Raw genomic sequence first — 57671 nt, 5'->3', positions numbered from 1 at the left:
AGAACTTTCTGACTTCTACTACGTCTGGCTCAAAAGGGCTCTGAGCGACGTTGAGAACGGAAAACTCATTCCAAGGTTCCACAAGGAAGCGTTTTTCAAAAGAATCGGCCCCAAATGGGTGGAAATCAAGACCCAGTGGCAGGAATTTGCGAAGAAAGAAGTTTCGACGAATCCGGGTCGTTTCATGGAAGACGAAAACAAAAAGGAGAAAGCCGTCCAACACTTCGAAAACCTCTTCAGTCAGGCCTTCGTGGCCATGAGGGAGCACCTCAAGGACGATGGGGTTCTTGTCACCTACTACGCTCACACAGATCCGGGAAGCTGGATAAACCTCATTGAAGCCGGCTGGAGGCGAGCAAGACTTCAAATAACGAGGGCAATCCCTCTGACAACCGAATCGGAAACGAGCATCGTGAGCAGGGGTAAAATGAGTCTCGACACCTCGATCGTTGCTGTCTGGAGAAAACAGAAAGAGGAAAAAACCGTTCAAATATCGACTCTGAAGGAAGAGATCGAGAGAAAAGCAAAGTCTTCGGCTCGTGAATTCATAGAGTATGGTTATGAAGGACTCGATCTGCTGTACGGTGTGATGGCGGCTGCCCTCGAGGAAGTCACAAAGTACAGAGAAATTTCCTCCCTGAAAGGTCCTCTTACGACAGAAGAAATTTTGAACGAATACGTATATCCCGCTACTATAAGAGGAATTGTGAACGCGATTGCGGAGATCGAAGGAACTGGAACACTCCATTCTGGCACTGCCATGTTCTACACCGCTTACAAGATACTATTTGGAAACGCATCTTTGAGCGCGAACGATATCGTCCTCCTCAGGCTCGCAACATCAACAGATCCGAGTGAGTTGATCAGCAGTGGAGTTCTCAAAGAGAAGAGATCTTCAAGCAGTAAAGAATACACGCTCTACACACCGGATCTTCTCGGCAAGAAAGCTTTGGACACGAAGGAGTTCCAGAAGTTCCTTCATGAAAAGAAACTCGATCCGGTAGAGCCAAAACCAAAAAACAGTGTGGATGTGCTTCAGCTTCTCGAGTACTACTCACTGCTTGGACGCTCCAGAGTGAAAGAGGAGATAGAAAAACTCAGAAAAATGTGGGCTGGTGAGGTAGAAGAGGCCCTTTTTATCGCGAGGCTCGTGTCTGAGTACTACGCGGAGATCTACATCAGGAAAATAGATCCTGTCAGGAGGATGAAAGAAGAGTTCGCTTCAGAGATAGACAGGGAGCTGGAAAAGGACGGATTCCTCGAAGTCGTTTTGATGAGAAGACTCCTGGGTTATGTAGGGGGTGCTGTGTGATGAAATTCGGTCCTTACGAAGTTTGGGAGGACGTTCTGGATGAGAGTTTTGATTCTCAAGTTGCGCCGGAATTAGGGGATGTGTACACCGGTGAAGCGCCGGAGATATACAGAGATCCGAAGGAGTTTTTCAAAAGGACGTATTTCACCGATGCAACGGTGGAGATATTGAAAAGAATCCTTGATACATTCGAGGGAAAAGAGAGAAGAAACATATTTCTGATCTACTCTCTCTTCGGTGGTGGAAAGACGCATCTGCTCCTCACCCTGTATCACGCCTTCAAAACACCTGAAGCTCTGGAAGACCCAGAGGTCCTCGAGGGATACATTCCCGAAAAAAGAGAAACCATAAGAGAACTGGCAGAGAGGATAAAGCTCCTTGGAGAAAGCGTAAAGGTCGTTCCCGTGTATGGTAAGGGAAGGGTAGGTCAGCCAAGTATTCCTCTGGACGTGGGCCCCTACAGTGTGAAGACGATCTGGGGGTACATAGCACATTCCCTTGGAAAGTACTCCATCGTCGAGAAAAACGATAAAAATCTCACGGTGCCGGACATTGAAACTCTGAGGGATTTATTCAGAGGCGAAAAAGTACTGCTTTTGATCGACGAAATTGCGGATTACGTTGACAACCTTTACAACTCTGGAGCGGAAGAGGACCGCCGTTACGCAAAAAACGTGGACAACTTCATCGACAGGCTCTCCACGGCTCTTTCAAGCTCTACGAGTTCTATGGTGATCACACTTCCCATGACAGAGGAAGGAGGCAATCTGAGGACTCAGGAAGAATACAACCACAGTGTTGTAAGGGCTCTGTGGGATGCTGTCAGAAGAGTTGGTGGGGCTGATTCTTACACACCTGTGAGAACCGTTGGCATAAACGACGAACTCGTCGAGGTCTTGAAAAAGAGGATATTCAAGCGTGTGGATCCCGATATCCGAAGAAGAACACTGGAAAGAATAAGATCTGAAAATAACGATGTGGAAATCTTCGGTCACGGAGGATTCACTCATGAAATACCCAGAACCTATCCGTTCCATCCCGAATACATACAGATTCTGAGAACGATCATAGAAAAGACGGATCTTCAGAGAACGAGGGACATGATCAGAATAACCAGAATCGTTGTGAGAAACCTGATCGATCGCTACGAGAAAGAGGGATTTGCACCTGCTATCATACTTCCTATTCACATCGATCTTACAAATGACAGAATAAGGGGAATGCTCTTTGGAGAAAAGTCGAAGTTCGCTGATTACGCTTCGATTATAGATGCTGAACTGGTCAACGATGAGAAGTACAGAGCTTTCAGACATCCAGAGCTTGCAAGGATGATTCTCACTTACATCTTTTTGAGAACATATCCATTCGATGCACCGACTCCTCTAAATGATTTCCCAACGCTGACCACCATATCGAGAGCGATCTACGACCCAGAAACTTTCTCCAAAAAACAGTGGATTCCCGCTGATATAAAAGACACCGTCGAAGAGATAGAATCCCATCCACACTTCGTCTTTCTGAACAGAAAAGACGGTGTTTTCTGGTTCTGGAGAGTTGCCAACGTGACAAAGATGGTTGACAGCAAAACTGAGGAGCTCATCGAAAGCAGCTATGGTGAGATCTGGAACCAGCTTGTCCGATATGTGGACCAGTTAGTGAGGGAAAAAAGGAGTATCGCAGCAAGAGGTAAGGGATCCACTGTAGAAGAACACGTGAGGTTCTTCGAACAGGTGATCGTTAGCAAAGAACCACAGGAACTTATGGACAATGAAATGTACAAGCTCTTCGTACTGGTGAGTGAGGATGTCGATGAGAAATTACTGAAAGGCATTATGTTCCAGATCGGTTCTGGAAGCAGAACTTACAAGAACACTGTGGTTGTCTGTTATCCCATTCCGGGAACGATGAAACATCTGATAATGACGACGGCAAGAGATATGGCATGCCAGAGGGTGATGGACACGGTAAAAGAGATGTATGGAAAGTATGGAGAAGACGTGGTGAAAATACAGCTGAACCAGCTCAGAGATATAAGAAACAGGGCCCTTGAAGACCTTGAGAATCAAATTGTGGGCTCTTTCAGAAAAGTAGCTTACCCGGTTAAAGATGGTATAGACACCGCTGACGCTCCTGCCAGCTCGAAATCTGTTGTCGAAAACGTGTATTCTGCTCTGAAAGGCAGAGGAAAGATCGTAGAGGAATTCGATTTCATCGAATTCGCTAACTGGTTGAAAGAAAACATCGGCCTCAATATTCTGAAACCAGAAGGATACTACGTGTCAGAACTGAGAAAAATCATCTGTTCGAATCCCTCTGCACCCATGGTGGACTTTGAGAATCTCAAGAAGTCGATAAAGGAGGCTGTTCGAAAGCTCAAGATCGGCCTTGAAAGAAAAGGAAAGATACTATTCAAAAAGGTCTATTCGGAGATTCCCGACTTTGCACAAGAAAGCGGCGTGGAGATCTCCAAAGTTGAGCCCGATGACATAATTCTGCCAGCTAATGAAGCTCTCAGAAGACAAGTCTGCGAGCTTTTGAAACAGGAAAAGGATGAGATTAGGGATGGAAAAAGATATCGCGTGTGGTACGAAATTTATCTTCCGAGTTCGGAATTTTCAGAGCTTTTGAAGAACCTGGTTACTGTGGAGAACGAGGAATGTCAGATAGGGGACGAAGAAGCCGTTATGTACGGTTTAATCCTGGAAAAAAAGGAAGAAGTGGAGATTAAAAAAGGAGAATTCGACCTTGAGGTAGCCCGACGAAGCGTTGAAGGAAAACCGGGCGAGAAAGTAGAGATCCCCGTTAGGATAACCGCTTTTGGTGATGCCGAGATCGAACTCTCATCCGAATACGGGGAACTTTCCTATCAGAACGTTTTTCTCAGAGAGGGTGAATCTCTTGAAATTCTATGGAATATGACCATACCGTCTGAGAAGAAAGTTGTGAAGATAGAGGCAAAAAGTGAAGAGAAAATGATTCCCAAGGAGATCGTTCTTGTACCGAAAGTTGAATCGAGTGTTCTTGAGACAAATACCTTGGACGAAACTCACAAAGGAATGTTTCTTGTTTCCGTGAAATCCATCAGAGATCTCGATACACTGAAATCTCTACCAGAGGACTTCGAAGGAGTGGTGAGTGGTCGTCTCGAAACGGAAAAGCCTGAGTGGAAAGTTCAGTTCAGTGAAACCGACAGAAAAACTTTTGAATACATTGCCGGTGAGCTCGAAGATTTTCTGGGAACAAAGGCTTTGCTCGATGTGAACTTCCGTTTGTCGGAACCACAGATGATCAATGACCTTATCTTTGAGAAACTGAAACCTCTGAATGGAAAAGTATCATTCATTCTAAAGAAAGGAGATCAGAAATGAACAGTGCGATCGAATACCGCATATCTTTGAAGTACGTCAAAAAGTCCACTCTTCCTGTGAAGAGAACTCAGAAGCTGGCGGAGTTCGTTCCGGTTTTTATCGCTGGAAAAAACGGTAAAGAAGAGCAGATACCCGGGAAAGCAGAGGCACGTGCGAAGGTGTTTTTGCCAGAGTTTTTGAACTTTGCGAAAAAAGTAGGAGCGATACACGATGAACAGATCAGCCTTTTTCAGATGGAAAATGATCGATCCAGAAAGCTTGTACTGAAGGTCTCGGATGACTACGCGTACTTGAGATTGATGATCTACGGTGTTTTGATGTCTGTTTTGAAGAATCCTGTGGAGTGGGGGTATCTCGAGGATCTCGTTCTTTCAATGGAACCTTTAACTCTACGGTTCTGGGGCTCGAAGATAAAATACACTTTCTGGAAAGCCAAGAATCGGAGAGTGCTGAATTATCTTGCAAGGCGTATCCTGGAGGTAGAAAGGCTTGGAAAGGTTACCTGAGGTCATACTCAGAAAAGTTACACTGAGCAATCCCGCTCTCTTTTATTCCTCGCTGACTTCTCCCTCGAACAGAAGGAGAATAGAAGCTTTCAAGCATCAGTTTCAGACGCTCTGTCATGCCATGCTTTCAAGGCCTGTGAGAATTCTAATAGCCGATGAGATAGGCCTCGGAAAAACCATCCAGGCTCTTGCAATAGCGAGATATTTAGAGCTTCAAGGTGAAGCAAAAAAGATTCTGATCCTCGTTCCCAAGATCCTCAGAGAGCAGTGGAAACAGGAGATAAGAAGATTGGGAGGAAAACCGGTTGTCATAACGAATGGAAGCGAAGTGGAAAGAAAACTTCTCAGAAAGGCTACTTTTAATAATGCTGCCGAGTATTTTGTGGTGTCAATCGATCTGGCAAAGAGTCAAAACCATTCAGAAAAGTTCTCGGCGATAGATTGGGATCTTCTAATCGTTGACGAGGTTCATAATGTAACTTACAACACACAGAGATACAACTTTTTGAAGAGTCTGATCGAAAAATCAAAAGAGGACCTCAACATCGTATTTCTCTCCGCAACACCGCACAGAGGTAATCCGAAAGACTATATAGAAAGGCTCAGACTCCTTGATCCAACACTGACAGCCGATTGGAACGCTCTGGACAGCGAGAAGTTCTACAGAAGAACTCACGGGGTTCTGGTTTTTCGTCGAACAAAAAAGGTTGTCAACGATCTGGAGAAGAGAGAGATCTTCAAAAAGTGCGATTTCAACGCTGTGATAGTTGATATTACCGAAGAAGAAAAACGTTTCTTTGAGGAACTGGATGAAGTGCTCTTTGAAATGGTCAAGGATGTTCATATGAACTCTCCTGTTGCTCTTCTTGCTGTACTTTTGAGAAAAAGAGCGGCTTCGAGTTACGAATCCGCTTTGAAAACTATAAACAACATCATCAAAAATCAGTATTCCGGGGCTTCAGGTGAAGACGTGCTGGAAGATCAGATCAAGCAGATATTCGGCCTCGGGTACGATGAGATGGAACTGGAAGAAAATTCAGAAATAGACGATCTGATCAGTAGCATAATAAACAGCGTGGCCAAAAGATACCCTCTTGATAAAGGACAGATTAACGCGTTAGAAAAGATCCTGAAGATTGGAAAGGCCATCGGAAAAAACGACAGCAAGTTGAAAACTCTTGCCGAAGTTCTCGCATATCACCTGAAGAAAAACGAAAAGGTGATCGTATTTACAGAATTCAAGGACACACTGGAATACCTTAGGAACAATCTTCCAACACTCCTCGAACAAGAAGGTATTCACCTTTCTGAGGAAAAGGATATATCTGTACTTCATGGCGGAATGAAAAGCGAAGAAATAGAAAAACAGGTGGAGAAATTTGCAAACGATGGAAAACTACTGATCTCAACCGATGTGGCATCCGAGGGATTGAACCTGCAGGTGGCAAACATCCTGATCAATTACGAAATCCCTTGGAGTCCGATAAAGCTCGAACAGAGGGTGGGAAGAATCTGGAGACTGAATCAGACAAAAGAAACGATCGCTTACACCCTTCTTCTCAACCACGAGGCAGATCTTCAGATACTGGAAAGCCTTTATCAGAAGATCCTGAACATAACTGATGCTGTTGGAACTGGGCCGAACGTTGGTAAGCCAGTTTTTGGAACGAGAACGCTCAGTGGAAATTTCGAGTATCGGCTGGAGAACGTTCAGGACGAGGAAACTTCGGATTCTCCTGTGTCCGAGTTCGAACTGATGCTCTCTGCCATCAAAAGGAGGAATTTAGATGAACAGACAAAACGTATAATCAGCACTTTGAAATCTCTCAGAACGAAGATCGAAGAAGTCGTTCCTTTGAACACCTGTAATGAAATTCAAGAAGAACTGAACAGTGTTCTTTTACCTGACGATATGGAATCGGAGATCGTTTTCGAGAAACTTAAAAAGTACATATCAGTTTTTGAAAATAGTTTTATCAATAGTATAGGTTCATACCTTTTTAAAATTCTGACAGATAGAATACATGAACCACTTCTGAACGAGAAGTGTTTAAAAATAGCCGTTAAAAATGAGTCAAAAGAATACAGACTTTTCCAGGTGGAAGTCATCGATCGAGGAAGAAAGATATACGAGTATCCTGTACTAATTGAAATCGGTGGAAACGTTTCACCTCAGCTCTACCGTGGTACTTCTCTTTTGGAAAAGCTGGCAGATGTGTTTTCAAAAGAATGGTTCGTTATTGAATGGGCAAATCCAAAAGAGAAGATGGATATTCAAACCGCGAAATTGATAGATCGGAGTGCCAAAGATTTACAAAGCATCATGAATAAACACACAGATTATGACACTGAACTGAATGAATCTTTTATGAAAACAGGCTCACTGTTCATAAATCTGGACACGAAGTCATCTGAGATTTTGAGAGTTGAGGGTGTATCCGACAGGGAATTTTCCATTTTTAAACTATTTCATCCTTCCATTCTTGAAATCCTCGGCCTTCCTCCAGACAGCTTTGATCTTCCATCGAACGACTATGAAAGATGGATGGAAAGAGGTTTCGTTCCACTCGAAGATATTCTTGAAAGTGAAAGAAAAGCCATGGAAATTGTTATGAACATAGAAAAGAAGCGTCTAATTGAAAAGTATGGGGAAAGCTCTGACTGGAAGGTAGAGGATGTTTCTTTGAAGGAACACTACGATATAAAAGTCTCTGAACCAGAAGGTGAGAAGTACATAGAAGTCAAGGGACACAAACCCTTGTGGCTGTCCGCTGAGTTGACCGCGGCTGAGCACAGATTCGCAAATGACAATCGGGATAGATACTGGATCTACATAGTTTCCAACCTTGGAGGTAAAAAGCCCGTAATTTTAAAGATCTTCAGCCCGTTCGATGATGAAAAAAGAAGAATATACCTGGTTCACGAGAATAAAGACATTGATATCACCGAAATATTTGGATCGACAATAAAAACAAAACAACGATACGTCATTTCACTCGGACAGAAAATATACCGCAGGAGGTGATTTCTTCCAATTAGACTGACTTTTTCACTTCAAACTCTCAAACCCTTTTCGAATGATTTCTGCCATTCGACGTCGGCGTTCCTCCAAAAATGTCCAGTAATCCATGTTGTACCAGCCTTCGGGCAGTGCATGGTACCAGTACATTTCTTTAAGTTTGTCGGGTGGAAAACGTCTTTCATACTCGGGCGCGTAATCTGAAGGAGGGCGATCTCCTATATCAACGTTGTCGTACCATTCTACCAGTGCGAAATTGGCAACCTGGTTTATGTCGTGTTTATCTTTGATGCCCAGTTTTTGAAGGTATTTGCGTGGAAAGAGATGGTGTCTCTCCAGGGCTGACCTTCCCGATTGTGATGTGGGATCGAGCAGGTCGCGAACCTTCATAGAAGAGTAGAGTACCGGGGCATCAAGCAAACAGAGAGCTGCAAAGAAGGCGAATTGTCCCGGACTGCGAGCGGAAGCTGTGGCGAGTTCGTTGGGGAGCGTGACAGTCCAGTAATCATTTGTCAGAACCGCTGATATTTCCTGTTCCAGTGTCCGAATGAACTCTTCTGAATTGGTACAGCCTCGTATCAATGCGAGATCCTGTTCCATACGAGTTTCAGGGGAAGAGGAGTAGCGGCTGGTGAGTGAACTCATGAAGAACCATCGTGCCATCAGATTGCGGAGAGTGTGCTGGTCCAGGCCAAAGTCTTGTTTGCCAATGAGCCAGAGGGAATAAGTGTAAACCAGCGCCATTTCAGAGGTAATAAGACTGGGATGAATATATCCGGCACGCTTTATAACTTTCAAAAAGTCGTGCCAGTTTTGCAGGTTGAGAACTTCGTCCTGTGCTTTTCTCAGGAGAGCGAACTGGGCATCACGACGTTCAGGAGAGAATTCACCGGTCTGAAGATCTTTGCCTCGCAGAATGGAATACACGTATTCCAGCCGGGCGCGACGAAAAGCCAGTGCCACATCGACTCTCAGTAGCTGATCTGGTTGAGGTTTGAAGTATGGGTTATAGGGTGAAGGACGATTATCCGAAGGTGGATTCTTAGCCCGCCGGCAGAATTCTTCCAGTTGTTTTCGCCCTTCATCCCAGAAAACGGACATCAACGTCAGGATGAAATCGGCCTGATTGAGTGTACGACCTCTGCTGTTTATGCGAACAAAGATCTCAGAAACCTGTTCTTCTGTGGCGCTGGCAGAAATTTCCAGAGCGGTCATTGGATAATTGACGAGGTTGACCAGCTTTTGAATGGATCGAGGAATCCGCTGCCGTTCCTCTTCGGTTAGACCACGCCGTTCTTCCAATCTCTTCATGAAACTGGAGATAAAATCGTACAGCGCGAAACCTTCCTGCCACAGGATACTGATATCAGATATCCAGGTAGGATCTCGTTCAATAGATGTATTGGTGACCTCGAATTTTTCTTCCAACGGATTGAAGGCTATTCTCAAGCGCCGTTGTCGAAAGTTCTTGTCTACGATGGGAACACCCTTCATTACGGAGTAAAGGGCAGTGAGTCGCTGTTGACCATCTACAACGAGCAGGCGAGGCACTTTCTTCTTGGGGCCTGTCCCGATAGTGCGGTGTTCACCAGGGAAACCATTTTCCCAGAAAAGAAGAGTTCCTATGGGATAACCACGGTACATAGAATCAAACAGATCACGCACACGGGTTGTATCCCAGACAAAGGGCCGTTGAATATCAGGAAGGCCTATTTCACCGCTATCGATGCTCTCCAGCAGTCCACCCACACTGTAATCTACTTTCTTAAACAAAAGATTGTTCACGATTTTTCCCCCAATCCCCTGAGAGTGATAGATTCTTCATTCCTGAACTGGTCAAAGCCTTTATTCCTGACTTTTCGAGTTCGAGGATATCTCACGATCTGTTAGAATTTTAGCACTTGAAAACTTGTCAAATCTATAACTCCCCCTGAGTTTTTCACAAGTACACCGGTTGGTGTCAAATTATATGACTGATACGATTTTCTTTCCGAATTTCGTTGAACTGTGGGGGGAGATATGTACATGAAACAAAAGACTCAGAAATTAATTGATGAAATAAGTGAAGAGTATGTAGAAAGGCCTTGAAAAATTCAGAAAAACTGGAGAAGAAAGTAAGGTCAAACTCGATTTTGGCTAAAAATGGACGAAAATTCTGTCGAATCTTTTGAAAGATTGGCACAGTGGAGAGTACAAAACTCCGTGGAGAGTAATAGCAGCGATAGTGTTCATTATCCTGTTATAGGATTAGCAGACGATGCCGCAGTTCTCAGTTTTGTGTGGAACAGACCCATCTCAAAAGACGTCAGGGATTACGCCGTATGGGAAGCGAAAAAGAGCATGAAAAAACTCTTCAAAGAGGAGGGGATGATACAAACAAAGCCGCCTGAGAAGGCGGCTTTATCTTAAACAGAGTTCTGTTTTAAGCCTGCTGAAGTACCTTTTTGACTTCATCTAGGGATGGAATTTTACCGGAGATGACAACTTTTCCATCCACCGCTACTGCGGGGGTTGCCACGACACCTCTTGAGACAATCTCGTTTATGTCCTGAACCTTTTCAACAACTGCATCGATTCCCAGTTCTTCGATTGCCATTCTCACGATTTTTTCTGTCTGTTTGCACCTCGGACACCCTTTTCCTAGTATCTCCACCTTTTTTGCCATGCTATCCCTCCTTTTAAATTACTCCGTATATCATTCCAAACAGAGTGGAAAAAACAACCACAAGGCCAAAGTAAGTGAAGGCCTTTTTCTTTCCAAGAAGCTTTGTGATAACGATCATGCTTGGCAGGCTGAGGGAATTACCGGCCATGAGAAGAGCAAGGGTTGGACCCTTTGCCATTCCAAGTTCTCTCAGAGCCTGAACTATTGGAACTTCCGTAAGAGTGGCAAAGTACATGAGAGTTCCTATGACGGACGCTACAAGATTTGACAAGAAACTGTTGCTTCCAAGAAGTGCCGTTACCACCTGCTGGGGCAGAAGTCTGGTCAGAACACCTGCGAAGAACACACCGATGAAGAGATATGGCAGTATTTTCTTTGCGAAGTCCCAGGTTTCGTACAGCCAGTTTTCAACGGTGTCTCTTTTGAAACCAAACAAAGCCATGAAAAGTGCGGAGATTCCGAGCAATGTCATCAGGGAATATTTGAGGGTCTGGTTGATACCAAGAGAACTCGTTACCAGAAATCCAAGCTGTATCAGGAAAAATATTATTCCTCTTACGCCGTATTGATCGTCATCGGAAGTGAACGCGAGTCCACCTTCTCCCCTTTCCTGATAGATCATTTCCATGATCAAGCCTATCAGGACAGCTGCTGTTATCGTTGCAATGAGACGGGCAAGTCCCAAATCCCATCCAAGAACTCGGGCTGTCAGAAATATCGCAGCGATGTTTATGGCAGGTCCGGCAAACAAGAAAGTGGTGGCAGGACCTATACCCGCACCTTTTTTGTAGATCCCTCCAAAGAGCGGAAGAATGGTGCAGGAACAGACAGCCAGAATACCACCGGAAATCGCAGCGACAGGATAAGAAATGATCCTTTTTGCGTTTGGACCAAGGAGTTTCAAAACGGCGTCCTTTTTGAGCATTACTGATATCGTTCCGGCGATGAAGAATGCGGGAACAAGACACAGAAGAACGTGTTCACGTGCGTATTCGTGAAGCAGGTAGAATCCGTTCAGAATACTCTGATCGACAATCGGATGCCCGAACGGAACGAAATAGAAAGCCACAAAGATCAGAGCGATCAGGATGAAGGTCGCCAAGTTTCTCACTCCTTATTTGATAGATTTTGTAAAGAGCAGGAGTTAACGGCTTTAACACCATATTCCTTTCTCGCACGTTCGAGAATAGTGATCAGAAAGGGATATTTTTCGAGGAATCTTTCATCGATCGAATAGTAAACGAAGGAATCTTCTCTGCGAGATTTGACAATGCCGTGGTTTTTGAGAACGTGGAGATGCTGTGAGATGTTCGGCTGAGTCGTTCCTATACTTGCCAGTATCTGGCAAACGCACATCTCTTTCTCCAGAAGAAGAGTTAAAATCTTCAGCCTGGTTTCGTTTGAAAGGATATGGAACAACTCGTGAAGCTTCATATAATCACCTTCTTATATAATTGATCACTTATATACTATCAGAAAAGATAAACTTCATCGTTTAGACTGAGCAACGAAGAGAAGACCTGTGAGTTACAAAACGAATAATTGAAAAAAGCACAGGTTCTCCTGCGCTTTTTCAGTCTTTCCAGTCGAGGAGCCTTTTTTCTCCTTCGAGTTCTTTTATCCTCGTGATGTCCTGTACCACTTCCAGTGTTCCCAGATAGTTTCCTTCTTTGTCCAGGACCTGGAAATAGCGTATGTGGATCTTTCTGTCACCCATGTTGATCCAGAACTCCGCAGGTTCTTTCCTTCCCTCTTTGAAAGCTTTGAGGATTTTGTTCACGATATGAACGCTCCTTGGGGGATGACAGAACTGGACCGGTCTTCCAAGAACGGTGGGAGCTCTGTGGAAGATCCTGTGACCTCCAGAGAAGAAACGAACTCTGCCGTGTTTATCCACAAAGGTAATATCGAACGGCAACGTTTTGAAAATAGCATTCAGTTCTTCTAAAGATAGATAACCACTTTCTATTTTTATGTCGTTGTCTCGAACCAGCGAATATTCTGTGTCTGGTGTGAGCATTCCGGCAACCCTTTTGATCTCATCGGGAAGCTTCTCATAAGTTTCAGGTGAAACGACGGGATCTATCTCGTGAGGAAGGAGAGGTTTCTCAGGAGTTTCCCACTCTTCTGTCACTTCAATCTTGTAGTACCCTATGTCTTTTTCCAGCATCTTTATCGCTTTCCATTCTCCTTCGGTGAGTAACACCTTCAGCGTCGGATAGAGTATGTTGTTTTCTCTGAAGACCATATCTGAGAGCATTCTTGAAAGTTCCAGTGCTTCTTCTTTCAGCCGTTCATCGGATTCTTCTTTCTTCAAAAGATTGAGAAGGAGCCTTATCTTCAATCTGGTCTCATCGTGTTTGGACCAGAGGACTGTTGGAACGGCTGTGATGCCTCTTCTCTCAATGTATGGAAATATCAGCATCTCTTCCCTCGTGTAATGGGTGAGACCTATCCTGTGAAGCTCCGAGACGTGCTGAACGAGCTTTTCATAGAACTGTTTCCTGCGGGGATCGTCTTTTGGAAGAGAGAACATGCTGGAGGCGAGTAAACTCAAAGCTTCCGCATCTTTGAGTATCTGTTTGTTCTCTTCGTAGAGCGTTCTCAACGGGTGCCCATTCGGGAGCTTCTCTATTTCTCTTCCGGCTTCTGATACGGCTCCTCTGAAGAACTCAACATGAAGATCGCACATCTTGATGATGTCTCTTACGTCTATCTCTCCGCTTTTCAGCAGTTCCTGCTCGATGACGGGTATCTCGAACGGAGGAATCTGTGAGAGTAACTCTCCGAATTGTTTTTTCAAAGATTCCACGTCTTCACCTTCGTGGAGTTTTTTCAACACTTCTTTAAAAAGCTCCACTTTTTCTCTTTCCATAGGGATCTCCCTCCTTTAATTATTCCTACCTAATTATCGATTCCAAGCATATTGTAGCACAGAAGCACCATCATCTGCAATCAATAAAGGATCCTCGTGTAAGGTTCTTCCTTCAGCTTCTTTGCATCCTGTGAAGGAGAGACACCGAAGAATCTTTTGTACTCTCTGCTGAACTGAGAGAGGCTCTCGTATCCCACCTGGTAGGCTGCGGTTGTGACGTCGCTTCCTGCCATGAGAAGCTTCCTTGCCTCGCACAGCCGAAGTTTCTTCTGATACTGAAGAGGAGTCATGCCAGTGAGAATCTTGAAGTTCTGATAAAAAGTCGATACGCTCATTCCCACCATCTCGGCAAGCCTTTTCATATTCACAGATTCATTGAAGTGTTCTTTCAGATAATTCAGTGCTGTTATCACATCGTTCTTTCCAGACAACGCGATCTGAATGAGTCTCGGGCCCTGTTCGCTCACAAGGAGCCTATAGATGATCTCTTTTTTTATCACGGGAAGGAGTGCGGAAATGTGTTCCGGTTCATCGAGGAGCTCCAGCATCCTTCTGAATGCGTCCAGGAGCTGATGAGTGACTTTTCCCAGTGATGTACCGCGGGATGACGTGATTGGTCTTGTATTGAGCTTTTGTTCAACAACGATTTCCATAAGGATCTCCATGTCTATCTCCCAAGTCATTCCGATATAAGGTTTTTCCTTAGAAGCTTCTATCACCTGAGCAACGACGGGAACATCGAAGGAGTTGAGAAGAAAATTCTCCACGTCGTAAACGTAGTACTCTTCTCCAATGAGAACGCGCTTTGCACCCTGAACAGCGATGCATATCGATGGCGGAAGGATGTAAGTGGAAGGTTCTGTAGGAGACTCCCTCCTGCCCACAGTCAGACCCGGAAGTGGCCTCACCACGGGTTGCTTTTCTGTGAGATGTAAAATCCTTTCAATCAGCTTTCTCCGAACGTAATCGAATTCATCCATGATTTCTTTCATCTCCTTTCTGCTAAAATTTTACCCTTTGATGGAAAATCAGGCAAATATTCGAGAATATCTTTCTAACGTTTGCGGAGTAGATAGCGGTATGTTTTAGAGCGAAAGGAGGGGGAAGTATGGGTATTCCGAAGAGAAAACTCGGAGAGAGAGGACCAGAGGTTTCTGCCATAGGGCTCGGCTGTATGAGAATGAGCTTCGGCCAGAAAAAACTTCCAGACAGAAAAGAGATGATCAAACTCATCAGAACGGCCGTGGAGCTCGGCATCAACTTCTTCGATACCGCAGAAGTTTACGGCCCTTACACAAACGAGGAACTCGTAGGCGAAGCACTCGAACCGTTCAAAGGTGAAGTCGTGATAGCAACGAAGTTTGGTTTTGAGCTGTACGAAGATGGAAGGCCAGGCTGGAAAGGACTGAACAGCAATCCGGAACACATCAAAAAAGCAGTGGAAGGTTCTCTGAGAAGGCTCAGAGTGGAAGCCATAGATATTCTTTACCAGCATAGGGTGGATCCAAACGTTCCAATAGAAGAAGTAGCTGGGGCTGTAAAGGAACTCATAGAAGAGGGTAAGGTGAAACACTTTGGACTTTGCGAAGCTTCTGCCGAAACGATAAGAAGAGCTCATAAAGTCTGTCCTGTTGATGTGGTGCAGTACGAGTACTCCATGTGGTGGAGAAAACCTGAAGAGGAAATACTTCCCACCTGTGAAGAACTTGGAATAGGCTTTGTGGCGTACAGTCCCCTGGGAAAAGGTTTTCTTACAGGAGCGATAGGTGAAAACTCCAAGTTCGATGAGGAAGATATTCGAAGCAGGATTCCACGCTTTCAGAAAGAGAATTTGAAGGAAAATCTTGCACTCGTAGAACTCCTTAAAAAGATCGCTGAGCGAAAGGGTGCGACACCATCACAGATAGCTCTCGCATGGCTTCTTGCACAGAAACCCTGGATAGTTCCCATACCAGGTACAACGAAACTGAGTCATCTTCTGGAAAACATCGGAGGGGCTTTTGTTGAACTCACACCGGAAGAGCTCCAGGAAATAAACGATGCTCTCTCAAGAATAGAAATAAAAGGTAGCAGGTATCCTGAGGATATGGAAAAGATGACGTATCTGTGAGGTAGAGTTTGATGGAAAGAACGGGAATTCTTCTTGGAATATGTCTTGGCCTCACCAGTTTTTCAATACTTCAGGGATCGGTGTTCGGAGCGGTTCTTCCCTCCATTGTGGAAGAATTCGGCGTGGATTGGAGTATCATAGGAGTTGCTATGAGTGTCTGGACGGTCATTTCTGCTCTCTCACCCATGTTATTTGGAAGATTTGTTCATAGATTATATCCAATGAACTCCATGGCTCTGGTCATGATGATGCTCTCTATTCCAACAATTCTTGTTGCTTTCGTGAAAGACTTTTTCTCTTTAAACGTTGTGAAGATAGTGGGGAGCCTGGCTGTTCCCTTCTCTTATCCTCTTGCTGCAAAAGTGGTGGAGATGTATGTGGACTCCAGAAAAAGGGGAATCGCAACTGCCATATACAACACTGGTTCTATGATCGGACTTGCACTCGGATACGCTGTTGTTGCGTTAGCAGGTGGTTATTGGAAAAGATCCATGATCACTGGAGGATTTCTCGGTGTTATTTATGTTCCTGTTGCATACATTCTGTGGAAAAGCTTGCTGGAGTCAAAGGTACAGAGAAAGCCGGAGTGGAACGATTCTCAAAAGAGATCACATGTTTCTTTCAAACGAGTGTTCTCCATCATACTGTGGCTTTCCTTCGGTCATTTTTCTGCTGTTTACACCTGGAATCTCATGTTCAATTGGCTTTCTACTTTCCTTGTTCGTGAGATCCAGCTGGGTTATAGTTTCATAGCCCTTGTGCTTGGAATCATGGCTGTTGTATCGAGCGTAATGGAGGTTTTCGTTGGATTGTGGTCTGACCGGGTGAGAGGAATGCGTGGAAGGTTAATTCCCCTGTATACCGGTTTATTTCCGTCGGCTTTTCTTTTAATACTTTCCACTCTTTCAACCAATCCTCTTCTGACATCCATTCTGGTGGGGTTCTCCATCCTCTTCTGGAGACTTTCAACCCCTTCTTTCTGGGCAATATTTGGAGATCTCATTCCGCAGGAACACTTCGAAAAAGCGAGTAGTATCTACGTGGGAGCTGTCCTTCTTTCTGGTATTGCTTCTTCTATTATGAACGGTTACATAGTCTCGTTGACAGGTTCGATGAAGTACGCCATACTCCTTTCGGCTTTTATACTGATTCTTTCTCCGATTTTCTTCACGGTAGCGGGAAAAGTTGGTACGAGAATTTCAGGAGCATGGATCCATCTATAGGAGGTGTTAACATGCAGGTTCCAAAAGTTACTTTGAACAACGGTGTAGAAATGCCTATTCTGGGATACGGAGTTTTCCAGATACCACCAGAAAAGACGGAAGAATGTGTCTATGAGGCTATAAAGGTGGGATACAGACTCATCGACACAGCAGCATCGTACATGAACGAAGAGGGAGTGGGAAGAGCGATAAAACGCGCGATTGACGAAGGAATTGTCAGAAGAGAGGAGCTCTTCGTCACGACCAAACTGTGGGTGTCGGATGTTGGTTACGAATCCACAAAGAAGGCTTTTGAAAAGTCTTTGAAGAAACTGCAACTCGAATACATAGATCTCTATCTAATTCATCAACCTTTTGGAGATGTACACTGTGCCTGGAAAGCTATGGAAGAAATGTACAAAGATGGATTGGTAAGAGCCATAGGTGTGAGCAACTTCTACCCTGATCGGTTGATGGATCTAATGGTTCATCACGAAATTGTTCCCGCGGTGAACCAGATCGAGATACATCCGTTTTATCAGAGACAAGAGGAGATCGAATTCATGAGAAATTACAACATCCAACCTGAAGCTTGGGGTCCTTTCGCTGAGGGAAGAAAAAACATTTTCCAGAACGGAGTGCTCAGATCGATCGCGGAAAAGTACGGCAAAACGGTTGCACAGGTCATTCTGAGATGGCTCACTCAGAAAGGAATCGTTGCCATTCCCAAAACTGTGAGAAGAGAGAGGATGATAGAAAACATCAGCATCTTCGATTTTGAACTCACACAGGAAGACATGGAAAAGATTGCAACGCTCGATGAAGGGCAGAGTGCGTTCTTCTCCCACAGGGATCCCGAGGTTGTCAAGTGGATTTGTTCACTGAAAAGATGAAAAATCATCGCGTGGACTATTATTGAAAGGAGGTACAACCATGGTGGATGATATCTTTGAAAGGGGTTCTAAAGGTTCGAGCGACTTCTTCACTGGGAACGTCTGGGTGAAGATGTTGGTTACTGACGAAAACGGGGTATTCAACACACAGGTATACAACGTGGTGTTCGAGCCAGGAGCGAGAACACACTGGCACAGCCATCCGGGAGGGCAGATTCTGATCGTGACTCGCGGAAAAGGCTTTTACCAGGAAAGAGGAAAACCTGTGAGAATTTTGAAAAAAGGTGATGTGGTGGAGATACCACCAAACGTGGTTCACTGGCATGGTGCGGCACCCGATGAAGAACTCGTACATATTGGTATCAGTACACAGGTTCACCTCGGTCCTGCTGAGTGGCTTGGATCTGTTACAGAAGAAGAGTATCGGAAAGCCACGGAAGGAAAGTAACGAATTTCTCCGTTTCATTCGCTCAGGATCTTCTCAAAAACCGGATCAACTATTCTGTATCCGCTCTGCGTTTTTTCTATGAAGGACATCTTTTCCAGAGTTTCAAGGAGGGAGTACAATCGGGAGTCACCGATGAAGTCGCCTTTTGCGCGGAAGATGTTTTTCAGGGCAGACCAGGTGTTTATTCCCCTTGCGATCTGTCTCAATATGAATGGATACCTTTCGCTCCTTTTTCTGAGCTCTTCCATTTCCTTTTCAAAAAGAGCCTTCACGGCATGGAACACCTCTTTCAGTGCTTCATCTTTTTTCTTCTTTTCGAGGTACTTCACTCCAAAAAGGACAAGATACCCCACTATACCGTCTATTTCTCTCACAATTTCTTCCACGTCGAAGTTGATCTTCTCTCCCACTTCGCGGAAGCCTTCCATGAGGAAATCCACGGATTGATCGAAGGTGAACGGTCTCACCGTGAGAAAACCTATTCCACGGCCATGGAGGGGTGAGCTGTAGTCTTCGAGTTTCAAAAAATCGTGAAGAACGCCGACTTCTGAACCACTGATGATGAAGCGCACGTTTTCGAAGTTGTCGTAGCAGTAGGCAAAGAGTGCCAGAAGATCGTTTCCACCGCGAGAACCGTAGTATCTGAGATACTGCGCCTCATCGAAGAAGATGACTATCTTTTTCTTCCGCCTCTTTGCCGTTTCGTTCAGCTTTTCGAGAAGATCGGAAAGACTGAATTCCTTTGGATTGAGTTCTATCGATGTTCCACTCACTGTGATTCCACGGACCCTCTTGAGAACGTTCAGAAGTTTCTGAGATTTCGATATTCTGGACAGCTCCTCTCCGAGAAACCTTGTGAGATGATGGGACGAGATGTTACCCCCCGATGTCTCGTAGAGTCTTCTTCCGTCCACGGTTATGTGTAGAAGATCGCTTTTGTTCAGAAAGACTTTCACAAGGGAGGACTTTCCAACCCGCCTCAGGCCGGTGATCACAACGATCGGATAGGTTTCGAGCAGTTTTTCGAGGTCTTTCAGTTCTCTTTCTCTATCGAAGAGATCTTCCTTTTTCGTCTTGGGAGTAAGGGAGAAAAGCAAGTCGATCACCTCCATTCTTATCATATCACTTCTGGGGTCGGAAGTTGCTTCCGGGGGCGGAAGTTACAAAAGTTTCTCTTTTTGACTTTCTGGAGTGATAACATAATGGTGAAAAGTATGATTTAGATGAAAAGCTGTCTGGGGAGATGAGAAGATGATAAGGCCCGAATATCTTCGCGTTCTTCGTAAAATATACGACCGACTGAAAAATGAGAAAGTGAACTGGGTAGTTACAGGTAGTCTCAGTTTTGCGCTGCAGGGAGTTCCTGTTGAAGTTCACGATATCGACATTCAAACTGATGAAGAAGGAGCTTATGAAATCGAACGCATTTTCTCTGAGTTCGTAAGCAAAAAGGTCAGGTTTTCTTCCACGGAAAAAATCTGTTCTCATTTCGGTGAATTAATTATCGATGGAATAAAAGTTGAAATTATGGGAGATATTCGAAAACGGCTCGAAGATGGAACCTGGGAAGATCCCGTAGATTTGAACAAATACAAAAGGTTTGTAGAAACACATGGAATGAAAATACCGGTTTTATCCCTGGAGTATGAATATCAGGCATATTTGAAACTGGGCAGGGTAGAGAAAGCCGAGACGTTGAGAAAGTGGTTAAACGAAAGGAAGGGGTGATACATTGATCAAGAGGTTGTTTTTTGCCGTCGTTCTTTTACTTGTTGCAGAACTCTTCTCCGGTGTTCTCAACTTCGAGCACGCGGATGTTGTTTATCCAGAAGGATACTTTGAAAACGCCGTTCTTGTCGGAAACATCTTCGAGGCGATCAGGCCGAAGGTGATAGAGCTCGTTGGAAACGACCCGGGACGGATAACGATCGTTCTCAAAGATAGGGGTACCATCTCGAACGGCTACACGATGCCTTTCTTTCATAAAACGATAGTGATCTACCTGTGGCCTCCTGAAAGCTGGATTTCTTTTCGTCTTCCTCTCGAGGACTGGTACGCTTACGTTCTCATTCACGAGTTCTCCCATATGTGCCATCTCACCTATCAGGACGAAATAGGAAAGACGGTAACAAAACTCACGGGAATTCCTCTTTATCCCCAACTCTTCAGCGACCTGGTGGAGGGTGTTACCGTTTTCAACGAAAGCTCTTTCTCGGCCTCATCTGGAAGACTAAACAATCCTTTCTTCTCAAACGGCCTGTTCTACTACTCACTTTCCAATTTTCCATCTCCTGGTTACATAAAAGTAGCACCCGATGACGACTACAGAGACGGGCTTCTGTACTACAACTTCACAGCCGGGTTTTACAGCTACCTTGTGGAGACGTACGGCCTTGAGAAAGTGAAGGAATTTTTCAGGGAAACTTCCAGAACGTTCAGTACTTTTGCCTTTGAGGGTTTCAAGGACCCATACGAGAAGGTCTTTGGAAAAACGCGCGAAGAGATCTACACGGACTGGATCTATTCTCTCACAAAACACGAGTACCCTCAGGGAGATCTTGTATACAGCGCAAAAAACACCTGGCTTCACAAGATCGATCTGTACGGGGACCATCTGGTTGTCCTTTCGGAAGAGTACGGGCCCTCCACTTCGTACACGGGGATGAAAAAACAGGTTTTGAAGATCCTTGACCTGGATGGGAAAGAAGTTCAGGAGATTCCCGTGAGAAACGTTCTGGACGTGAAAATCGATGGAGAGAAGATTTATGTACTCTCTAAAGAAGAATTCTCTGGTCGATACGAGAATGTCCTGTGGGATGTGAAGGGTGGAAGACAGATTTCAAAGGGGAACATAAGCGCTTTCGATGTGGAAAACGGAAAGGTTTACCTTGCCCTCTACGATACGAAGACTGGAAAAACAACGATAGAAGGACCGGAGTTTCACGTCACGCTCGACGAGTTCATAAGGTACATGGACGTATCAGGTCGTTTTGTTGCTCTTCTCACAGAGAAGAACGACATTATCGTTCTGAAAACAAACGGAGAAGTCGTTCTTGAACTGAACAATGGAACAATGAAAGGGCCGTACGTGAAGTTCTGGAAAGATGGAATAATATTCGTTCAGGTGGAAGGAGATCACACCGTTTCCTGCTACTACGATCTTGAGAAGAAAGAACTGTACAGACTTTCATCGAAGAGCCTTGTGGAAGATTTTGTGATACATGGAAATGAAATCTACTACATAAGTTACATCCCATACGGCCAGACAGGGGGAACAGGTGTTTACAGAAAAGGTCTGAGTATGGAACCTGTGGTGGTCGAAGTGAAAAAGAGTGAACCTTTTGTGATAGAAGACAGAGAGTTTTCCACTGGAGACGAGTTCGGCTTCAGACTGAGGAAGTTTTTCCAGCCTGCGATGTGGTTTCCAGTGTATTTTGACGGTACTTTTTCGCTCTTTTTCACCTTCTCCAGTGTGGAAAACAACGCCTTCCTGTTTTTGATGCCGTCTGTTGATTTGAAAGGAAATTTCAATCAATACACCGGCTTTGTGGTTTCCAGAGACAATTTCACAGCGTACGGTGACTACTCCTCTTCTGGAGATTACAGCTTTGGTTTGACGGGAGTTTTAGGTGATTTTCCTGTTTCCGCAAACACACGACTCGACGTTACCTTTGAAATGAACTTCAGTTCGACCCAAACATCCCTGAACAGTGAAGCAGGAGCCGCTAACAACATAGGAGTGGGTGTCGATCTCAGAACGTATCTGCTGGGTATGCCTTCCTCTTTGAAGGTGTCTCTGAATCTTCTCAATGATGATCTCTCACACCTTTTCGATCTGAACAGTTTGTTCTGTTTCACCGGCCTGACTTCAGCGCTTGGAAAAGACGGAAGTTTCTCCGCGAGTCTCAAGTTTCAGCTTTTAAACCCGGAGGATTTCTCCTACGACGTGTCTTTTGCCCAGACGCTTTTCAAAAACAGTGCAGAACTTTTCGATGGTTTTATTCTTCTCAGAAACACGGGAAACACACTGGGAGTTGCTCGACTGAGATTTTCCAATGGAAAAGAATGGCACGTTATCTATGATCACCTTTTTCAGGAGGTGTACATGGAAGGGCTCAAGTTCTATATCACAGTTGGCGGATTTTTGAACATGAACGATATTTCCTCCGGTGGTTTCTACGTGGGAATAGGTACCAGTCCGAATGGATTGCCTTCTATTCCTGTTTTCATCAGCATTAGGTGATAAAATAATTATAGAGAGAACTCAACAAACTTCGTATGAAAGGAGGTGGCAGTGATGATTGTAACAAAAAGACATGCAATCGTGCTGAAAAAGCTCTACGAGAAGGGAGAAGAGTTCAGCGTAAAGGGATGGGAGGACTTCGACAGAGAAACGCTGTGGCACCTTGAACTCGCTGGGCTGGTCAAACCCGTCGGTGTTGAGATGTACGATCTGACCTTTTCTGGTAGCATTCTTGGAGAACTCCTCATCGACATGATAAAAGAAGGTGTCTTGAAGAATCCTGAGGAATGGGACGACTCGTTCAGGTGGATCGGCTCGGAAGTCATTTCCATGATCAGATACTCCAAGCTAGCTCAGTCAAGGGTAAGAGGAGAAGTCACTAAAGCGCTTGAAGAGAGAGGGTTCGCGAAGGAAGGAAATCTCACACCTTACGCTTACACTCTCGATGAGATTTACCATGCGTCACATCCCAGACTGGTCGTGAACTCGAAAGTTGCGGAGTACCTGAGAAAGATGGTGGAGGGTCCGGGGGAGTCCAGCACGCTTCCTGTGGGAGGAGATGAACTTCTCCAGCTTGAAGCGATGAGGATGATAGCCTTCTCTGTTCCAAGGTCTGATGTTTACGCCCTCACAGGACTAGGACAGCAGATCAGAGCGGCACTCAGAAAGGGTCTTGTTGTGACGGATGAACTGATTCTCGACGAACTCATTCTGGACACCGTCGCGAAGGCTTACGAAGGGAATCAGTTGAGTGATTTTGAAAGAAACGCACTTCTCGAAAGAGGCCTCATCGACTGGACGGGAGAGCTTCACCCATTGGCGGAGCATCTCTACCTTGCGTGGAAGATATACAAAAAGGGTCCTTACCTCATGACCCCCGCTTTCCAGATCTCGGAGGACGAAGCGAGGCTCCTGGAAGTGATCGTCAAGCTCTGGAAGAGGCATGAAAAGGAAGATGATGTCTTCCCAGAACCAAAGCAGATAGAGAAGGCAGTGGACTGGGAGTGGAAGAGAAAGGATCTCACCGTGAAGCTTGCACTCTACAACCTTGAAGGTTTTGGCCTTTTGAAATCGAGGGAACACAGACACGGAGCAAGGAGGACGCTCGTTTACGAGTTGACCAGCTATGGTGAAGAAGTGCTTGAAGATCAGAGAAAGAACCTCAGGAGTGTCACGGCTGTCGGTGTGAAATCAATCACTATGACGAAGAAAGAATTCGCAGCTCCAAACGTGGAATGGTATGAACAGGCAAGAAAAGAAGGTCTTGTCAGCGATGCTGCTCCCACTTCTTCTGGTCGCCTCTACGCGAGGCTTTCTGTCGAAGCCGAGAGAAGACCGCTCATAACGAACACAGAAATGAAGGTTCTCAGAAAGGTTCCGTACAAAGCGGGTGTTTTCATCGAAGATATGAATCTTTCAGAGGAGGAAAGAATTGCGCTCGACAGTCTCGAAGCGAAGAATCTGGTGGAGATTTTGCCCACAGACGTTGTCACGCTCACAGAAGCGGGTCAGCTCATGAAGAGAGCTCTCTCTGCTGTTTCTGATGATGTGGAAGCACCGGTGACACCCCTTGTGATCAGACTTCTTCAGGCTATAAGAACGCACGGCGGACTTCAGATGAAGGAGAAAAGGATCAGGATAAACCCGGAGAGCTGGAAAGTCGTAGAAAAAGAACTCGGTGTTGATCCGGAGACCTTCGATGATACAGTCAACCTCGCCAGAATATCTAAATTCATCACAGAAAACGCGTTGACAGAAGCGGGAGTGGCACTACTTCAGGCTGTGGATGAACTGGCAAGAAAAGAGTATCCGTGGGTTGAAGTTCGATGAATACAAAGCCCCACCGGGAAGGTGGGGCTTTTTTCAGGGATAGATACCTCTCTTTTTCGTGGCGTACGCAACTCGATCGATCGCAAGAATGTAGGCAGCTGTTCTCATATCGACATTGTATTTCTCCTTTACTTTCATAACGTCGTTGAATGCTCCTTTCATCATCTTTTCAAGGGCGTTTCTCACCTGATCCAAATCCCAGAAGAAGCTTTGAAGGTCCTGAACCCATTCGAAGTAAGAAACCGTAACTCCACCGGCGTTGGCGAGTATGTCTGGTACCACAAGGATTCCTCTTCTGCTCAGGATTTCGTCGGCTTCAGGTGTTGTGGGACCGTTTGCTCCTTCCACCACGGCTTTTGCCTTTATTCTTTCCGCATTTCCAGCGTGGATGGCACCTTCCAAAGCTGCAGGGACGAGAACGTCAACATCCAGTTCCAGAAGTTCTTCGTTGGTTATTCTCTCACCCTTCGGATATGTGACGACCGTTCCGTGTTCTTTTTTGTATCTGATCAGCTCCTCCACGTCGAACCCCTCGGGATTGTAGATACCGCCTCTGCTGTCGCTCACCGCAACGACTTTCGATCCGAGTTCTTGAGAAATCAAAAGAGCGGCGAACTGACCCACGTTTCCAAATCCCTGAACGGCAACTGTTGCTTTCTTTGGATCTATTCCCAGAACATCCATTGCAAGCCCTGCACACACCTTAACACCACGACCCGTGGCTTCTTCACGACCCTTTGATCCTCCCAGTTCCACGGGTTTTCCTGTTACAATTCCCAAAACGGTGTGACCCACGTTCATACTGTATGTATCCATGTACCACGCCATCACGTCTGCGTTCGTGTTCACATCTGGTGCAGGTATGTCGTTGTACGGGCCTATTATCACCTGAATCTCTGAGAAGAACCTTCTTGAGAGTCTTTCAAGCTCGTTTCTTGAGAGTTTCTTTGGATCTACCCTGACTCCTCCCTTCCCTCCACCGAAAGGCAGATTCATCACAGCAGTCTTCCATGTCATCCAGAATGCGAGGGCTTTCACCTCATCGAGTGTGACATCGGGGTGGTACCTGATACCACCTTTGGCTGGACCTCTCGCAACGTTGTGCTGCACACGGTATCCGGTGAAGACTTCGACGTGGCCGTCATCCATTCTCACTGGGAATTCAACGATCAAAACACGTTTTGGTCTTCTGAGAACCTCTGCAAGGTCTGATTCCAGATCCATGAGTGATGCGGCACGGTTGAATTGTTCGACTGCCATTTCGTAGAGGCTTTTCTCCGGCATACATTTCCCCCCTCGAACAGAAGTATGCGATATAAACCATATCGTTACCTATTATATCATTTTTGGAAACAAAAATAAAAATTTCATGAAAAATTTCTTGAATTCTGTGACCAAAAGGGTTTAGTATATAGCCGGAGGTGATGTGAGATGTATAGAGATAAAATTGCAAAAATTATCGGCACTGTCTTTTCGACACTGACAGTACTTCCACTTGCGATTCCTGTCTTTCTCTCGTTGTTGGTTCTTGTGATGAGGGGAAAATTTCTCTACGATTTTCTCATGCCGGCGGAGCTCTTCGTTTTCACACTGGTGGGAGGTTTGGGTGTTGTAGTTGTCCTTGCACTGATGAAAAAAGATTTCAGAAGGTTGGCAGTGGCCCTTTCGCTGGCGCTTCTCAATCTGATCGTTTCACAAGTCTATGCCAACGTAAGTGGACTTGCACATGGAAACACTGAACTTACAGGAACGCATCTGTTCATTGTGAGCACATTCATCGTTCTTTACCACTTCTTTGCCTTCCTGGTGGTGTTTGAAAGTTTTAGATCGTTAAAGTTTCTGCGCTCTTGATAGCCTTTTATAACTCCTTCTGAGACTCATGATTATCAGAGAAGATATTATCAATCCCATCCCTGCAATCTGTTGAGTGCCAACCGTTTCGTTTCTGAAAACAACCCCCGCTATCACAGAAACCACCGTTGTGAAGTTGGAGAAGAGGGTGGTGAAGATGGGAGACATTTTCCTTATGGCGTAGTTGAGGAGGAAAAACGCGACGGTGGAAGAGAGAACACCGAGATACAGGGCACCGATTACCACATGAACGTTGAACACCGGTCTGAAATCGCCCGTTGAAAGACTCAAAAGGGTGAAGAAAACTGCTCCGGTCATCATCATGAAGAAGGTGATTTCAGTTGGCGTGAACTCCTTTGAAAACTTTCTCGAGAACACACTGTACATCGCTCCAGAGAGAACGGCGAGGAGCATGAAGACTTTCCCGGCGATGTTTCCCGGTGTGATGTTGAAACCAACTATAAATGAAACTCCAAGAAAACCCATTCCCACAAGAAGGTAGTGAAGAAGATCTCCCTTTTCTTTGAGAATGAAAGGAGCAAGGAGGTTGACAACAACTGGGATCAGGGCGATTATCATACCGGCTTCTGAGGAGTTCACTCTTTGAAGACCGTACGTTTCGAAAAGAAAGTAAAGCACAGGCTGGAACAGGACGAGTTTCCAGAGCTTCCAGTAGGGTTTCTTTCCAAGCTTCACAGCACCAGTTATCAAGAGGAGAAGGTAAGAGAGAAAAGCCACGATGAATCTCAATGAAAGAAAAGTCAGGGGAGTTACATAATCGAGAGCGTTCTTCGTGAAAAGAAAAGAAAGTCCGAATATCGTGGAATAAGCAAGACCTGAAAGAAGAACTCTTAGATCCATGTTATACCTCCAGCGTTTTTGTCTGTGATGGCATCACAGTTGAAATTTTACTATAAGAAATTCGAAAAGCTAACTACCATTCCACAGAGATTCTCTGGACCATTATTCCGCGATAATAATTGTACGCGGTGAAGCCAAGAAGGTAAAAGATGTGCAACCTGTTGTTTTCATGTATCAGATTTATGCTCCAGGGAACAGGAAATATCCTCTTTTCTCCAATCTCGAAATAGTCAAGGCTCTCAAGGCCGTACTTTTCCATGATGGCCTTTGTGAGGTCGAAGGTCTTTTTCAATTTTCCATCCAAACCGATTTCGATAACGACGGTGTGGGACGTTGAGTAATCTAAGCCCAGAGTGAAAAAAGAATCATCCGTGTGACCGAGAACCGGATATCCACCGCCACCGCTTGGTATGGAGAAAGGAATCTTCACCGTTCTTTTCCTCTTCTTTTTTCCGAACTCGTAAACGGTCATCTCTCTGTTCATCCATCCTTCAGCTCTGTAGTACTTTCCGTTTGCGAAAAAGTCCGGAAGATAATCCAGCTTGAACTGTTTTCCTTTCTCAGAGAGAGAACCTGAATAAGAGAACACCTGACAGAGGTAAGCAGAGGAATGTCCAGAACCGATGCTCTTGTAGGCAAGAAATTCTACTCCTGATTCGCTCGCTTCGTTGATCAGAAAATTCTCGAAATCCAGTTCTTTCTCATCGAGAATGTTTCCTTCCTTGTCGATTCTCATCAGATATAGAAAATTCTCTCCATCGAGCCCGACACTTCCGAGAAACAGAAAGTCGTTGTTGAGACTGTACAGTTCTCCATGGTAGAGCGATACATCTTCATAAGGAATGTTCCAGATGTTGTTGTAGGTTGGTTCTCTGTAATCCCAGACATTGGAGTCGATTTTTCTGTACCTCACGATGAAACCATCTCCGCTTGCCCGCCTGTAAGCGTATATCTCGAGAATGTTCTCTCCATCAATGATGGCATCTTCAACGTAGTTGTAGTTGTTCCCGATGTAACACAGATCCACTCCTTCGAACGAAACGGATTCTTTCGACACAGATCCCACAAAAACCAAAAATTTCCCGGAATCGAATCTAACTTTGTCGATGCTCTGAGTGAAGAGCACAGCCGAGAAAAGAACAAACAGGATCAAAATACCCCTCTTCACTGCTTTGTCACCTCCTCGAGATACGCTTGAAGTTCAGAGGTGGTTCTGTTCCACTCTTCGTAGAGATCCGGGTGTGTGACGTCCAAACGTCTCAAGAGCCAGTCTTTGATTTCTTCTGGCACTTTTGCTCCCACGGCAGCGAACGGATCTGTCATGATTTTCTTCTGTATCTCTTCTTCTTTCCTCTTTCTTTTCATTCTGCTAATTTTTTTGAGGGAATCTATTTCCGACATTATTCCGGATTTGTAGCTCGGGAGGACTTTTATTGTGGCTTCGACCAGGTGATTCTCGAGAATAGCACTGGGATCTCGAATCTCGTAACCTTCCCTTGTTGGATCGTCAGTGATTCTTCTGAGATAGTTGTTGAGGATGTACTCCTGATTTTTTCTGTTTCTCTGTGAGAGCCATCTCAGAAAGTCATAGGTTGGATATGTTTTTTGAACTGTTCGACCGTCTTTGTTTATGTATGAGTAAGACAGTACGCTGGTTTTGAAGGGATCTTCCTGTTTGTAGGCTTCGTATAGATCTGTCCATTCGTCTATAATTGCGTTGAATTCCTCTACGGTGTCAAACGAAGACAGGCTGTAGAGTCTTTCGAGTGTTTTTCTCAATCTGTCTCCTTCCGGATCTTCTCCTTCTAGTTTCTCCCTGAGCCGAAAGAACTTTTCCAAAAGTTCAGGAACGTTTTCCAGTTCACGTGAAATCCCTATGCTCTTGTACGGAAAATTTTTGTCGAAGAAGTCGATCGAATAGCGATAATAATTACCGACCAATCTGTAGTTCTTGTCAACTTTCAGGTCGTTGTCTGTCAAAGAGATGTAATAGTGAAAAACGTGATACTGTTGTATTTGTTCTCGAGTCTTTCTCACGGCTTGGTTGAACGCTTCAGATCGCTCTGCGAGCTCTTCTTCTTTCAGAAACTCCTGGAGAGTTCTGGCTGCTATCTCGTCGATTCCGATCGCTCCAAGATGCTCGTTTTCTCTCAGATAAAAGAGGTTAATGCCGTCGTATTTCATCAGCTCTGTCAGATGATGAACGTACTCGGGTTTGAATTCTTCAATACTCCTTTTTATCTCATCGCCCTGTTTCATCAGAAGATTCCATTGATCGACAAGTGTATTGTAAATCTCCGCCTTTTTGTAGGTATTGTTCACCAGAGCTAAAAAGGTATCGAGATATTCTTCGGTTTTGATTTCCATACTCTCCAGATCGTTCAGTCTGCTCATCGCTTCATCGATTTTCTCCTGAATTTTCCCTATCAATTGTGAAGTTTTCATGATCAGATGAGTCTCGAAAAGAATATCGAGTGCGATCTTTTGATCAACATTCTTTCTGAGTTCTTCTGCTTGCTCTAAAATTTCCGAGAATCTGTTCAGAATTCCTTCAAGATTGCTTTTCATTTCTTCTATTTCTTTCTGGAGGTCTTCTTTTGCCTGTACGACGTACCTGTAGTAGGCCGGTATGACCGCTCCCTTATCGAGTGTTCTGGAAGAGATGTGTTCAAGGTTTCGAGCGTTGTAAGTGATTTTCCCCCATTCCGAATCGATTTCCTGAAACTTCCGGTTCAGGGAGGAGAATTCGTCGTCGAGACTTTCGAAGAGAAATTCCTCGTCCGTGAGTCTGTATTCATCACCTATGAATTTTCGCGAATACGAGATGACTTCAAAAGAAGACCGAGCGAGTGGGTTAGCGTGAAAAGCGTAGAAGGCTTCCTCCAGTTTTTTCCGAAGTACCTTCACGGCGTTTGGATCATCCACATTCTCGAGGAATTCTTTCTTTAATTCTTTGAGGTACGCACTGTACTCTTCTTCACTTTCGAATTGTATTTTGGACATCTTCGGTTCATCCAACACGATTTCGCCGGACGATGGAACAAACGTTTCGTAAACCATCAGATGTGTTTTTGTGGCAGAATCGACTATCTCGGCTTCCACCCTTATTTCTTCGTCCAGGGTTAAAACCAGGTCTGACAGAGAGAAAGAAGGAGAGTTCTCAACGTGAAGATCTGTTTTTTGAGTCTTGATCGTGACCGTGGCAGATTTGACCTCCTCAGGAAGTTGAACGCGAAGATTTTTCACAATTTCCCTCTTGTAAGTGGGAGTTATGTTGACGGTTTTAACGTAATAGGTGCTCTTCTTGTCTGAAAGCCACGGATCGTATCTTGAGAAGAGATCTTTCTCATCGAGTACCTTTGTGTAAACAGTGTTGCCTTTGAGATCTTTCAAAACGATGGTGATCTGTCTTGATTTCATATCTTTCAGTGAAGAAGAGATCTTGTGTTCTTTCCGTACCTGTGCACTCAGGTTGAGTTCGGGAACTGTGAGAACGAACATTTCAGGGCTGTTGATTTTTAGAGTGATGTTCACGGTGCTTTCTGAGAGAAAGTAGTTCAGCGCTTCTTTTTTTCTCTTGAGAACGTATTCCGCTCCACGTTTGAAAAGTTCCCTCCTCCACTGTGTGATCCAGAAGTGCTTGACTTCGTCTACTGTGTACGCTTTGTAGGAGAAGTTCAAATACAGCTTTTTCAGTTTCTCATACCAGGGTTTGGATGCGAAGTCGAGTTCGTTCAAAACCTTGTTTCCCACGTTGTAGAGTCCGTGCTTCATTCCCTCGTTTACGAATATGTCTTCAAGGAAATCTCTGACTTCGATGGAATCATCTGTCTCCAACCATCTTTTGAAATCCTCTCCCTTGAAAGCGAGCGGATCTTCCTCGAGGATTTTTTCCAGTTCTTTCATCTTCAAATTCACAAATTTCTGCGAAGACTCTTGTATTCTCTGATCGAAAACGTACTTTTCCACTTTGTCCCAGAAAGGCTGGGAGAAGCTTAGAACGGTGAGCATTGTGTTGACGTAAGGAATCAGGTTCACAATCTGGGAGACGCCTACTTTTGAGAAATTTTCGAAAGCCTTGTCGTAATTTCCTTCTTTCAAGTAAGAGATTCCTTCACTGACATCGAGAACATCGAGAAAATTGGAGGCTCCTGAAACAAAGAAGCTGTACTCCTCAGCGGGTATTTTGAGAAGACTCGCAAAATCCTTTGCCATTCCAAAATCGTTTCTGACCTCCTGGTAAGTGGGAATTTGAGCAACGGAAAGGGAGGCCACAAGAAGCAATGGAAGGATAACGAATCTAAACACCTTATAAACATCTCCCTTTGATTGAGATAACTCAGTATATCATTTTTAACTGCTGTTTGTCAAAGAAAAGCAGAGATTCATCTTGTCTGGGAATTCTTGGCAAGTTCTATCATGGTCTTCTGAAGCCTTTCCACGTCTTTTGCAAAGTAAAAAACCAGAACGAAAAGCAGCACCGCACAGATAAGCCAGAAGTACGCGGAGACCTTCAAGGCAGCCCCAAGAGATCCAAGTGCAACGGACATCACTCCTCCCGCGAATTTTCCAAATCCCGTTCCGAGCGAATCAGTGAGGTTGAATATGGAGAATATTCTTCCCCTCTCCTGGGGTTCGTTGACGTTCAAGAGCATGAACTTCACGTTCGGGCCCGTGAGGCTCGCGGTGAAAGAAGCAACGAAACCAAGTAACATGAGCACGAGAAGACTTCCTGTGTAGTCCAGGGTCATAACAGTGAAGAAAGTTCCAAGAGCGGTTGTGATCGAGCAAAACAGCGGTAGGAATGGTCTGGATTTCGCGTAGATGTTTGCTCCCCACAGCCCTCCAAGGATGATCCCCACGATATTTCCAAGACCGAACACGAGGAAAACGAGGGTGGCCGTCTCCACCGAAAGACCTCTTTCTCTTCTGAAGAATTCCACGAGAAAATAAGGAATGGCACCCCAGGGAATCGTCCCTGCTATGCCCTGAAAGAACAGAAGAAGATTCGTTTTCACCTTCACGAGTTTTGCGTAATCAGAGAGTTTTGGCGCTTTCGGGTACTCATACCCAGATTGAACGAGCTCTCCAATTCCTTTTTCAAAAGCACCTCTTCTTGGTTCTTTCAGAACGAAAATGGATAAAATCGCAAGGGCGATGTTTGGAACAGAAACCACGATGAAGGGAACTCTCCAGCCGTATTTCGGTCCCAAAAAGCCTCCAACGATCATTCCAAGAACACTTCCTATGGAGATCGCAGAAGATATGAGAGCCACGACTTTTCCTCTCTTCACTTCGTCGAACATGTCTCCTATCATCGAATAAACGATGGGAAAGGACGCTCCCACACCTATTCCGGTGAGTGCTCTCCAGAAAAAGAGTTCACCGTAAGAATGAGAAAATGCGCTCATGAGACAGGGAATCTCACCGACAAGAATGGAGTAGATGAGCAGGTTTTTTCTGCTGTATCTGTCGGCGAGGTACCCCCATACGAGACTCACAAGGGCTCCTATCACCGTGAAAGACGAAGCAACGAGACCTATCTGAGCATCCGTGATGTTGAATTCCTGTTCTATCGCTCCTATGTTTGGAGACATCACCATCTGATCCGCGTTCAGTAGAACCATGAGAATCAGAATGAATATAACTGCCATTTTCATTCCCCCTTCAGCCACTCGATAACTGCTCTGGTGACATCTTCCTTTTCCACATCGTTGCTCAGAACGTGACCGGATTTTTCAAAAACAAGAAGCTTCCTCTTTTCTGATCTGATGTTGTTGTATATGAACTCGGCTGCCTTCATGGGAACCATGTTGTCGTTTTTTGCCGCGACGACGAGAGTGTCTGATGTGATCTTTGAAACACTCTTTCTTGCCAGTTTCATGAGTTTGTAAAGCTCAGCTGCCTGTTTTGGCCAGTTGTAAGACCAGTACTCTTTTCTCAGGTATTCGATGTCCGGGTCTTCGTACTTTTCTATGTTTTCACGAGGCATCTTCTTCGTAAACAACTTCAGAATCGGTGTGAGAACTATTCTTTTGTCGAACACATGAGTTGCTGCAGCCAGTGTAACGAGTTTAGGAGGATTCATCTGAGATGCGAGTATCAAAGCAATCACACCACCCATGGAAAGTCCCACCACATAGACTCTATCGCATATGGCTTTTAAATCGTAATATGCATCGAAGGCGCGTCTCAGCCAGTCTCGAGCGGTTGTCGTCAGAAAATCCTCACCGCAGGTTCCGTGTCCTGGAAGTCTCGGAACAGAAACAGTAAAGCCGGCTCTGTTTACCTCCTTTGCCATGTACTCGAAATCGTGTGGAGAGCCGGTGTATCCATGGATGAATAAAACACCTTCGTTTCCTCCCTCAAGAAAGATCGGAAGCGACTTCTTCACAGTTTTACATCGTGGAAAATTCATAGGAGCACCCCCTGTTGAGTTTTTGAATACAACAATATTTTAACATTTAGTTATTAGGAATATGAAACGATGGTAGAATTCCTGTTGAGGTGGTAGGATGAAAAGGTCTTTTCTGGTTCTAACCCTAATACTGATGTGGATCGGTCTTGTTTTTTACTTTTCATCGCAGCCTCCCGATGTTTCTGGAAGGCAGTCCGGAAACGTCTATAAATTCCTCAAAAAGGTAGATAACGTTCTCGACTTCACCCAGACGAGATGGTACAAAAATTTGAGATCCCTACTCGAAAAATGGTGGTTCCCTGACAAGAAGCCAACGGGGGAAGATCTTGTCAGAAAATCAGCCCATTTTGGACTTTACTTTATAATGGGTATTCTTTCTTTCGTATTCAGTTATACTTATCTTAGAAAGTATGTGTTTTCTATTTTGATGGGAACGTCTCTACCTACATTGATAGCCGTTCTCGATGAGTACAACCAGATTTTTCACAACAGAGGATCTTCACTGTACGATGTGTTCATAGACATGAACGGTGCCCTGTTTGGAGTGGTGATTGCCCTTCTGACGCTGGTTGTTGTGAGGTTGATCACCCGAGCGTACAATGTCCGCCGGGGAGGGGGGATAGTATGAAAAAATTTGTGATGTTGTTAGTGGTTCTTGTCCTTGTCTCGTGTTTCGCCCAGGTGCCAGACTTTCTCTTTTCTTCAAAATATCCCATTCCTGAATGGGTTAGGCCGGGTCTTGTGGTTGTCTACCAGCACGAGGGAGGTACTCAGTCCGGAGAAAGTGCTCTCTACGCAACTGGCTACAGAATTTTGATAGTAACGGATGTTCAAAACAACGTATCTTATGGAATAGGCATCACATTACTCATTCATCCAACTGATTACTCTATCATGTTTACTTCGGAGCTGAATCCCGTTCCGGTGTTCGTCCATCCTCAGGAGATTCAGGACGCACTCGACAACGCAGATGTATATGAAGGAACGGTTGTACAGGGTGGACGTGATATAGACAACTCTATCTGGATAGAAATCGCAGACAACTTCTCATCGACGGCCGTGTGGATTTCAGAGGATGGTCTTGTTAAGAGATATCAATTTCTTGAAAGACAGAATCAGGGATCAGGTGTCGTTCGAGGAGAATATTTGACACACTTCTACATCGACTGGCCTGATGAGGATTTTCCACCTGTGGCCCAGGAGAATCACACCTACAATATTTACTCTGCAGCGTTTGGTTTCATGGCTCTTCAGGGTAGTGTGAGCAGTGAATTTTTAGGGGTCCAGGGAAATATCGCAAGATACAGCGCCACGTACAGCATGGGAACTGCGTTTCCACAGAAAGCAGAATTGATAGGATTTCCTTCGATAGGGCCGTTCTACATACACCCCGATCTTTTGAAGAGGGATGTGGTTCTGGAAATACCCGACATCGGCTTTGTCTGGCAGAATGAACCCGGCAGCTACGGTGTGGATTCTGTCATCTACTTCAACGGTCAGGAATGCTACAGGGCATCATGCTACGAGAACGGCCTCGCTGCAGAGATAAAGACTGTCCAGATGGGTCTTGTTATCGTTCAACAGCTTGTTGAATGAGAAAGGATGAAAGTGAAAATAGCTGGCTGGAATATATTAGCCAGTATCCGGAGCTTTTTGAAAAAAATAAAGTGGGACTGCAGAAGGTACGGAATGAACTGGGAAAGATTCACAGGTGTTCTTTGCAAATATAAACACGAAGTATCTTGAACTAGCTCACAGAAATTTACTGGACATTATTCCCAGTATTGAACGAAGGATCAAAGATTATTTTGAAATTGACGATTACAACATAGTCATTTACGTTGGACTAGAAAATGGTGCTGGCTGGGTAACAGATTTTATGAGAAAGCCTTCCATTCTTTTTGGACTGAAAGCAATTGTTAATCTCGAATGGATCGATAAACTCGAGGGATTAATTGCTCATGAATTTGGCCATCTGGTTCATTGGTCTTTGAGAAGAGAAAACATGGAAGAGCTCGAAAACGACGAGAAGTTCTGGCTCTATACAGAAAGATTCGCCCAAAGGATCGAAGATTTGATAGTTGGAAGACCATGGCATTTTGAGGAAGATGAATGGTTCGATTGGTGTGAAGAAAACGAGGCTTTACTCAAACAGGAATTTTTGAGAAGAATAGGAGAAAAAGAACCCCTGAATCCATTCTTTGGTTCGTGGTATGAGCTTTTTGAGAAACAGTTCCTGGGTTACTATCTCGAGTACAAATTCATTCGCTGGCTTGAGGATGAGCTTTCACTCGAGAGGATAGCAAAACTGAAAAGGGAAAAGATCGAGAGTAAAATTTTAGAGTTTCTTCGATTATGAATGCTTTCAATTCAGGAGATTTACCTTACTTGATTTTATTTTGTTATAATTTGACTGACCAGTCAATCAGGGAGGTGTTAAGGTGTCGGTAGTTGAGGTGAGAGATCTCACCAAGTACTACGGAAAGTCCAGAGGAGTGGAAGGTGTAACTTTCTCAGTTGAAGAAGGAGAGATATTCGGCTTCATCGGACCGAACGGTGCGGGGAAGACAACTACCATAAGGCTTCTCCTCGGTTTGATCTTTCCGGATTCTGGTCTGGCAGAGATTTTTGGGAAAGACGTCCTGAAAGAAGGAAAAGAAATCAGAAAGAACGTTGGCTACATTCCAGGTGAGGTGAGCTTTTACCCGGAAGTGACTGTGGAGGAATTTCTCAGGTACTCCGCCAGTTTCTATGAAAAGGTAGACTGGGATTATGTGAAGGAACTCTGCGGTGTTTTTTCGCTCGACACGAAAAAACGTATCAAGGAACTCTCCATGGGAAACAAAAAGAAAGTGGCTATCGTTCAGGCTTTGATGCACAGACCGAAACTTCTCATCCTGGACGAGCCCACGAATGGCCTCGATCCTATCGTTCAAAACACCTTCTTTGAAATTTTAAAAAACGAGAAAGAAAAAGGTACGACCGTGTTCTTTTCCTCGCACATATTAAGTGAGGTAGAAAGACTTTGCGATCGCGTTGCGATGATAAAGGATGGGAGAATCATCAGGGTGGAAAAGGTGGAGAATCTCAAAGGGGAAAGATACAAGGTGGTCCGTGTCAAAGGTGAAAATCTGGAAAAACTGAAAGATCTGGCTGAAGTGAATCGACTGAAGTTTGAAAACGGCACGGCGGAGTTTCTCTTTTCAGGAAACGTTGAAAGACTCCTCGAAATTCTTCGAAGTTTGAAACTGTCCGATTTCTGGGTGGAAGAACCTTCTCTTGAAGAGATATTCATGTCCTACTATCGGGAGGGAGAAGAATGAACATATTCAGGTGGGATATGAAGAGGTACATGAAGAGCACGATCGCTTGGACGGTCGTTCTCATTCTCCTTCAGCTCATGTACGCTGCGTTCTATCCGAGTATGGCAAAGGAGACAGAGTTCATAACGAAGTGGATGAAAGTGATGCCTAAGGCGTTCGTGAAGCTCTTCGGACTGGAAGACATGGACTTTTCCAACATCATGAACTACCTTGCCATGGTGTCCAGTATCTACGTGACACTCGTTGGAGGGGTTTTCGCTTCTTTGGTGGGTGTGAGGAGTGTTTCAAGAGAAGAAAACGAAAAGACCGTTGAGTTCCTCCTTTCGAAACCGGTTTCGAGGTTCGAAGTTGTGATCTCAAAGTTTTTCTCATCTCTGGTACACGTTCTCATTTTCGATGCGCTTCTGTTCAGCAGTTTGTTCATGTTTGCAAATATCTACAGTTCGAGCCCGGTTGAAGTAGAAAAATTTGTTGTCTTTGCTTTCAGTCAGGTGTTTCTTCACTTCACGTTGATGAACATTTCTTTCTTTGTGGGCACTTTGAGGTCAGACGGTGCGCTCTCTCTTGGGCTCGGTACAGTGTTCGTTCTATACGTTTTGAACATGATATCGAAGATCACGGACAAAGCGGAGTTTTTGAAGTATTTCACTCCGTTTTCCTATGCGGATCCTTCCACTGTTATAAGACACGGTTTTCCGGAATTCTCCGGTCTTTTCTTTGCGCTTGTGAACATAGCACTTCTGATCAGTTCGATCGTTTTGTTCTCGAAGAAAGACATTCTCGTGTGATGGAGGGATCGTGTTGTCGAAGAGGGATGCAATACTGAAGGCAGCGGTTGAGGTTTTCGGGAAAAAAGGTTACGATCGAGCCACAACAGACGAAATAGCAGAGAAAGCCGGGGTAGCCAAGGGTTTGATTTTTCACTATTTCAAGAACAAAGAAGAACTGTACTATCAGGCATACATGTCCGTTACAGAAAAGCTCCAGAAGGAGTTCGAGAATTTCCTTATGAAAAACAGGAATAGAGACATATTTGACTTCATGGAACGGTGGATAGAAAAGAAACTGGAGTACTCCGCTTCTCATCCCGAAGAAGCAGATTTTCTGATAACGCTCGTGAGCGTGGATGAAGGACTCAGGAAAAGAATACTTCTCGACCTCGAAAAATCACAGAGGGTCTTTTTTGACTTCGTAAGGGAAAAATTGAAAGATTTAGATCTCGCAGAAGATGTAACGGAGGAAATCGCTCTGAAATTTCTGATGTGGTTCTTTTCCGGATTTGAAGAAGTCTACCTGAGGACCTATCAAGGTAAGCCCGAACTGCTGAAAAGAGACATGAACACACTCGTTGAAGAAGTGAAGGTCATGCTCAGGATTTTGAAGAAAGGCATGACAAAATAATAAAGCGGGGGATTCCCCCGCTTTTTACGATATTCCAAGGAGTCTGTCGATTTTTGCCTTGTCGAATCCGATGACTATCTTGTTGCCGATCTCTATCACGGGAACTCCCATTTGTCCGGTCTTCTTCACCATGAGCTCGGCTTCTCTTGGATTTTTTGTTACATCGACTTCTTTGAACTTGAGCCCCAGCGATCTGAAGTATTCCTTCGCCTTCCTGCAGTACGGGCAGGTGGGAGTTGTGTAGATTTTGATTTTCAGGTGCTGCATCGCTTCACCTCCATTTTCTACTTTTTTAGTCCAAATTTATTCTATCACAGCTGACGGATCATTTCAATTAGTTCTCACAGAACTGAAAAGTTCAGGAAGCGAATCAATATGCTACAATTTCTTCTATGCAAAGGAGGGAGCTTTGTGCGGTACAGACTCATGTCGATAGAATTCTTCGTCTACGGCACGATGGCCGTTTATTCACTGTTGAGTCAGTTTCTGGCAAACGAAGAACTCTCGAAGTCTCAGATAGGGATCCTGATGGCTATCTTGCCGATCACATCACTCTACGCGAACCATCTGAATTTTGAAATCGCTTCCACCATAGGAAGGGTGAACTGGCTGAAAAGAGTGATTCTATTCGCTGGGATCCTTTTCTGGGGACTGTTTCTGTTCGATGAGTTCTACCTGAAACTCTTATTCATGGCTGTGTTCGCTTTTTTCTTTTCTGCAGTGACACCACTCTCCGAGTCTGTTATCGTGGACATCACATATCAGATGAAGATGAACTACGGCAGAATCAGATTGTTTGGAACCTTCGGTTTCTCTTTCACAGCTCTTTTAATGAGCGGACTCATCAGACTGGGCTTTGTCACGATATTCTGCACTTTCACTACCCTGATGTTTTTGACCTTCTTAATATTGAACCCAATGAAAGAAGTAGAACTCGGTGAAGAAGAAAAAAGAAAGAGTAAGAAACCTCTTCCCACTTTCTTCTGGCTTCTTCTTCCCGTTGTGATCTTTGGAATAGCAGCGAACAACTTCAATTTCGTTTTTCTGCCTGTTTTGATGAAGGAAAGAAACTACGACGTGTCTCTTGCGAGTATCGCCCTTTCTCTCATGGCCATCACAGAAACACCGTTCCTCCTGTGGGCCGATGAGATAGTGAAAAAGCTCGGTGTGGGATTCATGCTCGCTTCGGGTGTTTTCGTTGTGGGTCTCAGGAACCTGCTTGTGACCATGACAGGGTCTCCAGCTGCCTTGCTGATGGTTCAACTCCTGCAGGGATGGACCTACATAGTGATCTATTACTCCATGATGTTTCTCATTCGAACGTTCGGCTCCGCGAGGATCAGGGCACAAAAGTACTTCTGGGTCGCTATGGGAATAGGGCCATTCATAGGCTCATCGGTAGGTGGTGTGCTCGCAGAAAATCTTGGTCTTATCAATTCATACAGGATCCTCGGTTTGGTTCCTATGATTGTCTCTCTCTTTGTCTTTCTTTTCCTCAGGAAGTACGAAAGAGCTTCTTGACCACCTCTCTCACTTTTTGGGCATATTCTTCTTTGCAGATCAGAATTCCGTTCGGTGTATCGATCACGATCACATCAGAGAGCCCAACAACCGCTATGGGTTTGTTGTGGGTTTTCACAAAGACACGATCACTGTCCACGAGTATCACTTCGTCCGATTCTTCTGTGTATCCCTCTATTTCTCTCACAGAAGACCAGTTTCCCACGTCGGACCACTCGAAATCTGCCTTTACAACCCGCACTTTTTTCGATTTTTCCATAACTGCGTAGTCCACGCTGATTGAAGGTACTTTTTCGTAAGCTTTTTTGAGCTCTTCGAAATTTCTTGGATCGACATCCTTCAGATTTTCGTATATGGATGGTTCACACACCTTCACCTCTTCGATGAATTCTCTCGCTTTCCACAGGAACATACCGCTGTTCCAGAGAAATCTTCCGCTTTCGACGAATTTTTTGGCCATTTCGAGGTCTGGTTTTTCCCTGAACTGAGCGACTTTGTGAACTCCTTCTTCCAGTTCTTCCCCGATCTCTATGTAGCCGTACCCGGTTTCCGGCCTTGTTGGAACGATACCAAACGTGAAAAGACCATCGTACTTCTCCAGGGCATCGAGTGCTTTTTTCACCGTTTTCCAGAATTTTTTTGTGTCCGGTATTCTGTGATCCGCAGGTAGAACAAGCACCGGCTCATCGTCATCTGCCAGCTTTGTTCCTATGAAACAGGCTGGAGCGGTGTTTTTCTTCATCGGCTCTGCGATGATGTTTTCGTCTGGAAGCTCTGGAAGCTCTTTTTTCGTTCTCTCAACGTAGTCTTTGTGAGTTACGACGATCACGTCTTTTGGGTCCATTTCCTCCAGAACGCGCTCGAAAGTCCATCTTATGAGACTCTTGTTTCCGAAGAGTTTCAAAAACTGTTTTGGAGTCTCAGGAGTGGAAAGAGGCCAGAATCTCTCTCCAGATCCTCCTGCAAGAATCAGTGCTTTCATCACTTCACCTCCTCGTGTACAATTTTAACAGGAGGTGGAGGACGTGATCAGAGTTCTCAGCGTCTTCGGAACAAGGCCCGAGGCAATAAAGATGGCACCACTTGTGAAAAAACTCGAAGAAGAACAAAACGTGGAAAGTTTAGTCTGTGTCACCGCTCAGCACAGACAGATGCTGGACCAGGTGCTGGAAGTTTTCGATATAAAACCGGATTTTGACTTGAACATAATGAAAGAAAGGCAGAATCTCTCCGATATAACCGTGAATGCGCTGTCTGGTCTTTACGATCTGATAGGAGAGTTGAAGCCGGATATCGTATTGGTTCAGGGAGACACGACGACCACGTTCGCAGGGGCGCTCGCGGCCTTCTATCACAGGATCCCGGTTGGCCATGTAGAAGCGGGCCTGAGGACGAACGACAGATACTCTCCCTTCCCGGAGGAGATCAACAGAAGACTAACGGGTGTTCTCTCCACACTGCATTTCGCACCCACAAAGAGGAACAGAGAGAACCTTCTGAAGGAGAACGTCATGGGGAAGATCTACGTGACGGGAAACACGGTGATAGACGCCCTCAGGTACACCGTGAAGGAGAACCACGTTTTTGAGGATCCGATTTTGAGGAATATGGATTTTTCTGACGGAAGGTACATCCTCCTCACTTCACACAGAAGAGAGAACATCGGAAAACCCCTGGAAAACATCTGCAGGGCAGTGAGAAGGATCGTTGAAGAATTCGAGGATGTGAAGGTGATTTACCCGGTTCACATGAACCCCGCTGTGAGAGAGATCGTATTTCCGATGCTTGAAAACGTGGAAAGAGTTTTCCTAATCGATCCTGTGAATGTGATTGACATGCACAATCTGATGGCAAGAAGTTATCTCATTATGACTGACTCTGGAGGAATACAGGAGGAGGCACCGGCCCTTGGAAAGCCGGTGATCGTTCTGAGAAAGGAGACAGAAAGACCCGAAGCGATCGAAGCGGGTGTAGCCGTTTTGGGAGGAGTGGAGGAAGAGAGAATATTCGAACTTGCAAAGAAGCTTCTTTTGGACAGAGAAGAATACGAGAAAATGGCGAAAGCCGTGAACCCATTCGGAGATGGCAGAGCTTCAGAGCGCATTGTGAAAGCGATTCTTCACGAGTTCGGGCTTTCAGATCCACCAGAGGAGTTCTGCTGATCACTTTCTTCTCTTTTCGAGTTCTCTCATGACATCCTGGACAGTGACACCAGCGTCAGCCATGAGGACGGTGAGGTGGTAGATCATGTCCGCTATCTCCCAGACGAGATTCTCTTTGTCATTCTGGAGATACCCCGTGATCACCTCTACCGCTTCTTCCCCGAATTTTTTGGCGATTTTTCCTTTGCCTTCCCTGAAGAGCTTCGCCGTGTAGGAACCTTCCGGCATCTCTTCTTTTCTTTTTTTAACGAGTCTGTAGAGATCCAGCCAGAAGGTGGGAGAGCCCGTTTCTTCAAACCTGTGCTCCACCTTGAAAAAGCAGGATCTGTTTCCCGTGTGGCACGCCACCTTATCTTCTGGAAAATCAACGATGTACAGGTAAGCATCGTCATCGCAGTCCCTTCTTATTTCAACCACTCTCATCGTGTTTCCAGAGGTTTCTCCCTTTTTCCAGATTTTCTGTCTCTCTCTCGAGAAGAAATGCGCGTATCCCGTTTTCTTGGTGAGCTCCAAAGCCTCTTCGTTCGCGTAGGCCAGCATCAACACCTCACCCGTTGTTCTCTCCTGAACCACCACCGGATAGAGCGTCATCACAACCCCTCCAGTCTCACGTTCACTCCGTGTTTTTTGAGGTACTCTTTCAGTTCTCTCACGTCGATCTCTCTGAAGTGAAAGACAGAAGCCGCAAGGGCAGCGTCGGCACCTGCCAGGAAGGCTTCAAGGAAATGTTCCATTTTTCCCGCACCACCGGAAGCGATGATGGGAAGTGTGGTTAGTGGCCTCACGAACCTTATCATCTCCGTATCGTAACCCGATTTTGTGCCGTCTCTGTCGATGCTGGTGAGCAGGATCTCTCCTGCTCCTCTCCTTTCTACTTCAACCACCCAGTCTCTCAGAAGTATGCCCGTGTTCTTCTTTCCGGAGTAGGTGAAGACCATGAACTCTCCATCCACTCTTTTTGCATCTATCGCCACGACAACGGCCTGACTCCCAAAAGTTTGAGCGATCTGTGTGATCAAAGAAGGATTCCCCACAGCCGCCGTGTTTATGCTCACCTTGTCCGCACCACGGAGAATGAGCTCCGAGGCCGTTTCGAAGTCGTGGATACCTCCTCCAACAGTGAACGGAATGTCGATCTGCTCGGCCACCTTTTCGACCAGTTCCAGCATGGTTTTCCTCTTCTCAACGGACGCGGTGATATCCAGAAAAACGAGTTCGTCTATTCCAATTTCGGAATAGAACTTTCCCAGTTCGACAGGATCACCGCTGTCCCTGAGGTTTTCGAAGTTCGTTCCCTTCACCACACGACCGTCTTTCACATCGAGACACGCGATTATTCTTTTAGCGAGCATATCTCTTCATCACCTCAACTGTGAGAATTCCCTCCAGAAACGCCCTTCCCACGATCACACCTTTGAGAAGCCCGTTCGTTTCTGTGTGAACCTTCTGCGCTGTTTTCAAAGAGTTCTCCGAAGAGATACCACCCGCTGCGAGTACTTTCACTTCAGCTTCGATCGCTATCTTTTTGGTGAGAGAAAAATCGTGCTCCTGAAGAGTGCCATCTTTTTCGATCTCCGTGTGTACGATCTCTTCAAGGCCGTATTCTTTCAGTCTCTTCAGAAGAGAAACAGGGTCGATCTCCTCTTCCGCCAGCCACCCTTTGAACGCTACTCTTCCACCTCGAGTGTCCAGACTGAACACGGGCTCCACATCTATTTCTCTCAGGGATTTCAGGAAAGAAGGATCTTCCAGAACCTTTGAGCTCACGATCTGTCTTCTGTATCCCAGCTTTCGGAGTTTTTCCGCGTAATCGAGCGATCTGATCCCGCCTCCGATCTGTATGTGCTCGGCAAATTCAGAGAGTTTCTCGAGAACTGGAAGATTCTCGCCGCTGTTTTCTATCGCATTCGAGAGATCCACCACGTGAATCAGTGTGAATCCTTCTTCGATGAGTTTTTCCACCAGTTCTACGGGATCTTTTTCGTAAAATATGGTGTTCTCTTTTCTTCCTTTTATCATCCTCGCTACTTTTCCTCTGAAGAGATCTATCGCCGGGACAACGAGCATTCGATCACCTTCTCAAGCAGTTTTCTTCCGATTTTTGAACTCTTTTCGGGATGGAACTGAAACCCCAGAATTCTCCCCTTCCTCACCGCGGATGGAAAGATCTCACCGTCGTATTCAGTTGTTCCCAGAACGTGTTCCTCCTCGCACACAGCTCTGTAGGTGTGGACGAAGTAGTAATACCCGTTCGGAAACGTGTCTTTGAAGATCACCTCGTTCCAGCCCATGTGGGGAAGTCTTCTGCTCCTCAGTTTCACGACGTTTCCTTCTATGAGAGAAAGACCTTTCACGCCGGGTGCCTCTTCGCTCTCTTCAAAAAGAAGCTGCATTCCAAGACAAACTCCGACCACGTACCTCTCGTCTTCGACGTGTTTTCTTACGAACTCGATGAGATCATTCTCCCTGAGACGTCTCATCCCTTCGCCGAAGTGTCCCACACCCGGGATGAACAGAAGATCGTACAGGTCGTTTCGAGGTGATTCCACGAGCTCTATCGAAACATCCTCAAAATTCTCGGATGCCCTTTTCACTCCGCGGTACAGATTCATTATGTTCCCCGGACCAACAGAGATTATTCCGATCCTCAATCTATCACACCCTTGGTGGTCTTTTTTTCTGAACTCTCCAGAGCCTTGGCAATCGCTAGTCCAAAAGATTTCATGGCAGATTCAGAGATGTGGTGGTCGTTCTTTCCGAAGAATTTGAAGAAATGAACCGTGATCCTTGCGTGGTTCACAAATCCGCACATAAACTCCTCGAATCCCTCGACGGGCATGTCTTCTATCTTTTCAACGGAGAATTCGAAATTCTTCTGGAAGAAGGGCCTTCCGGAAAGATCCACGTAGCATCCCACCAGCGCTTCGTTCATGGGAACGGTGGCTTCACCGAATCTTCTCACTTTCGTGTAGTCGAAAAGCTCCCTGAATGCAAGCCCCAGTGAAATACCGAAGTCCTCTATCAGGTGGTGAAGGATGCCGTCTTTGCTTTCGCAAGTGCTAACCCTGAGACCCAGGCCAGAGTAATGACAGAAGGTGTTCAGAAGGTGATCGAAAAAATTCACCCCCGTGCTTCCTTCGAGTTTTCCGTGTACCGTGTCGAGCGTTATGGAAATCTCGATCTCGTTGGTGTTTCTCTGAACGATCACACCGTTTTCCAATCTTTCTACCGTCATTTGAACACCTCCAGTTCTCTCAGAATCATATCGTTCTCTTCGCGTTTTCCGATAGTGATTCTAACACCTTCCCTGAAACTGCGAACAGCGACGTTCTTCGTCCGGAGGTGTTCGAGAAGTCTTTCTTTTTCTTCCTTCTCCATGAATACGAACACGAAGTTTCCTCTGGAGTCGGTGATTCGGTATCCCATTTCCCTGAGAGCACTCTTCATCCTCTCGCGTTCTTCCACGATGAACTTCGTTCTTTCTTCAAAGATCTCTCTGTGATCGAGAGCTACCTTTGCGAACATCTGGGAGACGTAGCTCACGTTGAAAGGAAGTCTCACCCTGTTGTAAGCGTCAATGAACTTCTCCGAGGCCACAACGTATCCGACACGTTGCGCTGCCAGGGAAAACGCTTTCGAGAAAGTCCTGATCACAGCGAGATTTTCGTATTTCTTCAGAAGATCCACATAACTTTCTCCGTGGAATTCGTAGTAGGCTTCGTCCAGCGCGACGAAGGCACCCGTTTTCAGGATTCTTTCTATTTCCTCTCTTTCGAAGACATGGCCCGTTGGATTGTTCGGGTTCGGAATGAAAACAACGTCTCCTTCTCCCACGTTCACCTCAGGTATCCTCAGATCTTTCGTGAGCGGCACTTCCAGGAATTTCGCTCCAACTGCCTTCGCAAAGATCCTGTAGCAGCTGTAGGTCGGGGGAAAGAAAACGGAACGGTCGAACATGAGCATCATCACGTAGATGATCTCATCCGCTCCGTTTCCCACAGAGACGTTGTTTTTCGAAAGAAAATCGGTGTCGAGGTATGAGAGTATCTTTTCTATTAATTCTTCATCGGGGGAGTCGTAGTAGATCCTCAGGGCGTCGCTGTTCAATCGTCGAAACACTTCATCCACGAGGTCCTCTGGAAAGGGAAACGGATTTTCATTCAGCGCAAGGTAGGTTTTGTCTCTCTTTTCGGTTTCGTACGGATACGCCCTCTTTGCAATCAAATCGAGAGGATTCACAGCTTTTCCCTCCTGACGTCTATCGCCCGAGCGTGGGCTTCAAAACCTTCCCAGCGCGCCATCTTCGAGTAAAGCTCGCTCTTTCTTCTGAAATCTTCTTCGGAGAGGTGTGTGATGAATATCTTCTTCGTGAAATCGGAAACCCTGAGTCCTGAGGAGAACCTCGCGGATCTGAAGGTGGGAAGAACGTGGTTCGGTCCCGCACCGTAGTCTCCCACAGACTCACAGGTGTACTTTCCGAGAAAGACAGATCCCGCGTTCTTTATGTGTCCCAGTGGCTCAAACGGGTTTTCCACGAGGACCTCCAGATGTTCGGGGGCGATGAGGTTGGAGATCTCAAAGGCCCTTTTCAGACTGTCCGTCAAGATGATGGTACCGAAATTTTCCGTTGAAATCCTGGCCGTTTTTCTTCTCTCTTCTGGAAGAGCTTCCAGGTGTCTTTCAATGACCTGAGGTAATTTTTCGAAGACTTCTTTCGAAGTGGTTATCACCACACTCATCGCGTTCTCGTCGTGCTCTGCCTGGGAGAGGAAATCCGCGGCTATGAGATCCAGGTCGGCACTGCCGTCTGTCACGATCGCAATCTCGCTGGGACCCGCTATGGAATCGATTCCAACGTCTCCGTAAACGTGTTTCTTTGCGAGCGTGACGAAGACTCCACCGGGTCCCACGATCTTGTCAACGGGTTTCACTGTTTCCGTGCCGTATGTGAGGGCGGCTACCGCGTGAGCCCCTCCCATCCGGTAGATCTCCTTCAGACCGAGGATTTCGCAGGTTTTCAGGATGTATGGAGAGATGCCTCCGTTTTCATTCGGTGGTGTTGTGACAGCGATCCTTTCCACACCAGCAACGATAGCGGGAACCGCGCACATGAGGAGCGTGGAAAAGTACGGAACCTTTCCCCCAGGAACGTAGATTCCCACACTCTCGAGAGGAACAACCATCTCTCCCAGGAAGCTTCCACCCTTCGTCGTGAAAAAGAAAGATCTTTCCTCCTGTCTTCGATGGAATTCCTTCAGGTCTTCTATCACGATTTTTATCGTTTCAACGAATTCTTCCTCTACTTGGGCTTCCGATATTTCCTTCTCTGTGACACGAAGGTTCTCGATGCCCACCGGGTGCTTCTCGAACCTTTTGAGGAATTCCTCGAGGGCTCTGTCTCCTTCTTCTTTCACTCTCCTGATGATTTCTTTTACGGTCTCTTCCACCTGCGATACAGATTCCATCCTTTGTTTCAATAGTCTGAGCACTTCTTTATCCCCGGGATTGTTCATTAGAATCATGTTCGATCACCTCCTGGAGCTTTTCAAGGAAGGAAACCACCTCTTCTCTTTTCGTTCTGTAACTCACCGGATTCACCACAACATGGGTTCTTATGACGAATATTTCATCGAGAATCTCCAGGTTGTTCTCTTTCAGTGTTCTTCCAGTTTCGGTGATGTCCACGATGAGATCTGAGAGTCCGGCTATTGGAGCGAGTTCGACAGAACCCTTCAGTGGTATTATGCGACAGTGCCATCCTTTGGATTCGCAGTATCTCTGAGTTACGTTCGGAAACTTCGTGGCGATTCTCTTTTCACCCTCTGGTATTCCCCTTCCCTTCGGACCGGCAAGAACCATTCTGCTAATGTTTGTGGGAATGAAGAAGGGCTGAATGAGACTAGTTTCTTTTTCGAGGAGTACATCGGTTCCACAGAATCCAATGTCTGCCACTCCGTGAACGAGATACGTTGGTACATCGAACGGTCTCACCATGAAACAGACGATATCCTTCCCTTCCCGAAGAATAGAAGACTCCCTTTCGAAAATAACTCCCGTTTTTTTCAGGTAGGTCATCACCTTCTCTTCTAACCTTCCTTTGGGGATTGCCAGTTTCAGCATGTTTTTCCCTCCAGAAAGATGGATCCACCCACACCTTTTTCTCCGTTCACTGTGTACTCTCCGCCGGCAGCTACGAGTCTGGAAGAAGATGTGTCGTAGATGGTGAATATCAGGCCACAGTACTCTTCGATCGTTCTCGCAAGGGTGAGATCGATCTCAACGGAAACGGTGGGGAACTTCTCCTGAAGGAAGGAAGATGCCGAAAGCAGATCTTCCCTCACTGAAAGCGGGAGATCCATCGTCTTCAAATGTTCCGGTGATCTCCGGTATATGCTGTCTTCGATAATCTTCTCTACCCTGGAAAGATCAATTTTCTTCATGTGAGAGAGAAACTCGATTTCCGCGAGGTTTTTCGTGTCGATGAGATTCAGAACCTTCTCGTGGAGGTCCTTCGGAATTTCTTTCAGTAGATCCTCGTAAACACCGGTGTGTCCTATTTCCACTATCACCGGACCTTCAAAAAATTCCGATGCACTTTCGACGATGATCTCAAGAACTTCCAGCGAATCGTCCAAAGAGTTCCTTGGAACCTTTTCGAGTCCAAGTTGATACTCCGCCACCAAATCGCTTCCCGAGTATCTGTAAACGAAATCGGCGTACCAGACCTTGATTTGAGAATCGGGGGAATATCTTTTACGATGGTTGAGGACGGTTTTTGTGAAATCTTCTCTGATGGAGAAAAGATTGCCCTTTCTGTCGAGGAAAAAATTCCCCGCCGGCTCTTCTGCCTTTTCGAGCGTTGGGACGAAGAACGGTGAGAATCCTTTTTTCGTGGCTTTACTGTAGAACGAAAACACCTTCTCGAAATCCAAGAAATCCACCTCCCCAGTGAACTACCATGACTTATAGAAGTCATGGCTTCCCGCTTCAACCCGTGATAGCTCGTAGACCCCTTTCGGGTTCCGCCGCCAGAGCACGGTCCACGGGCATGAACTCGGACGGTTCCCGCCCTATTGAAAGCATCAAGCCGTACCTGACCAAATTCTTCGCAGCGTTCACGTCTCTATCGTGATGCGCTCCACATACAGGACACGTCCATTCTCTAACGCTCAGGTCTTTGACTTCTTTGTTTATGTATCCGCATTCACTGCACATCTGACTTGAGGGATAGTATCTGTTCGCTTTTATCACTTCGATTCCACAGCGCTTTGCCTTGTACTCGAGAAGTTCTAAGAATCTCCTCCACGACTGCATGTGGATGTGCCTGGCAAGTCTGTGGTTTTGAACCATACCTTTGATGTTGAGATCTTCCACCACGATCTTTCCAGCTTGGCTTTCGCTGACAAGATCGTGTGTGATCTTGTGAAGCCAGTCGTTTTTTATGTTGACTATTTTCTCGTACAGCTTTGCAAGACACAAACGTGCTTTTTCCCAGTTCTTTGAACCTCTCTGTTTCCTGGATAATCGTCTGTGAAGTCTTTTGATCTGTCTCTCGTATTTTGAAAGGTCTGGCATTTTATATTTCTTGCCATCGCTCAATGTGATTGTGTCTTTGATTCCAAGGTCTATACCTAGAATGTCGGTGGAAGTATTTTGTACTTCAGCATCTTGGACTTCAAAGACTATCGCAGCGTAATATTTGTTCGTTGGTGTTTTGATGAACGTTGCTTGTTTTATCTTTCCGTCTTTCGGAAGCTTTCTGTGAAGCCGCACTTTTATCCCTTCTTTGAACTTGGGAACGAATATACAGCCGTATTTTGGATTGTCTTCTTTGATATACAGCTGAATGTGCTGTGGAATACGAAAGGTTTGGCGGGAGAATTTCTTTTTCTTGAACTTTGGATAGCCAGCTTGCTTTTTGAAGAAATTTTTGAATGCACGTTCTAAATCTTTCAGCGACTGCTGGAGCGCTTGAGAGTTCACTTCGTTGAGCCATGAATATTTGTTTGTCTTTTTGAGTTTTACCAAAACAGATGCCCATTCGTTGTAGTATGTAGGACGTTCCATTACTCTGTAGATGATGTTGGCGTAGTTCAGAAAGAAGTTGTACACGAATCTGGTGTGACCGAAATGTTTGGCCAGTTTTTCTTCTTGTTCTCTCGTAGGGTAGATTCTGAACTTGTAGGTTCGAAGCATTTTTGTCACGTCCTTGAGATTTGATGTATTCTTTTAACACTTCCAAAGGTGATCCGCCTACTGTCAAAAGACAATCTTCTTCATTTCTCTATGATATATTAACATTTTGGCACAAATTAAATTGCAAATTCATCCCCACCTTATAGAAAATGGTGTCTTCTTTGCGGTTTTATTCGATAAACAAAAAGGCCACGTCTTCTCGACGTGGCCCGTGCGATCTCCCACCATCACACACCCGGTGGAGAAACCGCCGGGCCGTAGCAATGATGGTGGTGTTCACCGAAAAACATTTTCATGATTGCATCCCACATTTTCATACCCTTTCACTCCTTTGGTTTTTATTCTACCATTCTTGCCGTGGAATTCACTTTTTTGAATAATAATTTTAAAAAAACCGGTGTTAGAATAATCCCGTGACAGGGAGGCGAAGAGTATGAACGAAGCAATGTTAGTTCTATTGTTTGCGATCCTCGCTTACTACTTCATCATATTCGGAAAGATCGCCAAATCCGTTGTAACCCTGCTCATTGCACTCGTTCTCATGGCAATAAAAGTTGTCGAAGGCCTCGATCTTAAAAACATAGGTGAAGTGGTCGATTTCAACACACTGGGGCTTCTCTTAGGAATGATGATCATCGTTCACATATTGAAGGGGACTGGTTTTTTCGAATATCTTGCAATTTCCGCTATAAAGATTTCCAGGGGTAGATTCTGGCTTCTGTTCGCCTTCCTTATGGTACTCACCGCTGTAACCTCCGCGTTCCTCGACAATTTGATCACCATCATTCTCGTTTCTCCTATACTGTTTTTGATCCTCGATACGATGGAAGTGAATCCCGTGCCTTTCTTTCTCTTCACGATCTTCATAGACAACATCGGAGGAATGTCAACACTCATCGGAAGTCCTTTGAACATCGTACTTGGTTCGATAAGCGGACTCAGCTTCAACGATTTTCTGAAGAACATGGGGCTTGTAACTGTTCTCATGTTTGTAGTCGTCTTTTTCCTCTTCAAGAGGTACGTTCGCATCGATGAAAAAGCCTTTGAAAAGCTTAGAAATCTTCTCAGCGTGGACCCGAAACGATCGATCACAGACCCGGTGGTTCTCAAAAAATCGCTGTTTGTTTTCCTCTCGACTCTGGTGTTGTTCGGTCTTCATTCCTTCGTGGAAGTAGAGCTTTCGTTGATAGCGCTCATAGCTGCCTGTGCGCTTCTTCTCATGCTTGGAAAGAATTTCGAAAAAGTGTCAGAAGGAATAGACTGGGACACGCTGTTCTTCTACACAGGCCTCTTCATCATCTCGTACTCTCTGGAACAAATCGGTGTTATGGAAGTCATAGCCAGTTTCCTGAAAGCTCTATCTTTCAACAGATTCCTGTTCGTTGCCACGGTAACATGGATCTCCATCCTTTCCACTGCTTTCCTGAGTGCTGTTCCCGCAACTCTCATAATCGCTCCCACACTGAAAATTCTCGTCTCGCAGGGTTTCCCCGCTTCACTGTGGTGGGTGTACGCCGTCGGTGCGAATCTTGGAACGAACCTGACACCTCTTGGAGCCGTTCAGAACATAGTTGGTCTTTCCCTTCTGGAAAAGTACACGAAACACACGGTGAGTTTCAAGGAATTTTTCAAGGTGGCGTGGAGCTTCATGTTCATACCGTTCATAATCGCAACGCTTTACTCACTCATCATCTATTAAGAACCTCACCACTCTTTTTGCGATGTATCTCCTGAAGAAGTAAGAACCTTTGTGACCCGATGGAAGATAAACGGTCTTCTTGTTCTTGAGAAGCTTGTGAAGGCACGCGTAAGACTGGTATGGTATCACATGGTCGAAGAGCGCCCAGAAGAATAGCACTTTCTGGTCAACGAACGGAGCGAAAGATGCCGGGTCGTAGAAATAGCAACCCACCGGTGGTTTTTTTCTGATATCTTCGATGGAGTTGAACGACTTGATAATCTCAGGGGCATTCCTTCTGTTCTTGATACAATCCTTCTCCGATCTACAACCGTATTCGTTTCCATTCTTCCTGTAGAGTTCTCTCAATCTCTCCGTGTAAGGTGAATACCAGTTGATCCATCTCCAGTCTCCACCAGAACAGCAGATAACACCCTTTTCGATTCGTTTTTCACGGGCGAGTGCTATGGTTGTTATCATTCCTCCGAAGCTGAAGCCCATCAACGAAATGGGCTTGTCATTGTCTCTCTTCACAACATCAACCAGATCGATCACGTCCTGCACAGCCTCGTCGAATCGCTTCACACAGAAAGAGGGTGAAGAGTGGTAGAAAGGCTCTCCTCCAGACCAGTTCTCCGGTGCACGTTTTTCGTGATAGGGAAGGATGAGAAACCAGGTTTTGATGTTGTACTCTCTGAACTTCTCTCCAAACCAGAGAAGGTATGGAATATTTCCGTTTCCTATCCCGTGAAGGAAGATCAGATTGCGTTCAATCTTCTCCGGTTCAAAGACATAGACCCGCACAGTTTTGCTTTCTTCAGCGATGGGATCGTACGAAGCATCGAACGTTATCAGTCTCATTTCAGACACCTCCGATTATTATTTTAAACATGATAGAATCTAAAGATGAGGTGATAGGAATGGTGGATTTCAAGATGACAAAGGAAGGCCTTATACTCCTCATAAAAGATTATCAGAACCTCGAAGAAGTCTTGAACGCGATCTCCGCTCGCATTACACAGATGGGGGGATTTTTTGCCAAGGGAGACAGGATCTCTCTGATGATCGAGAATCACAACAAACACTCTCAAGATATCCCAAAGATCGTTTCTCACCTGAGAAATCTCGGTCTTGAAGTCTCACAGATACTCGTTGGAAGCACTGTTGAGGGAAAGGAAAACGATCTGAGAGTGCAGTCACGAACGACGGTTGAAAGCACCGGTAAAGTGATAAAAAGGAATATTCGATCCGGTCAGACTGTTGTTCATTCCGGTGATGTGATAGTCTTCGGAAACGTGAACAAGGGAGCTGAAATCCTTGCCGGGGGTTCTGTTGTCGTCTTTGGAAAAGCGCAGGGCAACATACGTGCGGGATTGAACGAAGGAGAACAGGCTGTGGTAGCCGCCCTCGATCTTCAAACCTCCCTCATTCAAATAGCGGGTTTTATCACGCATTCCAAAGGAGAAGAGAACGTACCTTCTATTGCACATGTGAAGGGAAATCGGATAGTGATCGAACCGTTCGACAAGGTGAGCTTCGAAAGGAGTGAATGAAGATGGAAACCGGAAAACTCTTGGTGGAACTGTCGAACCTCGACGGCCCTTCAGGTTACGAGACGAATGTGGTTTCTTACATAAAGTCAGTCATTGAACCTTTCGTGGACGAAGCGAAAACAACCCGCCACGGAAGTCTGATCGGATACAAAAAGGGAAAAGGGATAGGAAAACTCGCGTTTTTTGCCCACGTGGATGAAATCGGTTTTGTTGTTTCGAAGGTGGAGGGGCAGTTCGCCAGACTCGAGCCCGTGGGTGGAGTGGATCCGAAGGTCGTTTATGCTTCGAAAATCCGTATCTACACAAAAAACGGGATCGAACACGGTGTGATCGGAATGCTCGCTCCACACTTGCAAGATTCGGAATCCAGAAAGAAAGTCCTCACATACGATGAAATCTTCGTCGATTTATCTCTGTGTGAAAGAGATGTTCGTGTAGGTGACATTGCAGTGATAGATCAGACGGCTTTCGAAACGAATGGGAAGGTGGTTGGGAAGGCTTTGGACAACAGAGCGAGCTGTGGAGTTCTTGTGAAAGCACTCGAATTTCTCAAAAAGTACGATCACCCATGGGATGTCTATGTGGTCTTTTCTGTTCAGGAAGAGACAGGGTGTCTGGGGGCTCTCACAGGCGCGTACGAGATAAACCCCGACGTGGCGATCGTGATGGACGTTACGTTCGCTTCCGAGCCTCCATTCAGTGATCACATAGAGCTTGGAAAAGGTCCGGTGATAGGCCTGGGACCGGTTGTGGATAGGAATCTTGTTCAGAAGGTCATCGAGATAGCGAATAAACACAACGTTTCTCTTCAGGAAGAAGCGGTTGGTGGAAGGTCCGGCACGGAAACGGATTTCGTTCAGCTTGTTCGAAACGGTGTTAGAACGTCTCTCATATCCATTCCCTTGAAGTACATGCACACTCCCGTTGAAATGGTGGACCCGCGCGATGTGGAGGAACTCGCAAGACTTCTCTCCCTTGTCGCGGTAGAACTGGAGGTGTGACAGATGTATCTCAAAGAACTTTCGATGATACCGGGTGTGTCTGGAGATGAAGGGAAGGTCAGGGATTTCATAAAGTCAAAGATAGAAAGTCTCGTTGACAACCTTTACACCGATGTCCTTGGGAATTTGATAGCTTTGAAAAGAGGAAGAGATTCTTCGAAAAAACTGCTCGTTTCGGCTCACATGGATGAGGTCGGTTTCGTTGTGAGCAAAATAGAAAAGGACGGAAAAGTGGCGTTCTTGCCCATTGGAGGAGTCGATTCCAGGATACTTCCCGGAAAGGTGGTTCAGGTGAAGAATCTCAAAGGAGTTATCGGCTACAGACCGATCCACCTTCAGCGCGATGAAGAGAACACTCCCCCAAGGTTTGAGAATCTGAGAATTGATTTTGGTTTTTCTTCTGCAGACGAAGCGAAAAAGTACGTATCAATAGGAGACTACGTCTCTTTCGTGAGTGATTACATCGAAAAGAACGGCCGGGCAGTCGGGAAAGCGTTCGACGACAGAGCGGGGTGTTCTGTTCTGATCGATGTTCTCGAAAGCGGTGTGAGTCCTGCCTACGATACGTACTTTGTCTTCACAGTTCAGGAAGAGACGGGACTTCGTGGAAGTGCAGTTGTGGTGGAACAGCTGAAACCCACCTGTGCCATCGTCGTGGAAACCACCACGGCCGGCGACAATCCGGAACTGGAGGAAAGGAAATGGGCAACACATCTGGGTGACGGTCCTGCCATCACCTTTTTTCACAGGGGATACGTGATCCCAAAGGAGATCTTTCAAACTATCGTGGATACAGCGAAGAACAACGACATTCCGTTTCAGATGAAGAGAAGAACCGCTGGGGGAACGGACGCGGGACGTTACGCCAGAACCGCCTACGGAGTGCCAGCAGGTGTGATCTCCACTCCAGCACGGTACATCCACAGTCCGAATTCGATCATAGATTTGAACGACTACGAAAACACGAAGAAACTCATAAAAGTACTTGTCGAGGAAGGAAAAATCGTGGAGGTGGTCTCATGAAGGAACTGATCAGGAAGCTGACGGAAGCCTTTGGCCCAAGTGGACGGGAAGAAGAGGTGAGAAGAATCATCCTCGAGGAACTCGAAGGGCACATAGATGGCCACAGGATCGATGGGCTCGGCAATCTCATTGTTTGGAAAGGAAGCGGCGAGAAAAAGGTGATACTGGACGCTCACATAGATGAGATAGGTGTTGTCGTCACAAATGTGGACGACAAGGGATTTCTGACGATAGAACCCGTCGGCGGTGTCTCTCCGTACATGCTTCTTGGAAAAAGGATCAGGTTCGAAAACGGTACAATAGGCGTTGTTGGTATGGAAGGTGAAACAACAGAAGAAAGGCAGGAGAATGTGAGAAAGCTCTCATTCGACAGGCTGTTCGTCGATATCGGTGCAAATTCCAGGGAAGAAGCGCAGAAGATGTGTCCGATTGGAAGCTTCGGTGTCTACGACAGTGGATTCGTTGAGGTTTCCGGGAAATACGTCTCGAAGGCGATGGATGACAGGATAGGATGTGCCGTGATCGTGGAAGTTTTCAAAAGAATCAAACCCGCTGTTACGCTCTACGGTGTTTTCAGTGTTCAGGAAGAAGTGGGACTGGTCGGTGCCTCGGTAGCGGGGTACGGCGTACCAGCGGACGAGGCCATCGCGATCGATGTGACTGATTCGGCAGACACTCCGAAGGCCATCAAGAGACACGCAATGAGGCTCTCCGGTGGACCCGCTCTGAAAGTGAAAGACAGGGCATCGATCAGCAGCAAACGCATCCTCGAAAATTTGATAGAAATCGCGGAAAAATTCGATATAAAGTATCAGATGGAGGTTCTGACGTTCGGCGGTACGAACGCCATGGGGTACCAGCGGACTAAAGAAGGAATTCCTTCGGCCACGGTGTCTATTCCCACACGATACGTTCACTCACCCAGTGAGATGATCGCACCAGATGACGTTGAGGCAACGGTCGATCTTCTCATCAGGTATCTGGGGGCGTGAGAGATGGCCAGAATCACTCTCTCCGATGGCCAGTCAAGGTTTTTGTTCTGGCTGATCGTAGTTATTTTCGGTGTGGCTATAGCTCTGCTGTCCTGGAATATTTATTTGAAATTCCAGCTCAGGAACGTGAAAGTAGAGATCGTGGAGATAAAGCCCGTGGAGTTGAAGATACCTGAAGAAATAGAGGCATCCATTTCGGTAACACCTCCACCGACTCCCCTCCTCGTGGAATTCGAGGAGTTCGACTACGAGAAGTTGAGAGACGAGATGGCGGATTTCGTCTCTGAAGATCAGGTGGTTTCTTCCTTCGTTGTGAAGAAGGAAGATGCTCTGAGGATCATCAGGAGGTCGGGTCTTCCGTATCTCATTTCTCCTGTTTCAACGGACACCTATTCGGTGGTGCTCCTCGGTGAGTTCGAGGATTTCTCGCAGGTTGCCCAGAGGTCCCTTTATGGAGTCTTTGTGATAACAACGCTGTCTGAGAGTATTTCAAAAGAACTCGCTTACGATTTGAGAGTGGCAGGTTATCCTTCCTACGTTTACGCCTTCCAGAAACTGGATAAGAAGTACTACTCCGTGGTGGTGGGAGCTTTTCCAACACTCCGACTTGCCGAAGATTACTTTGAAAAACTGAACTGGGAAGACATCATGAAGCGGGTGAAGGTGAACAGGCCGGGATACGCCGGGAGGCTGATCAGTCCTTGAGACTCAGAAAGCAACATCAAAGAACAATTCTATTCGTGGCACTTGTTTTCTTCATATTGCTTGGAATTGTTATGGAACGAGAAACGAAAACAGAAGAGGACACAACATCCTCTCAGAAGGTTGTCGCCTTTCCTGTGGAGCTGAACACCGCTTCTCTGGAAGACTTGATGTCGATTCCAGGGATCGGGCCTGTGAAAGCCCAGAGGATCATCGATTACAGAGAGTCACATGGTGGATTTTCGAGCGTGGAAGAATTGAAGAACGTCTCTGGAATCGGAGAAAAAACCCTGGAGAAGATTTCCAGATATGTGACCGTCGAAGGAGTTGAACAACATATCAAAAGAGAAGTCACAAAACTGAACGTGAACACAGCTTCGGTTGAAGAACTCGAAACCCTTCCCTACATAGGTGAGGTAAAGGCAAAAGCCATTGTCGAGTACCGAGAGAAAAACGGTCCCTTTCGTTCTCCCGAAGATCTTCTGGACGTGCCTGGAATAGGTGAAAAGACGCTGGAG

The 57671-nt window shown here is 45.7% G+C and carries 54 protein-coding genes (2 of these 54 cut by a window edge); 28 read left to right on the top strand and 26 right to left on the bottom strand.

All coding sequences use genetic code 11. The features are described from left to right. The 4 genes in view from TRQ2_RS09325 to TRQ2_RS09310 are tightly spaced (each overlapping or abutting the next) and all read left to right on the top strand, a layout consistent with a single transcriptional unit that may run on beyond the window. Positions 1–1312, top strand: the 3' end of a protein-coding gene (locus tag TRQ2_RS09325) for a DUF1156 domain-containing protein (protein WP_012311355.1). 1715 nt of this gene lie to the left of the window's left edge; 1312 of the gene's 3027 nt are visible here — the last part of the coding sequence; the start codon falls outside the window, past its left edge; its stop codon occupies positions 1310–1312. Further along, positions 1312–4680: an ATP-binding protein gene (locus TRQ2_RS09320; protein ID WP_012311354.1), complete on the top strand. Its 3369-nt coding sequence runs from the start codon at positions 1312–1314 to the stop codon at positions 4678–4680. Before TRQ2_RS09325 ends, TRQ2_RS09320 begins: the two co-directional genes overlap by 1 nt. Beyond that, on the top strand, positions 4677–5186 hold the full coding sequence (locus TRQ2_RS09315) for a hypothetical protein (RefSeq protein ID WP_004080570.1): 510 nt from the start codon (positions 4677–4679) through the stop codon (positions 5184–5186). Before TRQ2_RS09320 ends, TRQ2_RS09315 begins: the two co-directional genes overlap by 4 nt. Continuing rightward, positions 5170–8211 (top strand): helicase-related protein, encoded by a 3042-nt coding sequence (locus tag TRQ2_RS09310; RefSeq protein WP_012311353.1) that lies wholly within the window; start codon positions 5170–5172, stop codon positions 8209–8211. Before TRQ2_RS09315 ends, TRQ2_RS09310 begins: the two co-directional genes overlap by 17 nt. A gap of 24 nt (positions 8212–8235) precedes the next feature. Here TRQ2_RS09310 and TRQ2_RS09305 read toward each other — a convergent pair whose 3' ends face one another. Further along, a complete protein-coding gene (locus TRQ2_RS09305; protein ID WP_012311352.1) occupies positions 8236–9990 on the bottom strand; it encodes a DUF262 domain-containing protein in 1755 nt (584 codons plus the stop codon). A 417-nt stretch (positions 9991–10407) separates the two neighbouring features. Here TRQ2_RS09305 and TRQ2_RS09300 point away from each other — a divergent pair, with 417 nt between their 5' ends. Then, positions 10408–10614: a hypothetical protein gene (locus tag TRQ2_RS09300; RefSeq protein ID WP_148202965.1), complete on the top strand. Its 207-nt coding sequence runs from the start codon at positions 10408–10410 to the stop codon at positions 10612–10614. A gap of 13 nt (positions 10615–10627) precedes the next feature. On the opposite strand, the gene TRQ2_RS09295 is transcribed toward TRQ2_RS09300, so the two are convergent. From TRQ2_RS09295 to TRQ2_RS09275, 5 genes are all read right to left on the bottom strand, one after another. Next, positions 10628–10870, bottom strand: coding sequence for a thioredoxin family protein (locus TRQ2_RS09295; RefSeq protein WP_004080561.1), 243 nt, complete (start codon positions 10868–10870; stop codon positions 10628–10630). Between the two features lie 13 nt (positions 10871–10883). Continuing rightward, the gene (locus TRQ2_RS09290; RefSeq protein ID WP_004080558.1) at positions 10884–11972 is read right to left on the bottom strand and encodes a permease; all 1089 of its coding nucleotides are present in this window, start codon (positions 11970–11972) and stop codon (positions 10884–10886) included. Positions 11973–11977: 5 nt separating this feature from the next. Beyond that, positions 11978–12304: a metalloregulator ArsR/SmtB family transcription factor gene (locus TRQ2_RS09285; RefSeq protein WP_004080556.1), complete on the bottom strand. Its 327-nt coding sequence runs from the start codon at positions 12302–12304 to the stop codon at positions 11978–11980. Between the two features lie 139 nt (positions 12305–12443). Next, on the bottom strand, positions 12444–13745 hold the full coding sequence (locus TRQ2_RS09280; RefSeq protein ID WP_012311351.1) for a DUF438 domain-containing protein: 1302 nt from the start codon (positions 13743–13745) through the stop codon (positions 12444–12446). An 80-nt stretch (positions 13746–13825) separates the two neighbouring features. After that, positions 13826–14725: an AraC family transcriptional regulator gene (locus TRQ2_RS09275; protein ID WP_004080540.1), complete on the bottom strand. Its 900-nt coding sequence runs from the start codon at positions 14723–14725 to the stop codon at positions 13826–13828. A 128-nt stretch (positions 14726–14853) separates the two neighbouring features. On the opposite strand from TRQ2_RS09275, the gene TRQ2_RS09270 reads away from it, so the two are divergent. From TRQ2_RS09270 to TRQ2_RS09255, 4 genes are read left to right on the top strand one after another with little or no spacing between them, the layout of a single operon-like run. Beyond that, a complete protein-coding gene (locus TRQ2_RS09270) occupies positions 14854–15855 on the top strand; it encodes an aldo/keto reductase (protein WP_004080538.1) in 1002 nt (333 codons plus the stop codon). 11 nt (positions 15856–15866) lie between these two features. Beyond that, complete coding sequence (locus TRQ2_RS09265; RefSeq protein WP_004080534.1) at positions 15867–17078, top strand: MFS transporter; 1212 nt, start codon at positions 15867–15869, stop codon at positions 17076–17078. Between the two features lie 11 nt (positions 17079–17089). After that, on the top strand, positions 17090–17950 hold the full coding sequence (locus TRQ2_RS09260) for an aldo/keto reductase (RefSeq protein WP_012311350.1): 861 nt from the start codon (positions 17090–17092) through the stop codon (positions 17948–17950). 40 nt (positions 17951–17990) lie between these two features. Continuing rightward, positions 17991–18398 (top strand): cupin domain-containing protein, encoded by a 408-nt coding sequence (locus tag TRQ2_RS09255; RefSeq protein ID WP_012311349.1) that lies wholly within the window; start codon positions 17991–17993, stop codon positions 18396–18398. Between the two features lie 14 nt (positions 18399–18412). Here TRQ2_RS09255 and TRQ2_RS09250 read toward each other — a convergent pair whose 3' ends face one another. Next, on the bottom strand, positions 18413–19495 hold the full coding sequence (locus TRQ2_RS09250) for an ATP-binding protein (RefSeq protein ID WP_041434378.1): 1083 nt from the start codon (positions 19493–19495) through the stop codon (positions 18413–18415). Positions 19496–19649: 154 nt separating this feature from the next. On the opposite strand from TRQ2_RS09250, the gene TRQ2_RS09245 reads away from it, so the two are divergent. The 3 genes from TRQ2_RS09245 to TRQ2_RS09235 are packed head-to-tail and all read left to right on the top strand — an operon-like array spanning position 19650 to position 24471. Further along, a complete protein-coding gene (locus TRQ2_RS09245; protein ID WP_004080525.1) occupies positions 19650–20126 on the top strand; it encodes a hypothetical protein in 477 nt (158 codons plus the stop codon). Positions 20127–20130: 4 nt separating this feature from the next. Continuing rightward, the gene (locus TRQ2_RS09240; RefSeq protein WP_012311347.1) at positions 20131–22641 is read left to right on the top strand and encodes a hypothetical protein; all 2511 of its coding nucleotides are present in this window, start codon (positions 20131–20133) and stop codon (positions 22639–22641) included. 54 nt (positions 22642–22695) lie between these two features. Then, positions 22696–24471, top strand: a complete 1776-nt coding sequence (locus tag TRQ2_RS09235) for a DUF505 domain-containing protein (protein WP_012311346.1) — start codon at positions 22696–22698, stop codon at positions 24469–24471. 33 nt (positions 24472–24504) lie between these two features. Here the strand turns inward: TRQ2_RS09235 and gdhA are convergent, their stop codons facing one another. Further along, positions 24505–25755 carry a glutamate dehydrogenase gene (gene gdhA / locus TRQ2_RS09230; RefSeq protein ID WP_012311345.1) on the bottom strand — a complete coding sequence of 417 codons (1251 nt, stop codon included), beginning with the start codon at positions 25753–25755 and terminating at the stop codon, positions 24505–24507. A gap of 147 nt (positions 25756–25902) precedes the next feature. On the opposite strand from gdhA, the gene TRQ2_RS09225 reads away from it, so the two are divergent. Continuing rightward, a complete protein-coding gene (locus tag TRQ2_RS09225; protein ID WP_012311344.1) occupies positions 25903–26322 on the top strand; it encodes a hypothetical protein in 420 nt (139 codons plus the stop codon). Here the strand turns inward: TRQ2_RS09225 and TRQ2_RS09220 are convergent. From TRQ2_RS09220 to TRQ2_RS09200, 5 genes are all read right to left on the bottom strand, one after another. Continuing rightward, positions 26302–27183 carry a DMT family transporter gene (locus TRQ2_RS09220; RefSeq protein WP_012311343.1) on the bottom strand — a complete coding sequence of 294 codons (882 nt, stop codon included), beginning with the start codon at positions 27181–27183 and terminating at the stop codon, positions 26302–26304. The genes TRQ2_RS09225 and TRQ2_RS09220 overlap by 21 nt on opposite strands. A 73-nt stretch (positions 27184–27256) precedes the next feature. Next, entirely contained in the window at positions 27257–28351 is a 1095-nt protein-coding gene (locus TRQ2_RS09215) for a hypothetical protein (RefSeq protein WP_012311342.1), read from the bottom strand. Continuing rightward, positions 28348–31491, bottom strand: coding sequence for a hypothetical protein (locus TRQ2_RS09880; RefSeq protein ID WP_012311341.1), 3144 nt, complete (start codon positions 31489–31491; stop codon positions 28348–28350). Before TRQ2_RS09880 ends, TRQ2_RS09215 begins: the two co-directional genes overlap by 4 nt. Before the next feature lie 77 nt (positions 31492–31568). Further along, complete coding sequence (locus TRQ2_RS09205) at positions 31569–32837, bottom strand: MFS transporter (RefSeq protein ID WP_012311340.1); 1269 nt, start codon at positions 32835–32837, stop codon at positions 31569–31571. 2 nt (positions 32838–32839) lie between these two features. Further along, a complete protein-coding gene (locus tag TRQ2_RS09200) occupies positions 32840–33601 on the bottom strand; it encodes a carboxylesterase (RefSeq protein WP_012311339.1) in 762 nt (253 codons plus the stop codon). A gap of 97 nt (positions 33602–33698) precedes the next feature. Between TRQ2_RS09200 and TRQ2_RS09195 the strand changes: the two genes are divergently transcribed. The 6 genes from TRQ2_RS09195 (at position 33699) to TRQ2_RS09165 (ending at position 38325) form a co-directional block, all read left to right on the top strand. Beyond that, positions 33699–34229 carry a VanZ family protein gene (locus tag TRQ2_RS09195; RefSeq protein WP_012311338.1) on the top strand — a complete coding sequence of 177 codons (531 nt, stop codon included), beginning with the start codon at positions 33699–33701 and terminating at the stop codon, positions 34227–34229. Then, on the top strand, positions 34226–35197 hold the full coding sequence (locus tag TRQ2_RS09910) for a hypothetical protein (RefSeq protein WP_012311337.1): 972 nt from the start codon (positions 34226–34228) through the stop codon (positions 35195–35197). The genes TRQ2_RS09195 and TRQ2_RS09910 overlap by 4 nt, the downstream gene beginning before the upstream one ends. Before the next feature lie 115 nt (positions 35198–35312). Further along, complete coding sequence (locus TRQ2_RS09985; RefSeq protein WP_012311336.1) at positions 35313–35960, top strand: hypothetical protein; 648 nt, start codon at positions 35313–35315, stop codon at positions 35958–35960. A gap of 82 nt (positions 35961–36042) precedes the next feature. Then, on the top strand, positions 36043–36924 hold the full coding sequence (locus tag TRQ2_RS09175; protein ID WP_004080497.1) for an ABC transporter ATP-binding protein: 882 nt from the start codon (positions 36043–36045) through the stop codon (positions 36922–36924). Then, entirely contained in the window at positions 36921–37712 is a 792-nt protein-coding gene (locus tag TRQ2_RS09170; protein WP_004080494.1) for an ABC transporter permease subunit, read from the top strand. The genes TRQ2_RS09175 and TRQ2_RS09170 overlap by 4 nt, the downstream gene beginning before the upstream one ends. Before the next feature lie 10 nt (positions 37713–37722). Then, complete coding sequence (locus TRQ2_RS09165) at positions 37723–38325, top strand: TetR/AcrR family transcriptional regulator (RefSeq protein ID WP_010865247.1); 603 nt, start codon at positions 37723–37725, stop codon at positions 38323–38325. Positions 38326–38349: 24 nt separating this feature from the next. Here TRQ2_RS09165 and TRQ2_RS09160 read toward each other — a convergent pair whose 3' ends face one another. Next, the gene (locus tag TRQ2_RS09160) at positions 38350–38592 is read right to left on the bottom strand and encodes a glutaredoxin family protein (protein WP_004080491.1); all 243 of its coding nucleotides are present in this window, start codon (positions 38590–38592) and stop codon (positions 38350–38352) included. A gap of 144 nt (positions 38593–38736) precedes the next feature. Here TRQ2_RS09160 and TRQ2_RS09155 point away from each other — a divergent pair, with 144 nt between their 5' ends. After that, a complete protein-coding gene (locus TRQ2_RS09155) occupies positions 38737–39846 on the top strand; it encodes an MFS transporter (protein ID WP_004080490.1) in 1110 nt (369 codons plus the stop codon). On the opposite strand, the gene TRQ2_RS09150 is transcribed toward TRQ2_RS09155, so the two are convergent. Beyond that, a complete protein-coding gene (locus TRQ2_RS09150) occupies positions 39821–40828 on the bottom strand; it encodes a mannose-1-phosphate guanylyltransferase (protein WP_012311335.1) in 1008 nt (335 codons plus the stop codon). The genes TRQ2_RS09155 and TRQ2_RS09150 overlap by 26 nt on opposite strands. 43 nt (positions 40829–40871) lie before the next feature. On the opposite strand from TRQ2_RS09150, the gene wecB reads away from it, so the two are divergent. Beyond that, positions 40872–42008, top strand: coding sequence for a non-hydrolyzing UDP-N-acetylglucosamine 2-epimerase (gene wecB, locus TRQ2_RS09145; RefSeq protein WP_012311334.1), 1137 nt, complete (start codon positions 40872–40874; stop codon positions 42006–42008). Here wecB and hisIE read toward each other — a convergent pair whose 3' ends face one another. The 10 genes from hisIE to TRQ2_RS09095 are packed head-to-tail and all read right to left on the bottom strand — an operon-like array spanning position 42009 to position 50204. Then, on the bottom strand, positions 42009–42599 hold the full coding sequence (hisIE, locus tag TRQ2_RS09140) for a bifunctional phosphoribosyl-AMP cyclohydrolase/phosphoribosyl-ATP diphosphatase HisIE (protein WP_012311333.1): 591 nt from the start codon (positions 42597–42599) through the stop codon (positions 42009–42011). Beyond that, positions 42599–43360: an imidazole glycerol phosphate synthase subunit HisF gene (gene hisF / locus TRQ2_RS09135; protein ID WP_012311332.1), complete on the bottom strand. Its 762-nt coding sequence runs from the start codon at positions 43358–43360 to the stop codon at positions 42599–42601. Before hisF ends, hisIE begins: the two co-directional genes overlap by 1 nt. Further along, positions 43350–44075: a 1-(5-phosphoribosyl)-5-((5-phosphoribosylamino)methylideneamino)imidazole-4-carboxamide isomerase gene (gene hisA / locus TRQ2_RS09130; protein ID WP_004080485.1), complete on the bottom strand. Its 726-nt coding sequence runs from the start codon at positions 44073–44075 to the stop codon at positions 43350–43352. Before hisA ends, hisF begins: the two co-directional genes overlap by 11 nt. After that, positions 44054–44659, bottom strand: a complete 606-nt coding sequence (hisH, locus tag TRQ2_RS09125; protein ID WP_012311331.1) for an imidazole glycerol phosphate synthase subunit HisH — start codon at positions 44657–44659, stop codon at positions 44054–44056. The genes hisA and hisH overlap by 22 nt, the downstream gene beginning before the upstream one ends. Beyond that, on the bottom strand, positions 44656–45243 hold the full coding sequence (hisB, locus tag TRQ2_RS09120) for an imidazoleglycerol-phosphate dehydratase (protein WP_004080483.1): 588 nt from the start codon (positions 45241–45243) through the stop codon (positions 44656–44658). Before hisB ends, hisH begins: the two co-directional genes overlap by 4 nt. Next, positions 45240–46247 carry a histidinol-phosphate transaminase gene (hisC, locus tag TRQ2_RS09115; RefSeq protein WP_012311330.1) on the bottom strand — a complete coding sequence of 336 codons (1008 nt, stop codon included), beginning with the start codon at positions 46245–46247 and terminating at the stop codon, positions 45240–45242. The genes hisB and hisC overlap by 4 nt, the downstream gene beginning before the upstream one ends. Then, on the bottom strand, positions 46244–47530 hold the full coding sequence (gene hisD / locus TRQ2_RS09110; protein ID WP_004080480.1) for a histidinol dehydrogenase: 1287 nt from the start codon (positions 47528–47530) through the stop codon (positions 46244–46246). The genes hisC and hisD overlap by 4 nt, the downstream gene beginning before the upstream one ends. Next, a complete protein-coding gene (gene hisG, locus TRQ2_RS09105; protein ID WP_004080478.1) occupies positions 47502–48128 on the bottom strand; it encodes an ATP phosphoribosyltransferase in 627 nt (208 codons plus the stop codon). The genes hisD and hisG overlap by 29 nt, the downstream gene beginning before the upstream one ends. Continuing rightward, positions 48122–48949: an ATP phosphoribosyltransferase regulatory subunit gene (locus TRQ2_RS09100; RefSeq protein ID WP_148202962.1), complete on the bottom strand. Its 828-nt coding sequence runs from the start codon at positions 48947–48949 to the stop codon at positions 48122–48124. The genes hisG and TRQ2_RS09100 overlap by 7 nt, the downstream gene beginning before the upstream one ends. A gap of 46 nt (positions 48950–48995) precedes the next feature. Further along, positions 48996–50204, bottom strand: a complete 1209-nt coding sequence (locus tag TRQ2_RS09095) for an RNA-guided endonuclease TnpB family protein (protein WP_012311328.1) — start codon at positions 50202–50204, stop codon at positions 48996–48998. Between the two features lie 433 nt (positions 50205–50637). Between TRQ2_RS09095 and TRQ2_RS09090 the strand changes: the two genes are divergently transcribed. Then, on the top strand, positions 50638–51903 hold the full coding sequence (locus TRQ2_RS09090; protein ID WP_004080471.1) for an ArsB/NhaD family transporter: 1266 nt from the start codon (positions 50638–50640) through the stop codon (positions 51901–51903). Here TRQ2_RS09090 and TRQ2_RS09085 read toward each other — a convergent pair. Beyond that, positions 51886–52743 carry an alpha/beta fold hydrolase gene (locus tag TRQ2_RS09085; RefSeq protein ID WP_004080469.1) on the bottom strand — a complete coding sequence of 286 codons (858 nt, stop codon included), beginning with the start codon at positions 52741–52743 and terminating at the stop codon, positions 51886–51888. The genes TRQ2_RS09090 and TRQ2_RS09085 overlap by 18 nt on opposite strands. 59 nt (positions 52744–52802) lie before the next feature. On the opposite strand from TRQ2_RS09085, the gene minC reads away from it, so the two are divergent. The 6 genes in view from minC to TRQ2_RS09055 are tightly spaced (at most 3 nt apart) and all read left to right on the top strand, a layout consistent with a single transcriptional unit that may run on beyond the window. Then, positions 52803–53435, top strand: a complete 633-nt coding sequence (gene minC / locus TRQ2_RS09080) for a septum site-determining protein MinC (RefSeq protein ID WP_012311327.1) — start codon at positions 52803–52805, stop codon at positions 53433–53435. Positions 53436–53437: 2 nt separating this feature from the next. Then, positions 53438–54436, top strand: coding sequence for a M42 family metallopeptidase (locus TRQ2_RS09075; RefSeq protein ID WP_012311326.1), 999 nt, complete (start codon positions 53438–53440; stop codon positions 54434–54436). Positions 54437–54439: 3 nt separating this feature from the next. Next, positions 54440–55459: a M42 family metallopeptidase gene (locus tag TRQ2_RS09070; RefSeq protein ID WP_012311325.1), complete on the top strand. Its 1020-nt coding sequence runs from the start codon at positions 54440–54442 to the stop codon at positions 55457–55459. Further along, a complete protein-coding gene (locus TRQ2_RS09065) occupies positions 55456–56451 on the top strand; it encodes a M42 family metallopeptidase (RefSeq protein ID WP_012311324.1) in 996 nt (331 codons plus the stop codon). The genes TRQ2_RS09070 and TRQ2_RS09065 overlap by 4 nt, the downstream gene beginning before the upstream one ends. A 3-nt stretch (positions 56452–56454) precedes the next feature. Further along, positions 56455–57156, top strand: a complete 702-nt coding sequence (locus tag TRQ2_RS09060) for a hypothetical protein (protein WP_012311323.1) — start codon at positions 56455–56457, stop codon at positions 57154–57156. Beyond that, a protein-coding gene (locus TRQ2_RS09055) for a ComEA family DNA-binding protein (RefSeq protein WP_012311322.1) crosses the window boundary here: on the top strand, positions 57153–57671 show its 5' portion. Its footprint extends 27 nt past the window's final position; the window shows 519 of its 546 coding nt (coding positions 1–519); its start codon is at positions 57153–57155; the stop codon falls past the right edge of the window. Before TRQ2_RS09060 ends, TRQ2_RS09055 begins: the two co-directional genes overlap by 4 nt.

The sequence above is a fragment of the Thermotoga sp. RQ2 genome (assembly GCF_000019625.1).
Lineage (GTDB): Bacteria > Thermotogota > Thermotogae > Thermotogales > Thermotogaceae > Thermotoga > Thermotoga maritima.
This window is presented reverse-complemented; position numbering and strand designations above follow the sequence as displayed.

Coding starts and splice junctions, on each gene's coding strand:
- TRQ2_RS09205 (WP_012311340.1), bottom strand. CDS start 32,837: ATGGCAGTTATATTCATTCTGATTCTCATGGTTCTACTGAACGCGGAT.
- TRQ2_RS09220 (WP_012311343.1), bottom strand. CDS start 27,183: ATGGATCTAAGAGTTCTTCTTTCAGGTCTTGCTTATTCCACGATATTC.
- TRQ2_RS09315 (WP_004080570.1), top strand. CDS start 4,677: ATGAACAGTGCGATCGAATACCGCATATCTTTGAAGTACGTCAAAAAG.
- TRQ2_RS09255 (WP_012311349.1), top strand. CDS start 17,991: ATGGTGGATGATATCTTTGAAAGGGGTTCTAAAGGTTCGAGCGACTTC.
- TRQ2_RS09160 (WP_004080491.1), bottom strand. CDS start 38,592: ATGCAGCACCTGAAAATCAAAATCTACACAACTCCCACCTGCCCGTAC.
- TRQ2_RS09195 (WP_012311338.1), top strand. CDS start 33,699: ATGAAAAGGTCTTTTCTGGTTCTAACCCTAATACTGATGTGGATCGGT.
- TRQ2_RS09060 (WP_012311323.1), top strand. CDS start 56,455: ATGGCCAGAATCACTCTCTCCGATGGCCAGTCAAGGTTTTTGTTCTGG.
- TRQ2_RS09260 (WP_012311350.1), top strand. CDS start 17,090: ATGCAGGTTCCAAAAGTTACTTTGAACAACGGTGTAGAAATGCCTATT.
- hisG (WP_004080478.1), bottom strand. CDS start 48,128: ATGCTGAAACTGGCAATCCCCAAAGGAAGGTTAGAAGAGAAGGTGATG.
- TRQ2_RS09910 (WP_012311337.1), top strand. CDS start 34,226: ATGAAAAAATTTGTGATGTTGTTAGTGGTTCTTGTCCTTGTCTCGTGT.
- TRQ2_RS09085 (WP_004080469.1), bottom strand. CDS start 52,743: ATGAGACTGATAACGTTCGATGCTTCGTACGATCCCATCGCTGAAGAA.
- TRQ2_RS09200 (WP_012311339.1), bottom strand. CDS start 33,601: ATGAATTTTCCACGATGTAAAACTGTGAAGAAGTCGCTTCCGATCTTT.
- minC (WP_012311327.1), top strand. CDS start 52,803: ATGGTGGATTTCAAGATGACAAAGGAAGGCCTTATACTCCTCATAAAA.
- gdhA (WP_012311345.1), bottom strand. CDS start 25,755: ATGCCGGAGAAAAGCCTCTACGAAATGGCAGTCGAACAATTCAACCGT.
- TRQ2_RS09065 (WP_012311324.1), top strand. CDS start 55,456: ATGAAGGAACTGATCAGGAAGCTGACGGAAGCCTTTGGCCCAAGTGGA.
- TRQ2_RS09170 (WP_004080494.1), top strand. CDS start 36,921: ATGAACATATTCAGGTGGGATATGAAGAGGTACATGAAGAGCACGATC.
- TRQ2_RS09265 (WP_004080534.1), top strand. CDS start 15,867: ATGGAAAGAACGGGAATTCTTCTTGGAATATGTCTTGGCCTCACCAGT.
- TRQ2_RS09150 (WP_012311335.1), bottom strand. CDS start 40,828: ATGAAAGCACTGATTCTTGCAGGAGGATCTGGAGAGAGATTCTGGCCT.
- TRQ2_RS09270 (WP_004080538.1), top strand. CDS start 14,854: ATGGGTATTCCGAAGAGAAAACTCGGAGAGAGAGGACCAGAGGTTTCT.
- TRQ2_RS09275 (WP_004080540.1), bottom strand. CDS start 14,725: ATGGATGAATTCGATTACGTTCGGAGAAAGCTGATTGAAAGGATTTTA.
- TRQ2_RS09090 (WP_004080471.1), top strand. CDS start 50,638: ATGAACGAAGCAATGTTAGTTCTATTGTTTGCGATCCTCGCTTACTAC.
- TRQ2_RS09295 (WP_004080561.1), bottom strand. CDS start 10,870: ATGGCAAAAAAGGTGGAGATACTAGGAAAAGGGTGTCCGAGGTGCAAA.
- TRQ2_RS09280 (WP_012311351.1), bottom strand. CDS start 13,745: ATGGAAAGAGAAAAAGTGGAGCTTTTTAAAGAAGTGTTGAAAAAACTC.
- hisA (WP_004080485.1), bottom strand. CDS start 44,075: ATGCTCGTTGTCCCGGCGATAGATCTCTTCAGAGGAAAAGTAGCGAGG.
- hisF (WP_012311332.1), bottom strand. CDS start 43,360: ATGCTCGCTAAAAGAATAATCGCGTGTCTCGATGTGAAAGACGGTCGT.
- hisD (WP_004080480.1), bottom strand. CDS start 47,530: ATGATTCTAATGAACAATCCCGGGGATAAAGAAGTGCTCAGACTATTG.
- TRQ2_RS09245 (WP_004080525.1), top strand. CDS start 19,650: ATGATAAGGCCCGAATATCTTCGCGTTCTTCGTAAAATATACGACCGA.
- TRQ2_RS09095 (WP_012311328.1), bottom strand. CDS start 50,204: ATGCTTCGAACCTACAAGTTCAGAATCTACCCTACGAGAGAACAAGAA.
- TRQ2_RS09070 (WP_012311325.1), top strand. CDS start 54,440: ATGTATCTCAAAGAACTTTCGATGATACCGGGTGTGTCTGGAGATGAA.
- TRQ2_RS09075 (WP_012311326.1), top strand. CDS start 53,438: ATGGAAACCGGAAAACTCTTGGTGGAACTGTCGAACCTCGACGGCCCT.
- TRQ2_RS09320 (WP_012311354.1), top strand. CDS start 1,312: ATGAAATTCGGTCCTTACGAAGTTTGGGAGGACGTTCTGGATGAGAGT.
- TRQ2_RS09285 (WP_004080556.1), bottom strand. CDS start 12,304: ATGAAGCTTCACGAGTTGTTCCATATCCTTTCAAACGAAACCAGGCTG.
- TRQ2_RS09235 (WP_012311346.1), top strand. CDS start 22,696: ATGATTGTAACAAAAAGACATGCAATCGTGCTGAAAAAGCTCTACGAG.
- hisB (WP_004080483.1), bottom strand. CDS start 45,243: ATGACGGTAGAAAGATTGGAAAACGGTGTGATCGTTCAGAGAAACACC.
- TRQ2_RS09225 (WP_012311344.1), top strand. CDS start 25,903: ATGTATAGAGATAAAATTGCAAAAATTATCGGCACTGTCTTTTCGACA.
- hisIE (WP_012311333.1), bottom strand. CDS start 42,599: ATGACGCTCTATCCGGTGGTGGTTCAGGAGAGAACAACGGGTGAGGTG.